Source organism: Caldisericum insulae (assembly GCF_047785965.1).
Taxonomy (GTDB): Bacteria; Caldisericota; Caldisericia; order Caldisericales; family Caldisericaceae; genus Caldisericum; species Caldisericum exile_A.
Genome location: NZ_JBLOBF010000009.1, coordinates 1 through 57,671 on the forward strand (window position 1 = coordinate 1; position 57,671 = coordinate 57,671).

Below are 57,671 nucleotides of genomic sequence, written 5' to 3' on the forward strand. Positions count from 1 at the left end.
CGTTCCACAGATGGCACCTTAGAAAATATGTATAAAGATGTTGGAAAACACCTTGATGAGCTTTCAAAGAAATGGGAAGAAATTTCTCGGCCAGTGTTTGAAAGAGATTATCCTGAAATTGCAAAGAAAACAAAAGAATACAAAAAGAGAAAAGAAGAAATTATTGCCAAAGCAAACGGAAATATTGAGCAATTCTATGTATCAGATGAGATAGAAAAGTAAGATGGAAGGAAGGGGCACAAGAAGTGTAGAAAAAACTTTAAGGAAGGTGCTCCTTCTTTCTATTTTAACATTCATAGTTCTCGTTTATCTTATATTTAAAAGTATCTCTCTTAAAGAGCTTTTAAAGAGTTTGAAGCCTATTTGGTTTTTAATCCTGTTTATAAATATGGATGTTGTTATCTTATTAAATGCGTTCAAGTTTAAAGAACTTGTGCGGTCACTTAATAGCAACATATCCTACGCTGATTCCTTAAAAATCGTGCTTTCATCAGTTTTTGCATCTAATATCACACCCTATTATTCTGGAGGTATAGCAACACAAATGTATCTATTAAAGAAAATAAAAAGTGATTTTAATTCCTCAACACTTGTTTCAATTTCATATACAATTCTTACGGTTATCGTGTCTCTCATTTTTGCAGTTATTTTTTTTATACTTCCGCATCACTTTATAAAAGGTATTAGGGGAAATTTCTTATTAAGCATTATTGCACTTGCATTTGCACTTTCAAGCCTTGCGCTATTTTTTATGGTAAACCCAGAGAAAACAAAAAACTTTATAAAATTAATGATAAAGAAACTGAATCTTAAAGTTAACGAGACACAAATTATTCTTGAGGTAGATGCATTTTCAGACGGTTTGAGATTCATATTAAAAAATCCGCTAAACTTAACGAAACTCATTTTGATAAGTTTCGTTAGTCAACTTCTCTATGAAATGATTGGACTTACAAGCCTCAAGGCAATAGGAGTGAATTTCAATTTTTATGAAGCTTTTTTAACTCAAATTGCCTCGAATTTCATTGCAACCATAGGGATAACGCCAGGCGGTATGGGCATTGTTGAAGGAAGTTATCTTCTACTCTTCCTTCCAATTGCAAAAAACTTTGCGCCACTTCAAACTTTTCTTTTTAGAATGTTTTCTTATTACATTCCATCTTTAATAGGTGCACTGGTTTTTTATAGAACCCTTGGGAGTTTTTATAGTGAATTCTTATACAAATAAAATTTGTTTAAAATATAATTTTATGGTATAATTAAACTTGGCCGGATAAACCGGAAAAAGGCATAAATGAGAAGGAGGTAAGGTATGTCTCAAATTGATGATGTAATTGCTAAGGTAAAAACCTTAGACAAGGACCAGCCAGAGTTTATACAGGCTGTTACAGAAGTATTAACGACTCTTAAACCAACAGAAGAAAAGCACCCTGAATTCGTAAAGGCAAAAATCTACGAAAGAATCGTCGAACCAGACAGGGTAATTATGTTTAGAGTTACTTGGGAAGATGATACAGGCGAAGTCCATGTAAATAGGGGCTTTAGAGTTCAATTCAACAATGCTATAGGACCCTACAAGGGTGGGCTAAGATTCCATCCATCTGTAAACCTTGGAATAATTAAATTCCTCGGCTTTGAACAGATCTTTAAGAATGCACTTACAACACTTCCAATGGGTGGTGGAAAAGGTGGATCAGACTTTGATCCAAAAGGGAAAAGTGATAGAGAAGTAATGAGATTTACCTATGCATTTATGAGTGAACTCTTTAGGCACATTGGACCTGATACAGATGTTCCAGCAGGCGATATTGGTGTAGGTGCTCGTGAAATCGGATTTATGTATGGATACTATAAAAAAATCGTAAATGAGCATACAGGAGTCCTTACTGGAAAAGGCTTGGAATATGGAGGATCTCTAATTAGACCCGAAGCCACTGGTTATGGACTTGTTTATTTCACTTCGGAAATGCTTGCAACCAGAAATACTGACTTTGCAAATAAGGTTGTTGCAATAAGTGGTTCTGGAAACGTTGCACAGTATGCTACAGAAAAGGCAATCCAACTTGGTGCGAAGGTAATCACACTATCTGATTCAAACGGAACAGTTGTTGATGAAGAGGGTATTGATGCAAAGAAACTTGCATTTGTTATGGACCTTAAGAATGTTAAGCGTGGAAGAATCAAAGAGTATGTGAACCAGTACCCACATGCAAAATACTTTGAAGGAAAATCCGTTTGGGATGTAATAAGAGATGAAGGCCTTAAAGTTGATATTGCACTTCCATGCGCAACGCAGAACGAAATTGACGCAAGCCATGCAAATGCCCTTGTGAAGAATGGAGTCATTGCAGTAGCAGAGGGTGCAAATATGCCTTCAAACCTCGAAGCAATAAATATCTTTAGAGAAAATAAAGTTCTATATGGCCCTGCAAAAGCGGCAAATGCAGGTGGGGTTGCTGTATCTGGCCTTGAAATGACTCAAAATAGCATAAGACTCCAGTGGTCAAGAGAAGAAGTTGATAACAAATTAAGGGAAATTATGAGGAATATCCACAAGACTTCTCTTGAAGCAGCAGCTCAATATGGCTATCCTGGAGATTACCTTGTTGGTGCAAATATTGCAGGATTCATTAAGGTAGCAAAGGCAATGCTTGCATACGGAATAATTTAAGTAGAAACACCTTATTCTAATGCCCTGCATTATGCAGGGCATTTTATTTTTTATCAAGGTTTTTAAGGAATTCTTGAAGTTTTAAAATCGTTTTTTGAGATACCGAGTGCTCAATAAGACATGCCTCTCTAAAAGCAGTATCATCATCAACTTTTAAGTAGTCTTTAAGAAACCTATAGAGAGTTTTATGTTTCTCCCAAACATTTTTCCCAATACTTTTACCAATTTCAGTTAGCTTAATCCCACCATACGGTGTGTGTTCAATAAGATTTTTTTCTTGCAGTTTTTTAATAATTTCTGAAACTGAAGGAAGCTTAACGCTGAGCAATTCTGCGATATCCTTAATTCGCGCATAACCTTTACTCTCCTGAATTACATATATTGCTTCAAGATAATCTTCCATACCTTTCGTATATTGTGTCATATGAACCTCAAAAGTAAATTCAAAATTCCACCTAAAATCATTGAAAGAACGAATTCAAAAAGGGTTATAAGTATTGCAACCCTTGTTCCAAACTCCCTTTTAAGCATCGCAATTGTTGCAACACAGGGGATGTAAATCATTGTAACAAATCCATATACAAAAATTTGCTTAGGAGTTAAGATTAAGGCAAAATTTGAAGTTTTATAGAATGTAGCAAGCATTATAAGGGTGAGCTCCTTTCTTAAGGCACCAAAAACAAGCGTAAGAGTTGCAAGAGGAGGAAGTCCCAGAATATATGCAAACGGCTTTACTGAAAGCTCAAGATAAGGAAGAAGCTTTAAAAGTATCAGTCCCTCCATAATCGCATTAGAAATAACAATAATAGGTGTTGCAAATGTGAAGAATTCCTTAAGCCTTATCCAAGTTTGTTTAAGAATAATTCTTAAAACAGGTTTTCGATAACGAGGCATTTCCATAATAAGCCCCGTAGGTGTTCCCTTTAGATAGCGATTAAGAAGAAGCCCAACAAAGAAAATGAATACAAAGTCAAGCGCATAGATAAGTATTGCATAAATTGGACCTAAGAATGCCGCAACAAGACCAAAGACAATAACAGAGCGTGCTGAACACGGAACAAGTGTTGCAAGAATTGAGGCAATAATTCTATCTCTTCTTCGTTCCAAAACTCTTGTGCCCATTATGGCAGGAACATTACATCCAAAGCTTTCAATAAGTGGAATAAATGCCTTTCCATGAATACCAATTTTATGCATAAAGGCATCGGTTAAAAATGCAATACGTGCAAGATAGCCCGAATCTTCAAGAAATGAAAGTAACAAATAAAATGGTGCAATATATGGTAAAACAATTCCAAAAGCTGCAACAAGCCCATCAATAAGGCCATCCCAGATGAAAGTTTTTAAAGATTCGTCCAACTTTAATGACATAAAGTGAGGCTTTAAACTATCGAAAAGCCCGCCAATGTAGTCTGAAAGAAAACTTCCAAATTTAAAAACAACAAAAAACATGAAAAGCAATATAAGGGTTAGGAAGAAAAATCCAAAAACTGGGTGAAGTAAGATATCGTCAATTCTATTTGAAAAATCGATTGATCTTTTGGTCTTCTTCCTTAAAACTTCTGCGGTAATTCGAGAAGCAAGTGCATATCGCTCTTGAATTATGATTGTCCTTATAGGCTCACCATGAATTTCTTCAAGCTCCTTTGCTAACTTATCTCTCAAGTGAAGAATATCCTTTGGCACAAGTTTTTCAAATTCTTCATCATGCTCTAAAAGTTTTATAGCAAGAAATCTCTTTGAAACATCAAAATCATATGGAGAAAGTGCTTCGACAAGCTTGTTTATCCGCTCTTCAATTTCTTTACCATATTTGAGGAATTTAGGGACATATGTTCTTGAAGCCATAAGGAGAGTTCTTTCAAAAAGCTCTTTAAGACCGATATTTTTTGTTGCAATTGTTTTTACAACAGGTACATTTAAAAGCGATTCAAGTTTTTGTAAATCAATTTCAAAACCATCTCTTTCAAGTAGATCATATTGATTTAACGCAACAACTGTTTTTGCCCCTATTTCAAGAATTTGCAAAAGAAAAAAGAGATTTCTATACAAGGCCGAGGCATCAACTACAACGATTACAACATCAGGTCGCTCCTTTATTATGAATTCTCTTGTAACAATCTCTTCTTCTGAGTATGTGGAAAGCGAATAAATACCCGGAAGATCAACAACTCGAATTTTTAAACCATTTTTCTCTATATAACCTTCCTGAATTTCAACAGTTTTGCCCGGCCAGTTTCCGATAATCTGGTTTCCACCTGTAAGTTGGTTAAATATAACTGATTTTCCTACATTTGCATTACCTGCAAGAGCAATTGTCAACTGTTTTCTATGAGAATTTGTGCTTCCATTGTTCATTTACTTCCTCCACAATGATTCTAGAGGCAATTCCTCTTCCAATTGCAAGCTTTGTTCCCTTAACATTTATTTCAATAGGTCCAATGCCAGTATTCCTACGAACCTCTATTATCTCCCCTTTAAGCACACCCATCTCTTGAAGACGAACAATGTATTGAGGAATATGAATGTGGTGTTTTGGGACCACAAAATCAACAACCTTTACAATCCTATTTGCCTTTACTCTGTCTAAGGTTTCATACATAAATGCATCTCCTTAAAATTAGGAATACCTAACTTTCATTTAAAATTATAGCATATTTACCAACTTAAAGCAACGTATAAAAACAATTGAAAATTTTTTTAAAAACTACTTGATTTTTTTTAAAATGATACTAAAATTCTCTAAGGAGGCGATAAAATGAAGAGAAGAGGATTTACATTAGTTGAATTAGCAATCGTTATTGCAATTCTTGGTATTCTTGCATTGTATGCAATACCAAAATACCAAGGCATGGTTGAGGAAGCAAGAACTGCACAGGCAAAGGCACAGCTTGGAACAGTAAGATCCGCACTTGCCATTTATTATGCAAAGAACAGTGGAAAATTCCCAGCATCACTTGATGCATCACTTTTTGCAGACGGAAATGTACCTACAGTTGAAGCAACCAAGGCTGATGGAACAGTTGTAAAGAGCTACGCAGTAGCCACTGGCAATGGCGATGGAGTTGTAAGTGATACTGAAATTACCGATGTAGGCGGTTGGGTTTACGATGTAAGTACCGATTATACTAAAGCTGATGTAAGGATAAATGCAAAAGGCACAAGTGTTGAAGGAATTCTCTGGTATAAATACTAATTTTTAAATTACAAGCAATTATATAATTGTGGGGCTTAAAGCCCCACTTTTTGTTTTGCTAATCTTACCAATTCTCCAAATTTTAATCATATTTTTCTTGCTTAAACCATAGGATTGATATAAATACTGCTTACAAAGAATACAGGTTTGAGAATATTAGAGAGGTCTATCAATTCCGTAATATTTTTCCCCAAAATATTATAGATAGGGTATTTATGCCTAACACAGTAAATTGCTTAAAAAATTGGAATTTTTAAATCACATTAACATCACAAAATACAAAGACAAAAATAATGAAAAAGCCTCGTAAATTTTTCTTGAAAGCATTAAAACTTTTTAAAGTGATAAAAAATAGCTCAATTTGGGTAAGAGAAAAAAGTTTTAAAAATTCCTCGAAATTTTTTATGGAACTTTTTTGTGAGTTTGACAGTCTAATATATGAGAAGAAAAAAATTATAAGAATTTTTGGAAAATTTTTAAAACCTCTTGACGGAAGAGTTTGATAAAATATAGTAAAAAGAGATATTGGAAGTTTGAAAAAAGGGGAGAACCCAAGGAAAAATAGTTTTAAAATATCTCCTTGAGTAATCGTAGGAGCAAAATACCTCAATAGAGGGAGTAAAAACCTCTCTTCGAACTTTCCCAAAAGGAGGAGATTTCTTATTAATCGAAGGGGTAAAAGTCCCCCTTCGAACTACCCCAAAAAGAGGAGATTTCTCAGTCGCTTTCGCTCCTTCGAAATGACAATAATTGGAAGAGGGCATATCCCCTTCCAACTTTCCCCTAAAAACAAAAAGAATGGCTTTTCTTTTTCATTTGTCATTCCGAAGCCAATTTTTCCTTGTCATTCCGAAAGCAATTTCTGTCATTCCGAAGCCGAAGGCTAGGAATCTCCTCAGTTTTGGGGGAGTATTGAGGGGGGTTGTTGCCACCTCAAAATATGGAGATTTCTCCTCACTACGTTCGTCGAAATGACTGGTTGTGTCATTCCGAAGCCGAAGGCGAGGAATCTCCTCAGTTTTGGGGGAGTATTGAGGGGGGTTGTTGCCCCCTCAAAATGGTTGTTATTCCGAAGTGGCAAAGCCACGAGGAATCTCCAATATTATAAAGGGGGCATCCCCCTTTCTAACTTACCCCCTAAGGCAAAATTATTATTTGGTGGTATTGAGGGGGTACCTTAAACCAAAAAACCGAGGGCAAGGCTCCGGGATTTGGGAGGTGGAAAAAATTAACAAAAAGAGACGAAAAGGAACATAATAAAAAAACAAAGTTTGGGAAGAGAAAAAATTAAAGTAAAATTTAATCAAGGAGGTTTATATATGAAAAAGAATTTATATACTGAAGTGTTTACTGTGGTATTGATTATATTTATGACTATTTCTCTTTGTATTGTTCCAAGTGCGTTTGCAGGAGATGACGTGGTAAGTTCAAAACTTATATCAACTATGAAGGTCGTACCGAGAGCAACCGTCCTTGGAGATAAAGATATTATTTATACTTTTGGAGGTATGGTACAAGACAAGAAAGCAGCCATAGAAGTATTAAATTCTTTTGTGAGATCGACCAATACTATTGTTACAAATGGTTATTCGTACAACTTCTCGGCTTTCAAATCAATACCATTTGGAAATGGCGAGTGTAATGCTTATTTTTCTTCTAATTTAGACTTTAATCTCCCACAAGGTTTTACCACAAGTGTTACAGTTGTACAGGCTTCATCTAATGTTACCTGGACAGGAACTTCCCCTCAGTATAATGCTAATACTTTGACACACTCTGATATTTTTAAATGGAACGGCATAGGAAGTGTTTCAATAAGCACTTCGGGAGGTGGTTGGAGTATCGTTAGTAATACTGCTTCATGGAGTTATATGAGTTACAATACCTGGTATTCCAACCATACTTTTGGAGGTTTAACAGGTTCTCAAGCACTTACAAGTATTGAAGAAACTACTACAGGTGATTTCAGATTTGAGAGTGTTCATACAAGCATAACTCCTACAGCCTATAAATCTATGTGGTTATAAAAGAGAATAAATAAAAACAAAGATGAGGTGTAGCATGTGGAAAGGAAGTAGAGAAATTGTATTCTTGCTTGTAATAGTCATATTATTTACAAACGGCTGCTATTCTACAAGTTTTAAACGCCAGGTTTTCTTTACCGAATATTTCCCTCAAAATATACCCAAGCAAATTCCTAATTGGTGGAGAGTAAACCTGAGTCAATATTTGCGTTTGTCTTATATCGAGAATGGGGATGAGTCTGCCTTTGAAGAATTGGGTAACGATGTGTTCTCTCCAAATCTTTACTCTACTTATGCCGCGGTTGGTATATTAGACAATCTTTCATCTCCCATTGAAGACTCGAAGAGTGTTATTAAATGGATCCAAAGTTTACAAGACAAGAAAGGGGTATTTTACGATAAGAGTACATTGGCTCAGCCTATAGAGCAGACTTACTGGGCAATATCTACATTACAAAAACTTAACTTCTCTCCTCCCAATTTTCAAAACCTGCTTCAATTTTTAAAGAACTATGAGCAAAATAATGGATTGTTCATTTTTAGCAATACAGCAGGAAAAGAAAGTGTCGAAACTGGAATTTCACAGACATATTTTGTAATATCAATATTGCGTTTATTGAACATAAAGCCTGAGATGGCAAGCGAAATATTTAATTTTAAAACCTTAGCGAAAACTTTACAAATATATATAAGAGACCATGCCTCTACTAATGTTGCATTGAATGACTTAAGGTCAGGTTATTTAATATCTGCTATATTTGAATTATCATACATAGATGTTGGCCTGATGCCCTCAGTTTCGTACGAATGGTTGTCAAGCAAAATTCTTGAGATTGATACTCTTCCCTATGGAGTGCAGTACATTTCATTAGTCAATAATCTTACCGAGGCGTTGGACTCACTTGAGATAAATTCGAAAGATGTGGCAATTAGAATTAGTACTTATTTAGAACAAAAAGTCTTGCCCAATCAAAATACAAGTGGAGGATTTGGCTTTGGTAAAAACGATTGGAATTTCATAGAGCCAATGGTTACTTATGAGGCGATAAAATTATTTAAAGCATCAAATATTTCTTACTATCCGAATATTGATAAATTAACAGAGAATTTAAAAGCCCACCGTGTTAAAAATGGGTGGATAAAATTTATTACATTCGAGCCGTCTGTACAGGCTACATACTATGCGGTGTTGCTTGCAAAAGAAAATGGCGATATTAAAAAGTACCCTATAAAAAAATTAGAAAAATACCTGGAAGGCACAATTGGAGATTTAGCAAAATCAATAACAACAAGTAAAAATTCAAACGGAATACGGACTGTGAAAATCTCAGACATTTCTGAAAAACTTAAAAAACTATATTATGCAGTAGCAACGTATAATTTACTGGAAAAACATATACCAACAAAGTTAAGGACACAAGTTATTAATTTAGAGAAGACGCTTATAAAGGAGTTACCTCCTTCATCTGAAAAAAGTGACATTCTCGTTAGTGCAGAGGCTTTTTCATATTTCATACATACTTTTGATATACTTCAAATTTGGCCTTCGGATAGCTTTGGACTATTGAATGAAATACGGGAAATTACAAGTCGGCTTGCCTATACTATAAAAGATGAGCAAGCATTTAATGTGCAAACGCTTTTTGAATTTTATATTTTAAACTCAGTTATAAGATTTTATGATCTTCATGAGGGAAATGAAAATTCATTTATTATTGAAAACGCTTTGTCCATATTAAATACTGGGAATGGTTTCAAGATGTCTCCTCAACTCAATATTCCAGATGTCCATTCTACGTATCTGGGTCTTTGGCTTATCGGTAATATATCTGGAAACCTAACAACATTGAATACTGACGAAGTAATTAAATTTGTTATGGCATCACAGGCAGAATATGGATTCTATTATGTACCGCAACGAAGTGACTCTGGCTCGGATTTACGTGTTACATACGAGGCACTATGGATAATAGATTTCATAACAGTTGGAAAAGATTATAACTTTTCTTTGCAAAGATAGAATAATGTCTGCTACCCTATTGGAACTTTTTTGTGAGTTTGACAGTCTAATATATGAGAAGAAAAAAATTATAAGAATTTTTGGAAAATTTTTCAAAAACCTCTTGACGGAAGAGTTTGATAAAATATAGTAAAAAGAGATATTGGAAGTTTGAAAAAAGGGGAGAACCCAAGGAAAAATAGTTTTAAAATATCTCATTGGGTAATCGTAGGAGCAAAATACCTCAATAGAGGGAGTAAAAACCTCTCTTCGAACTTTCCCAAAAGGAGGAGATTTCTTATTAATCGAAGGGGTAAAAGTCCCCTTCGAACTACCCCAAAAAGAGGAGATTTCTCAGTCGCTTTCGCTCCTTCGAAATGACAATAATTGGAAGGGGACACATCCCCCTTCCAACTTCCCCCTAAAAACAAAAAGAATGGCTTTTCTTTTTCATTTGTCATTCCGAAGGGAATTTTCATTTGTCATTCCGAAGCCGAAGGAGAGGAATCTCCTCAGTTTTGGGGGAGTATTGAGGGGGGTTGTTGCCCCCTCAAAATGGTTGTCATTCTGAAGTGGCAAAGCCACGAGGAATCTCCAATATTAGAAAGGGGGATACCCCCTTTCTAACTTACCCCCAAGGCAAAATTATTATTTTGGGAGTATTGAGGGGGTACCTTAAACCAAAAAACCGAGGGCAAGGCTCCGTATAATCTTAATTTTAACTTAACTCATAATTGGAGCTTCATTACTCTCCATCAAACATATATAAGAAGTTGTGTATTTCGGAATCTTTTGTAATTAACTCGCCTAACACATTTTCCGTATCGATAATATCGAGTATTCTGTTTCTTGTTAGATCCACGAATACGGTGATGATCTTTTCATCAGGAAGAGTAACTTTTACTTCCCCCACTCTATAGAGAAGATCCTTCTCAAAACTCGGCATATACACGGTGGGGTTTTCTGCCGTGATTGATTTTATGTTTAACCTCTTAATAAAAGGATCGTCCAATACAATCTCTTTTGCCTTGTTTTTTTCTTCGTCTGTAAGAGAAACTACCTGTGACTCATATTTTTTAACCTTCACATCGTAATCGTATAAAGGAATCCCAACTTTTGAGTCTATAACGATAATGGAGTTCTGAACATTTGTATATAAGTGTACTATGCGAAGTTCTTTGTCCTCGGATATTTTATTTATCCCTATTTTAAACGATGGTTGCATCATCATATCATTGTACATCTTTGTCTCCGTTGGGTTTTTCATTATAAGCTGGTAAAATATTTGTCTTTGCATGTACCTGTTTAGAGAGAAAAATTACAGGTTATGCAACACAGAAGGGTGCTTTTAGTCCACTACTGAACGCAATATCGAAATTCGATGTAAAAGTTGCATCAAATAGTTCTTTATATCTTGCCGATAAAAACGGAAATATTGGGCCAACCCTTGCAACATTATTACTATGAACCCATGAGTAATTGGCCTCATTTTTGCTGCAATACTCTTAATCTATGTCTTTGGCACAAAAACAACAAAAAGGCCCGAATCTCCATTAACGTGGCCATGGATTGGCATTCTCGTGATCCCAGTCGCAATGTTTGGATTCTGGTCCAGCACAATCTCGGGAAGACCATATGGACTTGGAATAACTGGTGGTTGGGTAAATATTTTCCAAAGTTTTACTACTAAAATACCTCTAAACTGGGAAGGTGCAGAAGTCCTTGGAATTGTTATCGGAGCATTTATTAATGCATTTGCCAATAAGGAATTCAAATTTAGAATACCAAAGAAAGGTATAACGTACTTGCAAGTTTTAATTGGCGGCATGCTTATGGGATTTGGAGCAGTATTTGCAGGTGGTTGTAATATAGGTCATTTCTTAACGGGCATTCCACAACTTGCATTAAGTTCTCTAGTTGCAGGATTATTTTTCATCCTTGGCAACTGGTTTATGTCTTGGATACTTTATCAAAGGGGGTAAAAATGAAAATAACAATACGGGTAATGTCTCCTCCATATACTTATGAAGACTTGGATACGGCAATAAAAATATTGCAGAAGCCGGCCTTTAAAAAGGACATGAAGTTAGAATATTTTCATTTTCGGATGCCGTGTTGGCAGTAAATACAAAAGTCAAACCAGTTAGATCCGACAGGATAATTCCAGAAAAACTCAAGGAGCTTATCAAACAAGGTCTAAGAGTAGATATATGCGGAATATGTATGGATTAGAGGCCTTACGGCAGATATGATTATAGAAGGGGCTAATCCAAGCGGACTTCCAGAACTTGCACAACTTATTTTTACTTCAGATATTTTTATTAACCTAACTGCTTAGGAGAGTGCAATATGAAAAAACTACTTTTTATTGTTTATCAAGCACCGTGCGGATCAATATGGGTAAACGAATTATTCAGAACAGCATTTGGTATGTATGGAGAAGACCTTGAGCCGAATGTACTGCTCATGGAAGAAGCTTCAATAACAATTGGAAAAGGAACCGAACCGCAGAAATTAGGTTTATTTCCAATTAAAATAGTTCAAGGATATATTAGCAAATATGAAACCAAAGTTTACGCTGTAAAAGAGGATTTAGAAAGCTTTAATATAAAAGATATTGATGAAAACTATAAAGCTGAGATTATACCTATGAAACAGGTAAAAGAGCTTGTTCATTCAAGTGACTTTGTAATATTTATGTGAGGTGCGAGATGGTAATACTTATAAAATTCGGTATAAACTCCAATGCAGCAAAAATTAAGTTCGGGCTGGCGGCTCCAGGTGACAAAATTGTCCTGATACAAAATGGTGTTTTCTGGGCAATCACAGACAAACTCCAGGAATTTAAGAAAACAAATATTGAAATATTTGCAATAAAAGATGATTTCGAATCAAGAGGCTATAAGAAAATAGATTTAAATGTCCCTTTGATTTCTTACGCAGAATTTATAGAGTTACTTGAAAAAGACAAAAAAAACAGTAGGTTAGGGGAGGAATCCCCTAACCTTTTCCTATTTGTGCCTGCCCTAGAATTTGCATAAGTTTACAAACTTGAAAACAGGGATATTAATCTTAGACATATTTTCTCCAAATTTAAATAATTGACTGCCTAATTTTTAAAGCCTATATAAAATATCTTATTGACAAAAAATATATATGTGTTATAACATAAATATGAAAAAATATAGCAAAATTGGCTTTAAAATCGAAAGTATCTTGAGCGCAGCGCTTTTACTTAGTTTAATGAAAAGCCCCTCCTATGGATATTCAATTCCAGATAACCTAAAAGATTTTGGGATAAATCCAAAGGATGTTCAACATCCAGTTGTTTATAGGTTGCTAAAAGATATGGAATTAAAGGGCCTTGTGAAATCCAAATGGGAGTTTGAAAAATCTGGCCCTTCAAAAAGAGTATATTTTATAACAAATAAGGACAAAATATATTTAAAAGAATGGAAGAGTTATGCAAAAATAAAATTCGAAGCAATTAGTAAAATCTTAAATCAAATAGTGGAGGAATCAAATGGCTAATTTGGGTAAGGATTGGCACGGTGTGCCAAGAGAGTTAATTCCTTGGTATCCAACTGTTGATGAAAAAAAGTGCATAGGCTGTGGGCTTTGTTTTGTTACCTGCGGAAGGAATGTTTATGAAATAATTGACAAAAAGGCAAAAGTTGTAAACCCATTCAACTGTCTTGTAGGATGCTCCACCTGCGCAACTGTGTGTCCCGTTGGTGCAATTTCTTTCCCTGATAAAGATATGATTCAAAAACTACAAAAAGAATACGCAATTTTAAAGGCAGTTAACACAGAAAAGGTAAAAAAGGAAGCGAAATTGGCGTTTGAAAAAGCTCGAGAAAATGCTGCCAAACTCATTTCGCAAGCAACTCATTTTGCAGATTACACAGTTGCTGGAGATGTAATGGAAAAAAATATTCCACAAAAAATTGAGGAATTATCACAAAAACTTAATTTTGACGTCGTGAATGTTACAATTGAAACCCCTCTTTTAAAATTTAACTTCAAAGAAAAAGTACCTTCCCTAATGAAATTCAGGATTGTATCAAGGGAATACGAGGACATTGCTAACGTAATTGATGAATTGGACAAACTTTTAAAAGAAAATGAAGTTGTTGTTATTGAGAAAAATAAAGGATGAGCATTCAAGAATACAATAGAGGAGGTATAGTATGCCTGACCAACAATATTTAAAGCCATGGCATGGATTGCCAAGAGATAAAATACACTGGACCCAACCGTAGATGAGACGTTTGTATTGGATGCGGAACATGTGTCACAGGATGTAGTCGCCTTGTGCAGGTTTGATTTTGAAAAAAATAAATCTGTTGTTTATGATCCATTAAACTGCCTTGTCGGTTGCACTACGTGTGCCAATATTTGCCCTGCTAATGCCATATCATTCCCTTCGCTTGAAACAGTAGAAAGCCTTCTTTCACAAGCAACTGTGCATCATGCAATAGAAGACGACCTTATCGGAAGAAAAGAAGAACTTGCAAAGCCGCTTGAAGAGCACTTAAATAAATACAAATTTATTGTTGACAAGAAAATACAAGCTGGACCTAAAAACTTGATAGTTTACTTAAAGCCAGCAACAGATAATGATAAATTAAATGATTTTATTCCAGGTCAATATGTTAATGTATGTAGCCCAGATAAAAATTGGTTATGCAGATCATACTCGGTATGTAATATTCCTGATAAAGATAATCATGAAGTTCAACTTTACATGAGATTGGTAGATGGTGGGCGTTTCACAGGATGGGCATTTAATGAAATGAAGGAAGGAGATGTATTAAATCTAAAAGGACCTTTTAGGGCTTTCCGATTCCAGTCTACAGAGGATAAATCCCTTTTATTTATTGCAAGGGGAGCTGGTTTTGCCCCAATTAAATCGATCATAGAGCAAGTGCTTGAGATTAATCCTTCAAAGAACATTATCCTTTATTGGGAAGTAACAGATACAGATGACTTTTGTTTACTTGAATCAATAAAAAGATGGTTGAATATTGATCCAAATTTGCATTGCATCCTTACTGCAAGAGTCGCTTCTTCTAATTTTACCCCACCTGTTGGAGTTGTCTTCCACCAGGGAACTGTTTATAATGCTCTCGCAAACTCTTATTTTGAAGACTTTGACTTAGTAAATATGGATGCGTACGTAGCTGGTCCAAGTAAAACAATAAAAGAAGTAATAAATGTTCTTTTAATTAGAGGTTTTTCCAAAGATAGGATATTTGTTGATTCATTTGGATTAAAATAATTGGAGGTGAAATATGAGAATTTGTTTTACTGCAGATGAGGCAAACGGCCTCGAAAGCGTTGTAAGTTATCATTTTGGGCATTGCCCTTATTATGTAATCGTCGACATTGATGGTAATGTTGTGAAAAATGTAGAGTCCATTCCAAACCCTATGGCAGAAGAACACAATGCTGGAGATCTTCCTTCGTATATGAAGGAGCAAGGTATTGATGTAATAGTCACAGGTGGAATGGGACCAAAAGCACAAGAATTTTTCCAAAACTACGGCATTGAAGTATTTACTGGCGCTTATGGTAAAGTAAAAGACGTGCTTGAAGAATATCTTCATAGTAAAGTTAAATACGAAGAAATGGAAAAAGAGTGCGGTGAACACCATCACGAAGAAGGCGAAAACAACGATCTAAGGATGCTCAAGGAAGAAGTTGCTGACCTAAGAAGGCAAATCGCCGATTTAAAATCTATGATAAAAGAGATTGGAGACGAAAAAAAATAATAAAAAGGGGGATTTATCGTCCCCCTTAATGATTTCTAAAGAATCAAACTTATGAACTTATTTTGAAGAATCTCCCAAAATTTTTTCAATTCTTTCAATAAGGTTCAAAATTGTATTTACCCTTTTCTTCGAAGTTTTAGCCCAATCCCTTAGGTATTCTTTACCTTCTTCAGTAATTTTATAAATCCTCCTTGAAGGCCCTGTTTCTTCAACCTGCCATTCGGATTTGACAAGGCCTTCCATTTCCATCAATCTCAATGTCCTGTAAAGAATCCCATATGGAACATCTTCAGTTTCTATTCCTATATCTTTTATCTCGTCGAGCAATGAATATCCATGACTTGGCTTATTTAACAAAGAAAACAATATAGAAACAAGAAGTACATTTGACGATTTAAAGCCGATACTTTTACACCCTTTAAAATTCTCTCTCATATTTTTACCTCTTCTTTATAATACCATATTTTTTGTATAAACAAAATGTCAATGTAGCATTTTACGCTTCAAGCCGTTCAGTCTGTTCGTATATTTTTTCGGAAATCAACACCATCAATATCACAAATACAATTGTTAATGAAAGCTTTACTACCATAAATTTTAAACCAAGGAGTTTCAACTCAACAAGCTCCTATGGAATTTTTATGCATGCCCATGCAAAAAGAAAGAATTCCATTCAATTAACAATGTGTTGCCCACATCTTAACCACTTCCTTTATCTATGATATTTAAAATTGTGCAGATATTCATCAGTCCACCTACTTGATAAAATATCAAAAATTATTCCTTAAAAAATGCCCCTACAAAAAACCCTGAAAGAATTGCAAAGACAAAAATCAGTGCATTAAAGAGAAGCGTAAACTTCCACCCGAGCACTGTTATTGCAAAGGGTATCCATGCGATTTTTATTGCCCATGCGCCAATTGTCGTAGCAATGATATTTGCTCCTGCCCCTTTGTCCCTCAATTCCTTAAAGAATGGGTAAAACATATACGCAGGGCCTATCATTAAGGTACCGAATAATGCACCAATCAAGATTCCTTTAACCCCACTTTGTTTCCCAATGATTTTCCCTATTGCTTGCTTTGGAATTGTAACAACAATAAAAGAAGAAAGCAAAGCAATGGCAACAATAACAACGAAAAGGTTCAGGTATGTTTTCGTAGCAGAAAGTAACGCTGAGCCAACTTTTGAAGGATTAAAGAATGCAAGCACAATCGCAATTGCAAGTATCGTTATTTCAATTGCCCAATCCTTTAGAATCGTTTTCATAATAGCGCCCCCATAAGCATTGCAAGAAGAATTGCAGCAATAAATGTGAATGAGTTCCTTAGTAGTGTAAACTTCTTCCCAAGGAATTTAAACTCAAGAGGAAGAGCAATAACCCCTATGCCAACCCAGGTAAAGAGAAATGCTGATACAAGCGAATAACTTGCATTATGAGCTAGTAAATACTGCCCTATGGGATAACTCGTTGCAGCAGGACTCATCATCACTGCACCAGTAAGAGCACCAATAATGATTCCTGTAAATCCATTGAATTTTAATAGAAAAGCTGAAACTGCCTTAGGAGACAAGAATTTTTCAAGAATTGCAATTATCACAAAGATTGCAAAAAGTCTTATGGAATTTTGAATAAACATTTTTGCGCTTTTCTTCAAAGCATCTTTTAATTTTTTCTTGTCCCCCCTGATAAAGTAAACTACATAGAGGACCAAAACAAGGACAAGAAGTATTATTCCTTCAATAATATTTGTATTCATTTTGCTCTCCCAACAGGAACTTTTATTGTATCTTCTTATTTATCTCTAACAAAAGAGATTTCAAATCAACAATTTCTTTCCAAAAAGCAATAATATCCTTCTTCATTATATCGATCTCCTTTTTTCCTATTTATGGCCGGCTTTCTTTATAGCCGGCCATATCCTTCACAACATCTTCTAGATTGCTACAGAAACAAAACCTACTATATTACCATCCTTGACAAGTTCTGCCTTGACTCCCATTCTTCCTATCCAGTAGCCACCAAGTGCAAGAGAATCTAATTCAACATCCTCAAAGAGAACTCCAGCAATAACACTATTAACAACAATTGGAATGTGGTAATTACCTCGGCCATCAACAAATTTTTCACCTAGCTTTGCGTTGGCTAAAACATTTTTCACAGTCTCTTCCACAGAAGCTCTCGAAATCTCTTTTTGAGGTACGTACTGCATTCCGTGGAAACCAAAAGGTCCGCTAAATTCTCTACAATTTCTCATATTCATCGCCTCCAAATATATTTTAACACATATATAATTTTTGTCAATAGGTTATAAAAGACAATAATAAAACTTTTAAACTCATTGCTCAATTATAAAAATTTTTTCGATATCAAAAGGGTTTAAAGGAAAAACATTAAAAACGTTTTCAATAAACTTGAAAGAAAAGTAATTAACTTTGAAAAAAGGAGAGAACTTAAGGAACAATAATTTTAAATTATCTCCTTGGGTAACAAGAGGAGCGAAATACCTCAATAGATGGGATAAAAGGCTTCCCTTCGACTTCCCTAAAAGGAGGATAATCCTCATCGCTTCGTTCCTCGGATTTGTAAGTTTTGGGTTTATTTTTGTGGAGTGTTGAAAGGGTGTTTTAAAATCCTCTAATATGCATACAGCAAACTTATAATGTGCCATACAAAATCATAAACGATAGATTTAATGGAGCATTTTTTCCAGATTCTCCAGAAACTACCCCGCTTTTCCAAAACAACGGACTCTAAATATTCAAAAATTTTCTTATCTTTTCGAACCACTATGGAATGAAAAAATGGCAAGGACGATAAGTCCTGAAAAAAAGCAGTTTAATTTATGTTCAAAAATTTAAAAGAGAAGGTAAAGAGTTATGAGAAAGCCATGGAATTTTAGTTTCTTCATATAAACTACTTTTTATCCGTCTTCTAATCAAGTTGTAGCTGATGATATAGGAGAAGTAATCGTAATATCTTTAATGAAAAATTGTTGGAGAACAAGGTATATAACTTTTTGCCACAAATTTAATTTAAGTGGAAATCCTATTTGGGATAAAGGAGCTATGTGGATCTTTTAGCAAGATTAAAAAATAATTGAATAACTTCTTATTGCATAGAAACAGATCTATCAATTCCGTAATATTTTTCCCCAAAATATTATAGATAGGGTATTTATGCCTAACACAGTAAAATTGCTTAAATTGAGAATTTTCAAACTACATCACAAAATACAAAGACAAAAATAATTAAAAAGCCTTGCAAATTTTTCTTGAAAGCATTAAATTTTCTTGAAAGCATTAAAACTTTTTAAAGTGATAAAAAATAGCCAAACTTTGGATTTGATAGAATTTGTGTATAATTCCTTAAGCTGAGAAATACTATGGAGGTAAAAAATGAAAACGATTAAAAAGAATATTATTCCTCTGTTTATAATCATTCCATTGCTATTCTCAATCGCAAATTCAATATTAATTAAGCCCAAAAATATAATTCTTGTCCCTGCTTATTATGGAGAAAGTGGAAGTGAATTCAATAAGTTAATAAATTTCAACAAGAGAGGTTATGATACATTTGCAATACTTAATGTTGATGATGGACCAGGAAACGGAAAATTGGATTTTTATACAACAATCATTAGAAGATTACTTTTAAAAGGTAAAAAACCTCTTGGATATGTATATACAAGCTATGGGGAAAGGAATCTAAATGAGGTAAAAAGCGATATTGACAATTGGTTTAGTTATTACAAGAAAATAAAAGGAATATTCCTTGACGAAACGCAAGATACAGATGAGTTTGTTAACTATTATAAAGAGCTTTATACCTATATAAAATCAAAATATAAAGGGACAGTAATAATTAATCCTGGAACAAATTTTGATCCTGCTCTTATTAACTATTGTGATTATGCAGTTGTTTTTGAAGGGAATCCCAACGAGTTTAGAACATTTGAAGTGTATGACTCTTTGAAAATATACTCTAATAAACTTGTTGCCCTTATATATGGAGTAGATTCGAGGGAAATTAACGATTTAGAAACGCTCTTGAAAAATAAAAACATTGTAAACTACTATCTTACATGCGATAACCTCCCAAATCCATGGGACACATTCTCAACCTGCTTGAATTACGGTGAATAGATGATTATAAAAAACACTACCATAATTAATTTTGATACATTAACTCTAAAAGAAAATGTTGACCTAAAGATTGCTAAAAATAAAATAGAAAAAATCGGCAAAATTGACGAATTCGATACTGAAACAATAGATGGCTCATCTTTTTATATAATACCGGGACTTGTAAATACTCATGCACACACCGCAATGGCGCTATTAAGAGGAAGCGCAGAAGATGTAACATCTTCAGACTGGTTTAACAAGTACATATGGATTTATGAACAAAATATTCAAAAAGGCGATGTTTACCTCGGAACACTTCTTGGTGCAGTTGAAATGATATCATCGGGTATCACAACGGTTTTTGATCACTACTTCAATATGCACGAGGCGTTCACCGCTTACAAAGAGTTGGGAATGCGAGGAGATCTCTCATATACAATGTTTGGAATAGGGGAAACTAAAGACAAAAATTTTAAAGATGCAATGGATTTTATTGAAAAATATAATGGGACAGACGATCTAATTACCATAAGTCTTGGACCACATTCCCCATATGTATGCCCAAAAGAATTCCTTGAGAATATTTCTAAAATTAAGCAAAACACGGGTTTAAAGGTGCACCTCCATATTTCAGAAGAGCCTTCTCAAATTGAAAAATCTTTGAAAGAATATGGAATGACTCCGATTGAGTTTATTGATTCCATTGGTTTATTGGATGAAAATACCATTTTAGCGCACGCATACTATGCAACAAACTCGGATCTTGATCTCATTAAAGGAAGAGACGGCAATATTTCTCATGCAGCAAAAACATACCTTAAATTTGCATGGGTGAACAACTTCATTAACAGAGCAGTTGAAAAAGGCATTAATGTATCCTTTGCAACAGATGGAGCAGCATCAAACTCAAACTACTCTATCTTAGAAGTTGCAAGATTGTCTGCCCTTCTTGGAAAAATTGCTGATTTGAATCCAACCACTTCAAAGATTGGTGATATTTTAAAACTCTTCTCTAACGGAGAAAAATTTTTGAAGAAACCAATTTCAAAAATAAAAGAAGGTTATTTAGCTGATCTTGTCTTTTTAGATAAATACTCTCCAAGACTAAATCCTCCAATAAACATATTTGCTAACTTTTTATACTCGGTAAGTGAATTAGACATAAAAATGGTTATGATAAATGGAAAAATCGTTTATAAGGATGGAGAGATCTTCGGCTACAAAAAAGAAAAACTCATTCAGGACATAAACAAAGTTTATAAAAGACTTTTGAGGAAAGATACTGATAAACCCATGCAAACATTTGGATAAATTATTACACCCTTTAAAGTAAGTTCTGAAGACAATAAAAACATAGCATTTAAATCGTTTTAGACGAACAAAATTTTGCTAAAAGGGTAAAAGGTTCATTAAATTTAAAAATACCCCCTAAAAACGCCTTAAAATGCACGGTTTCACATTAGCATTTATGCGGACTCTACGGTTTAATGCGGTTTCTTTTAGAGGTAAAGATCTAACACTAAAAAATTACAAATTAGATTTTCCTTAATCTTATATAAACCCCAAAAAGTTTTAACCCTACATCAAAAAGGAGTATAATAAAAAACAACTAAATATAGAGGAGGAAACAAATGAGACTATTTGTCTTTGAAAAAGATGGCTTCTTAAATGTAGGCATAGAGGAAAACGGAAACAAGATAGATATTGGAAAACTTGGTGAAGCAATGGAACACATTGGTGAAAGAGAAGCTCCATATGTTGATTCGGTGTCATCTGCAATTGAAAACTCTGAGGATATAAAGAAGATGATTACTTGGGGCAAAAAGACATTTAAGGATCAATTTTATGAACTTTTCAAGGTCAATGTGAAAAAATACTATCCACCAATTGATAAATCAGCAATGGTTGTTTGTCTTGGTAAAAATTATGTGGAACATGCAAAAGAAACAGGAGGAGATATTCCTCAAGAACCAATTCTTTTTGGAAAATTTGCAACACTATCCATTACTGATGGAGATATAATCATGTATCCAAAATGGGCAACCCGCATAGACCCAGAGCCAGAACTTGCCGTTGTCATAGGAAAAGAGTGTAAGGACATTAAACCTAAAGAAGCGTTTGATTGTGTTTTTGGTTATACAATCGTAAACGACATAACCGAAAGAGATATCGAATTTAAAGATATGAAAAAAGGCTTACCTTGGTTTAGATCAAAGAACTTTGAAACTTCCCTATCAATTGGACCTTATATTGTTACAAAAGACGAAATTAAAGATCCCCATAATCTTGAGATTGAACTCTACATAAACGGTGTTTTAAAGCAAAAAGGGAACACAAAAGATATGATCTTTAAAATTGATGAGACGATCGCCTATATTTCAAAATACTTTACATTGAATCCTGGTGATGTAATTTCAACAGGAACAGTCCCAGGAATTTTACCAATTCAAAAAGGCGATGAGGTAATTGTAAAAATTGAAAAAGTTGGCACGCTAAGAAATAAGGTTTCACGATAAAATTAAAAAATGGTGGAGCAGAGGGGACTTGAACCCCCGGCCTCATCCGTGCGAAGGATGCGTTCTACCACTGAACTACTGCCCCACTCATTATGAATTATACCAGATTTTTAAATTTTCATTTTTTCTACATATTGCATTTGAATAAAATTAATCTATAATGTATCTAAAGGGAGACCAAAATGAGCGCATTATTTGGAAAGAAGGATTTTAGAAGAGATTTACAAAATTTAATCCAAAAGGGGGACACAAAGGGAGCCTGCGATTATGCCATTAAAAACTCCTCAAACTACGAAGATTTAGGAAATTTTGATGATGCAATTCTCATTTTAAAAACCCTAATTGAACTTCTTCACGAAAATAAAATCGACAAAAAAGACTGTCTTGAACTTGCTTTGGAAAAAATCATAGCGCTATATATCGAAATAAACGAAGTAGATAAGGTAATTGAAAACTCCATAGAACTTGCAAGACTTAAAATTGACCTTTCTAAAACTTCAGAGGCAGTGCAACTTCTAAAAATGATCGACTTAAGATACAAACTCAACACAAACCAAATGAGAGAGATTATAAAAATTTATACTTCCATAGGACACTATCCAAACGCATTAAAACTAATAGATAGAGTACTTCAAAAAGAAAAAGACAAAGAACTCATTAAACTTGCAGGTGATATCCTTTACAATAGTTCTGATTTTGAAAAAGCTCTTGAATACTTTAAGGCTCTGTCAGTATTGGATCCTGACAATGAATATGCAAAGAAGAAAATTGATGAAATTGAGCGTATGCTAAGAGCTTTAAATAGAAATAACGAAAATGTTGAGCAAAAAATATTGAGAAAGGAAGAAAAGTTAGAAGAGCGTGCTTTTGAAGAAAAACCTACAATTGCAACTAATGAAACTTTCAATAAAGTTGCACAAACTCCTGTTAAAGAATCTATAAAAGAAAATATTAAAGAAGAATTAACAGAAGATAAAATCAAGGATTTGAATGAGAAATTAGTAATTGAAGAAAAGACGGAAGAAAGAAAAGAAGACCAAAAACCTGAAATCACAAAAAGTGAAGTAATTTCTGAAAAAACCACAATATCAAAGCCTCAGAGGATAAATCTTGAAAATATACCCGAGTATATTGAGGCACTTACTCACATTGAGCATGGAAATATTAAGGAAGGCGTAAAAATCCTTGAGACACTTGCGCTTGACTTCGAAGGTAAGGACATAGACACAGCAATTGAGATCTACGAAAAAATACTCCTCATTGACCCAACAAATGTTTCTGTTGCAAAGAAAATTTCAAAAATCCTCCTTGATAAAGGACGCACAAAAGAAGCAATATTCTATTTAAGGAGCGCTTCAAATAGTATTGATCCCAAAGCAAGACTTGAAGCCTTGCTTTCTTTAAAGGAACTTATTCCACAAGACGAAAACATCTTAAACCGTATTTTCAATACATACATCGAACTTGGAAATATAAATGATGCGTTTGAAATACTTAAACAATTTAGCGACGAAAAGCTTAGCAGAAATCTTGAGGATTTCTTTGATTATGTAAAAGATAACTTAAGTATCCTTTCCAAGGTATCAAAATTCATCAGCTCAAAAAAGATTGACGAATTTATAAAATTTAAATACCTCCACAGAACTTATGAACTTTATAGCCTATCAAACGACAAAATTGAAAGCATTAAGTGGCTTATAAAAGCACACTCCGTGCATAAGCTTTCCCTTGATGATTATCTTAAAGGCGCAAAAATTTTAAAGGATTTGAAACTTCCAGAAGAGGCGGAAATTATTGCTCAATCTATATATGAATACATTGAACTTGAAAACGACCCGTTGAAGGCCTTTGAATTATCTAATGTGATAATAGATCTTAATATAAATAAGCCCCTTTATTATGCAAAACATCTTGAACTTGCAAAACGCATTGGTAAGAATGATGTTGTGCTTTTAATGGTAGACAAAATCATTTCTCATAATGCAGTGCAATATGCGGAACTCGTTTACGATAGCTTAAAGGAAAGGTTTAAAGACTTTGACATAGACACACTTATAAAACTTGCAAATTATTTTGAAATTGCAGGTCTCTCTAATGCCTCATATGAAATTAACCTTGAAATCCTCAAAAAAGACCCATTGAATGCAAACGCCCTTGCTAAAACATTCATCTACGCTGTGGAAAAGGGAGATGAAAAAGAGATTCTATCTTTCCTTGAAAAATTCCCACCAAGTGCCTCTTATGCAAACATAATCGAACCCGTCGTTGAAAAATATAACAATTTAAAGAACAAAAATCCATTTGACCCAACATATCACTTCATAATAGGATTCCTTTATTTCTTTACTGAAAGATACGAAGAATCAATTGCCTACTTCCAGTTTGTAATTAGATCTAATAGGAATAAACCTCTAATGAGGCTTATGTTAAGTATTTGCTTTGAAAGGACAATGCTTCACAACTTTGCTTTAAAACAGCTCGAATTAGGTTTAAGCGAAGACGGAATACCTGAAGTTAAAAAAGAATTACTCTACCGATATGCAGTTATGAAGAAGAATTTAGGTGATGTAATCAGTGCAAGGAAGGCACTTACTGAACTTCTCAAAATGGGGGATTACAAAGATGCAAAACTACTCTTAGAGATTTTGCCCTCTGAAGGAAAAATTATAGATATAAGAGGTGAAGAGAGATGATCTCGCAAGGAGGAGAAAAAATAGGTGAAATACTCATAAAAAAAGGAATTATAAATCGTGAGACACTTGAAAAATATCTTTCTGTCCAAAATGTCACAAAAGAGCCCCTTCTTAAGATCTTAATGGATAACGGCGTTATCGATGAAGTGCAGCAAGCTCAACTTCTTGCTGAGCAGTGGGGATTTGATTTTGTTGATCTTACAAAATATCCAGTTGAGAAAGAAGTCCTTAAATATACAGACCCTGAAAAGGCAAAATCCTTTGGTTTTTTTGTATTCAAAAAAGAGGGACCAGTATACCATGTTGCAATATCAGATCCCACAAATATTGATACAGTTGATTATGTGAGAGCAGTTTATGGAACAAATGTTAAATTCTATGTAACACCAAAAAGTGCAATAATTCAAACAATAGAAAAGTACTATGAACTTGAAAACGTAGTCAAAAAGGCAGAAGAGGAATTTACAGATGTTGAAGTTGTTGAAACTGTTGAGGAAAACGACCTTTCACGATTAAGAATGCTCGGTGAAGACGCACCTGTTGTAAGGCTTGTTAATAGTATCATATCTCAGGCAATTGTTGAAGGTGCATCAGATATTCACGTAGAGCCAATGGAAGATTCTGTAAGGGTGCGTTATAGAATTGACGGCATTTTACACGAAAAGCAAAGACTCCCAAAGAAGATTCAAGCAGGAGTTATTGCAAGATTTAAGATCATCTCAAACATGGACATCGCAGAACGTAGAATCCCACAGGATGGACGTATTTCACTTAAGTTTGAAGGACGACCTGTTGATTTTCGTGTCTCATCACTTCCTTCAATCTTTGGGGAAAAGATTGTTTTGCGTATCCTTGATAAAACATCTGCAATTAAACCACTTGAACAGCTGGGATTTTCAGAGGAGAATCTTAAAAAATTTGAAAAAATTATTACCCAACCTTATGGCATGATTCTTATTTCGGGTCCTACAGGATCGGGAAAAACAACGACACTTTATTCAATCCTTAACCGATTAAATACACCCACAAAAAATATAATAACAGTTGAAGACCCAGTTGAATACCAATTAAAAGGAATAAACCAAGTTCAGGTAAACGAAAAGGCAGGTCTCACTTTTGCAAACGCTCTTCGTTCAATTTTACGTCAGGACCCAAACATCATTCTTATAGGAGAAATTCGTGATAAAGAAACAGCACAAATAGCAATTGAAGCCGCACTAACAGGACACTTAGTTCTATCAACGATACACACAAATGATTCAGCATCAATTCCAACGCGTCTTATTGATATGGGTATAGAACCATTTTTGGTTGCTTCATCTTTGATTGGTGCAACGGCGCAGCGTCTTGTAAGAAAGATATGTCCTAAGTGCAAAGAATCTTTTATTCCATCAAAAGATGTGCTTGAGCATCTTGGCTTTGAGGTTCACGAAGGAGTTAATTTCTATAAAGGAACAGGTTGCGATTTTTGCAACAATACTGGCTACAAAGGAAGAATTTCAATTTCTGAAATTTTACCAATAACACCTGAGATTCAAAGACTTATTCTTAAGAGAGCATCATCTAAGGAAATCCTTGCAGAAGCGAAAAGATTGGGTATGAAGACACTTCTTGATGATGCCTTAATGAAGGCAGCTGAAGGCATTACAACACTTGAAGAGGTTATGAGAGTTGTCTCAACTTTGGAGGTTGCAGAATGATAAGTATTAATGAGATTTTAACACTTGCAGCAGAACATAAAGCATCAGATGTGCATTTAACAGTTGGTTTACCTCCTGTCTTAAGGATAAACAAAGAGCTTGTGTATCTTGAAGCAGATCCGCTTACACCTGAAGATACTGCGGAAATGATGTATTCAATAATGACAGATAAGCAAAAAGAACTATTTAAAGAAAAACTTGAGTATGACTTTTCTTATGGACTTAAAGGTCTTGCACGATTTAGGGTTAATGTATTTATGCAAAGAGGAACAGTATCTGCTGCATTTAGAAGAATACCTTTTGATATACCGCCTCTTGATTCTCTTGGAGTCCCAAAGATTGCTCACCAAATAATTGAAGAAGAGAGAGGTTTTGTGCTTGTAACAGGACCAACAGGACACGGAAAGTCAACAACACTTGCAGCAATGATTGACGAGATAAACACGAAACACTCAAAACATATTGTTACAATCGAAGATCCAATAGAATATCTTTTCAGACACAAAAGATCAGTAGTCGTGCAGAGAGAATTAGGTACTGATACATTGTCGTTTCCGTCGGCACTGCGTGCAGCGCTTCGTGAAGATCCTGATGTTATCCTTGTGGGAGAAATGAGAGATCTTGATACTATTGCAACAGCTTTAACTGCAGCAGAAACAGGACATTTGGTTTTTGCAACCTTACACACAAATTCAGCATCGCAATCTGTTGATAGAATTGTTGACGTTTTTCCACCCCACCAACAGGAACAGGTAAAGATGCAGCTTTCATCAGTTCTTCTTGCAGTATTCTCGCAGCAACTCGTTCAGAGAAAAGACAAAAAAGGACTTGTCCTTGCAACAGAAGTTCTAATTGCAACACCTGCGGTAAGAAACCTGATAAGGGAAGGCAAAACACATATGATTCCATCAATTATCCAAACTTCATCAAATGTTGGCATGCAAACAATGGAACAATCGCTTAAGGAACTTGTGTTAAGAGGTGATATAACCTACGAAGATGGCTTAAGATACGCATTTAATAAAGAAAACTTTATTCACTTAATGGAAAGGTGATGATACAGTATGCCACAATTTGAGTACAAAGTAATTACAGCATCAGGTGGTGCATTAATTGGGCGCTTAGAGGGAAATAGTGTTCAAGATGTTGCAGAAACTTTGAGAAGCAAAGGATATCGTATTATATACATAAAAGAACTAAGAAGTTTATCTTTAGGTGGAAAAAGAACTGAAGGAGGCTTTCTTTCACCCTTTCAAGGAGTAAGCGTAAGAGATCTTTCCATTTTTACAAACCAGTTCGGTACTATGCTTAATGCAGGACTTTCAATCTCAAGAGCGCTTGCAGTCTTAGAAAAACAGACATCAAACCCAAAATTGGTACAAATTATAAAAGATTTAAGTGAAGAAGTTAAAAAAGGAAACCAACTTTCAATGGCGTTGAAAAAATTTCCACAAGTTTTCTCTCCGCTCTATATAAGCATGGTACAAGCAGGTGAAACCTCAGGTAATTTAGGACAAGCGCTTATTACAATGAGTACTTTCTTACAAAGGGACTACGAAACAAGAAACAAAATAAGGGGTGCAATGACCTATCCTGTCGCTGTACTGGGCTTTGCAATTCTTATAGTAGTAGGACTATTTATTTTTGTAATACCCACATTTGAAGGATTTCTTACGGAATTAGGTGCACCACTTCCTGCAATTACAAAGATGATTTTTGCTTTTGCTAATTTCCTTATCCATTATATTTGGGTAATTGTCGCTATCATAGTCATCGCAATAATTGCATTTAGAAGATGGGTAAAAACCCCTGAGGGGAGAAGGACAGTCGATGCGTTAAAACTTAAATTACCTTTAATTTCTGAATTAACTTTAAAGTCTTCAATGGCAAGATTTTCAGATACGCTTGCAACACTTTTCTCTGCTGGTATTCCTATTATTGACTGTTTGCAAACAGTAAGAGGCGTTATAGATAATGTGATCATTGCAGAAAAAATTGATGGAATCATTGATGCAATAAAAAAGGGAGAAGCATTATCTTCTGCACTTGAAAAAAGTGGAATGTTTACTCCAATGGTTTATGATATGACTGCAATTGGTGAAGAAAGTGGAAGCCTTGACAAAATGTTGAGAAAAGTTGCAGAATTCTATAACGAAGAAGTTAATTATCTTATTAATAATATCTCTGCACTTATTAACCCGATAATGATGGTTGGCGTTGGTGGCTTAATCGGAGGAACTCTCATAGGACTTTACTTACCAGTCTTCCAGATGGCATCGTACATTAAATAGGCTATTAAATAGTTTTCACTACAAAATTAACAAACGAATTCTTTTTAGACAAGCTTGTTTAATTTTTTATCCTTTTTAAAAAATTTTAATATTGCGTATTTTGTAAATTGTATTATAATATATGTAGATCCCCCCCCTATAGGGGTGGAAGAGGAGGCGATAGAAATGATGCATTGGTTTTGGTTTGGAAACCCTTATTGGGGTTACCCAGCATTCTTCGGTGGATTCGGCATAATTTTTATGATTCTTGTATGGGTTTTCTTTATTGCACTTATAATTCTTCTTGTAAGAGGAACCTTGTTTGGCTTAAGAAGACACAGGCACACCTGTTACTATCATGACGACGAAGCTCTGCAGATTTTGAAAAGACTCTATGCAGAAGGAAAAATTACCGAAGAGGAATTCGAAAAGAAGAAAAGAGAATTATTAGATTAATCACAAGGAGGGCAAGGATATGAAAAATAAGCACATTTGCGATACAAAAACTGAAGACAACATTATTTCTTTAACACCTAAGCATAAAGACACCTTAAAACTCATAAAAATTGCTAAGGGACACCTTTCAGGAATTGAAAAGATGATAGAAGAAGATAGATATTGTATTGATATATCAAAACAAATCCTTGCCCTCATTTCAATTTTAAAAAAGGCAAACTTAGAAATTTTAAAAAGGCATATGGAAACATGTGTTAAAAATGCAACAAAAGACGGAAATTTAGACGAAAAGATAAAGGAACTCGAAACTATAATTGAATATCTATCGAAGGGGAAGGATTAAAATGATAAAGACTAAAACTCTTGATGTTAAAGGCATGCATTGTGCCTCATGTGCCGTGAACGTCAAAAAAGCTATTGAAAAATCCGACGGAATTATTGATGTGAATGTAAATATTGCAACAAATAAAGCAACCATCATATACGACCCCACAAAAACAAAATTTGAAGAAGTTCTCAAAAATGTGGAAAGAATCGGCTATTCATTAAACGAGGAAATTGACCAACAAAATTCAGATTTTAATAGATCAAAGACAAGGATAATCGTAGCTACTATAACGATTATTCCCATAGTAGTTTTAATGATTTTAGATATGACGAACATCCTAAAGTTTTCATCATTCACATATATCAATTTGATTCTTTCGGGAATTATGATTTTTGGCATAGGATTTGAAGTACAAAAAAGAGCTCTCAAGGGTCTTATACACGGAGCTACAAATATGGATCTTTTAATTTTCCTCGGTACTGTAGCATCATTTCTTACTGGTATATTAAAAACTTTTGGCCTTAACATTGCTGATTTCTCATATGTAGGAGCAATGATAATGTTTTTCCATCTGCTTGGCAAATATTTGGAGGAACTGGCCAAAGGGAATGCTTCTAAGGCAATAAAAGGTCTCCTTGACATTAGTCCCCAAAAAGCACGCATTATCGTCGATGGCATGGAGGTTGAAACTAATATTAACGAATTAGATGTTGACGATGTAATGGTGATAAGACCATTTGAAAAGATACCTACTGATGGAATCATTATTGAAGGAAATACTTCAGTTGATGAATCAATGGTAACAGGAGAGTACTTACCTGTGGATAAAAAACCCGGTGACGAAGTAATAGGTGGAACAATTAACGAAAATGGATTTATTAAAGTAAAAGTAACTAAAGTTGGAAATGATACATTTTTGGCAAAGCTTATATCCCTAGCTCAAGGAAGCAAAATTCCAATACAAGCATTTGCTGATAAAATTGTTGCATTTTTTGTGCCAGCTGTTGTTGCAATAGCGATATTTACATTTGTAATCTGGTTTATAATTCCTCAAACCCTAAAGCAGATATCGATGAGTTTTTCGCATATATTTCCATGGATAAATCCTGGGCTCAATAAATTGAGTGCTGCAATTTTTGCCTCGGTTGCAACACTTGTGATTGCATGCCCTTGCGCTCTTGGACTTGCAACTCCTATTGCTCTTATGGTTGGTAGTGGTATTGGAGCAAAAAATGGAATCTTAATTAGAAATGGCGAAGCCATCCAAAAGATGAAGGATGTAAATACAATCATATTTGACAAAACAGGTACTTTAACATATGGAAAACCTAAAATCTCTCATATGTTTAAATTGGATGAAGAATGTGAGGACATAATTGCCGCAATTGAAAGATTCTCTAATCATCCAGTTGCAAAGGCATTCCAAGAAGTCAAAACTAAAAAACAATACCAAGTAGAAGACTTTAAGGAAATAAGTGGTTTGGGTGTTTCCGCAAAAATTAATGGCACAACATTTACTGCAAAAAAAGTTTCAAGTAGCGAAATTGCCGATAAAAATATATTAAGCGCTCTCAAAACCTTTGAACAAAAAGGAGAAACTGTAATAGGGTTATTTAAAGAAAATGAAATTGTAGGAATTTTTGGAATTGAAGATACCATCAAAGAAACTGCAAAATCAACATTAAATAAACTTAAAGAAATGGGATTCGAAATTATTATGATAACAGGGGATAATAAAATTGCAGCTTCAAAAGTTGCTAAGGAACCTGGAATAGAAAACTTCTATGCCGAAGTTCATCCCAAAGATAAACTTGAAATTGTCAAAAAAGCGGAAAATCTTGGTAAGATTGTTGTATTTGTAGGAGACGGAGTAAATGATGCACCTGCATTAAAACAAGCCAATGTTGGAATAGCAATGGGTACTGGAACAGATATTGCGATTGAGTCAGGAGATATAATACTTGTAAAAGGAAATATAGAAAACGTTGTCAAAGCAATAATACTATCAAAACAAATCTTTGCAAAGATAAAGCAGAATCTATTTTGGGCGTTATTTTATAACATCATAGCTATACCTATTGCTAGTTTAGGGTTGTTACACCCCGTTATTGCAGAAATTGCAATGGCCTTGAGTTCTATAAACGTAATAACAAACTCTTTAAGATTAAATAGTCTTAAATTTTAGGAGGGTGTTATGAAGCACTTAGATCCAGTTTGCGGAATGATTGTAAAAGAGGAAAAAGCCTTCGGAACCTTTGAATACAAAGGGAAAACTTACTATTTCTGCAGTGCTCATTGTTTAGAGAAATTTAAACAAGATCCAGAGAAGTATCTAAAAGAAGGCCCAGAAAAAGATGCCATGCAAAAAATGGATAAGTAAATTTATAAAAATAGGCTCTTCGCCTTTTTTAGAATTAAATGTTACGAAGAGCCTAACAAGTGCTAACTTTCTTTCTTGTAAGGAACACCGTCTGCTGCAGGTGCAACTGCCTTTCCAACAACACCAATTAAGGCACCTATTGTAAGAATGTATGGTAGCGCAAGGTAGAACCCAACCGGTATTTTTGCTGCAATTCCCTTTGCAACTGCCTGTAGTAAAAATTGTAAAACCTGTGCAGAAGCAAAAAGAAAAGTTGCCCACATTGCACCAATTGGAGTCCATTTACCAAAAATCATTGCTGCAAGTCCAATGAATCCCTTACCTGCTGCCATTCCTGTCTCAACAAATGATGACATTGTCCCAAGCGATAGGGCAACACCACCAAGTGCTGCAATTATACTCCCTAGAATAACTGCAAACCACTTTATTCTCATAACATTAACACCCAGTGTTTCTGCTGCAAGGGGATATTCACCTACAGAACGAATCCTCAAACCCAAAACTGTATGGTAAAGAAGGAAATGCAATGCAAAAACAAGGATAAGAGAAAGCCAAATAAATATGTGAAGATGGGCAAATGCACCAAAGATTGGAATATTTTCAAGAAACTTGAGGTTTATAAGGTATTTAGGGTCGCCAAAATATGGAACAGTTGGTGAATAACCAGTAGTCTTGAAAATCCATTCAAGGAAATATCTGATACCGCCTGCCGCAACAACGTTTATTGCAACACCAGACACAATTTGATCACCTGCCCATTTTACCGTAATGTATGCATGGAAAGCACCAAGTAATGCACCAATTCCAATTCCCCAAAGTAATCCAACCCATGGACTCCTTGAGACAAACGCACCCCAAACACCAAAGAATGCTGCAAATCGCATGATTCCTTCTAAAGCAATATTTACTACACCTGCATTTTCTGAAACAACTCCACCCAATGCTGCAAACAAAATTGGCGCAGCAAATTCAAGCATCTGTGCAAAAGATTGATTAATTAAAAAAATCCAATTCATGCTACACCTTCCTTTTTCCTTATAAGAAGCTTTGTTAATAGGAATCTTATGAGTTCTTCAAGTGCGATAAATGCAACAATTAAACCTTCAATGATTGTCGGGAATGTTTTAGGGATTCGAGCAAGTTGCACAGCTGTTGCACCAGTTCTGAGAGCACCTATGAGTATAGAAGAAAACAAAATACCAACAGGTTCATTTCCACCAATAAGAGCAACTGCAATTCCATCAAAGCCGTAACCCCCCCCAAAAACAGGAGGGAATTGACCCGAAGAGCCTAAAACATCAAAAGAACCACCTAATGCGGCAATTGCTCCCCCCATAAACATGATTTGCATAATCCTTCTTTCCGTGTTAATACCGCCAATCTTTGGTGCTTCCATATTCGTTATGGCCGTGTATCCCATAGCCCTTATTTCGTATCCAAACACTGTTCTATAGAGTAAAAACCATGAAAGATATATTACAAAAAGCATAATAAGGATGCTAATATTGAGCCTTGTGCCAGATAAAATTATGGGAAGTCTTGCGGAAGGAGAAACATATGGTGTCCCTGAAACATTTGTTGCAACATCAGCGGCCATAGGACCTGTAACAAGCCAACCCTCAATAAGATGAAAAGCAATCCAGTTTAGCATAATAGTTACAATGGTTTCGTTTATACCCTTCTTTGCCTTAATATAACCTGCAATAAGCCCCCAGATACCACCTGCAATCATTACCATAACAAGAATTATTGGAATGTGAATTATAGATGGTAAATTATAAAGGGGTTTCCAGTAGCCAAAAAATGCCGCTGTAATTGCTCCAACTATAAACTGTCCCTCTGCGCCAATTGAGAAAAGCCCTGCTCGAGCTGGAAGTGCAAAGGCAAGTCCTGTTGAAACAAAAAGTGCAGTGTAAAGTAACATTTCAGCAAAGGGGGTCTTAAAATATGGACCGGGAATAAGACCAGATGCACCAAACATCAATTTATATGCAAGAATTGGATCACGCCCAGTGGATGCAATAAAAATAGCACCAACAATGAGAGCAATAATAATGGAAGTAATTGGAACAAGTATATTCATCCACCAGTTTTCTTCACGTCTGTGAATAAAAACTCTTTGAAAAACCTCTTTCATTGGAGCACCTTCCTTTTAAGTCCAAGCATCATTTCACCAAGTTCTTCTTCAGTAGTCTCTTCTGGGGTTGTTTCACCGACAATTTCGCCTTTGAATAGAACAAGAATCCTATCAGCAAGACCCATAACCTCTGATAATTCCAAAGATATCAAAAGTATGCCAATTCCCCTTTTCTTTTCCTCGATGAGCCATCTATAAACGAACTCCATTGCACCAACATCAAGTCCGCGTGTTGGTTGAGATGCAAGTAAAAACTTATGCTTCATTGAAAGTTCTCTTGCCAAAATAATTTTTTGCTGGTTTCCTCCAGAAAAGTTTTGAGCCTTCATATAAGGTTCAGGAGGACGCACATCAAACTCTTGAAGTTTTCTTGTGGTATATTCATCAATTGCTGTATCGTTTAAGATACCTTTATTTGAGAAAGGATATAGAGTGTGACTACCTAAAATTATGTTTTCTCTTGCACGGTACTGCAAGATTAGACCTCTCCTTTTTCTATCTTCTGTTATGTATGCTAAACCTTTTTTCCTTACTTCATACGGAGTTACAAGCTTCATCTCTTCTCCATTAATGCTTATGGAACCCTTAAGGGGTTTATAAAATCCAAGAATTGTATTTACAAGTTCTGCTTGTCCGTTTCCCTCGACACCTGCGATTGCTACAATTTCACCTTCATTAACTTTGAAACTCACATCTTTCAAACCGATTACTCCTCTTGGATTTTTAACTGTAAGCTCTTTAACCTCAAACACAACATTTCCTGGCTTTGCAGGGACTCTTTCTATTTCAAGAACAACCTCACGTCCAACCATCATCCTTGCAAGTTCCTTTTCGTTTGTATTCTCTTTCTTTACAACACCCTGGACTCTCCCCCTTCGCATTACTGCAATTCTATCTGCAATTTCCATTACCTCATTTAATTTATGCGATATAAAAATGATAGTTTTTCCCGATTCCTTTAACTTTCTTAATGTCTTGAAAAGTTCTTCTGTCTCTTCTGGCGTTAAAACTGCAGTAGGCTCGTCAAAAATGAGAATTTCTGCACCACGTCTTAAAATTTTCAGAATTTCAACTCTCTGTTGAATTCCAACGGGAAGGTTTTCTACTTTCTCAGTTGGATCAACAACAAGCGCAAAACGTTCAGAAAGTTCCTTAACCTCTTTTACTGCTCCATTGTAATCAAACACAAAACCATATTTTCTCGGTTCATCCCCTAAAACAACGTTTTCTGTTACTGTAAATTTCGGGATAAGCATAAATTCCTGATGAACCATACCTATCCTTAGACTTATTGCATCTCTTGAGTCTTTAATATTTGCCTTTTTACCAAATACATAGATACTTCCTGAATCTGGAAGGTATAATCCGTAGACAATCTTCATTAAAGTTGATTTACCAGCGCCATTTTCACCAACAATTGCAAAAATCTCACCTTTTTCAATTGATAGGCTCACATTATCATTTGCAAGTACATTTGGAAAACGCTTAACAATATTCTCTACCCTTAGTGCCTCCACATTTAGCCTCCATATATAAAAAATGAGGGCAGGCAAATGACAAACCTGCCCATAATACTTACTTTAAGATACTAAAATCCTGTTGGAGGAGTCCAACTTTTCACAGCGTTAGGATCTTCTGGAACGGTAAACTTACCGTCAATTATCATCTTCCTTAGATTCTCAATCTTTGCAATTTGATCAGCAGAAAGAACGTCCTTAACATGGTCCGGTGCATAACCAACACCGCCGTCCTTAAGGGAAAGAACTACCACTCCACCCTTGAATGTGCCATCGACAATTGACTTAATTGCTTCGTATGTTGCATAATCAACATGTTTTAGTGCAGATGTAAGAGTTCTATCTGGGCAAAGGGTTTGGATCAAGCCCCATATCAACATCTACACCAATTCCCCAATAAGGAGCACCTTTTTCACAAATTGCCTGGAACATTCCGTTTCCGGTTGCACCTGCTGCATGGAAGAGAACATCAGCGCCAAGTGCCATCTGCGATTGTGCTGCACTCTTTCCAAGGGCTGCATCTGTAAATGAGTCTGTATATTGCCCTATAACCTCTGCATTTGGATTGGTAGTTTTTACACCTGCTCTAAACCCTGCTTCATACCTTAAAACAGGAGGAATTGACTTTCCACCAATGTAACCAACCTTATTTGCTTTTGTTGCATAACCTGCAATTGCTCCAACAAGGAATCCACACTCTTGTTCCTTAAAAAGATATCCAACGACATTTGGAGGATTTACTGGATTTCCATTCGCATCAACTGGGGTTGAGTCAATAAGCATAAACTTTGTATTAGGATACTTCTGCGCTGATTCACCAATTGCACCTGCAAGCATAAATCCAACGCCAATAACAAGATCAACATGCTTTTGTTCAACAAGTGTCTGAATGTTAGGGATGTAATCTTCCTTTGCCTTTGATTCAAGTACGATTGGTTCAACATCAAGAGGAACAATGTTTTTGTCCTTAAGATCATCTGGAATACTTGCCTTGTACTCTTCGTCAGTCAATGCTTCATAACCACCACCTTCAACATACTTCACCTTTGCTGCCCATGTTTCAAGTCCACGGAGAGCAGAATCGTTGAAGGACCTGTCGCCACGTCCACCAACATCTGTTACAAGACCAATCTTAAATTTCCTTCCTGAGAGATCAAGCTTCTTCGATGCCGGTTTGCACCCTGCAAAAAGGGATACAACAAGCACCATCGCCAACATTACTACCAATAACTTTTTCATACCTCAACCTCCTTCCCTTTTTGGGAATTAATTTACGTTTATATTATATAAAAAATCGGAAAATTTCAAATTAAGTAAGATCTCACGAAACATCATTTTCAAGTATAAGTTCAAGCAATTTCAAAAGTACATTTTTTACACTTTCCTTATTTGTTGCATCGCATCCAACAACAGGAATTGAGTCAGGAATATTCATTATTGATTTTAACTCGTCTTCACTTATATGCTCTTTTTCGTTAAAGTGATTTAGGGCAACAACAATAGGAGCATCCGTTTTGACTCTAAAAAAGTTAAGCATATCTTTAGCCTCTTCAATCATACTTCTATCACCAGAATCAACGAGAAGAATTACACCAAGTGCATCTTTCGAAAGAATACTCCACATGTAGTTAAATCTGAATTGACCAGGGGTCCCGAAGATGTGAAGAACATAATCATCATCAACAGTAATGCGCCCAAAATCCATTGCAACAGTTGTTGAGTCCTTAACTTGTGCTTCTTCATCACGAGTTGTTGGCGCTTCCGTTACAATTGGAGAAATCTCGGTTATTGTTTTTATAAATGTTGTTTTTCCTGCAGCAAATGGACCTGTTACAACTATTTTATAGTGCCTCATCAAAGCCCCCTTATTCGATCAATAAGCCTCAAAATAAAGTTTTTTGGAGGCGCTTTCTTTTTAACTTCTTGCGTTTCTGGATTCTTTTGCCCAACTTCCTTTATAATCTTCAGTGCTGAAAGCCCATAGGCAATCTTTGCAACATCAAAAACAGTCATATTTAGTTTTAAGGCTGCCTCTCTTACAGTTAGTCCTTTTTGAAGAAGCATCAAAACCTTCCAATCAGTTTGAGATAGATGAATTTCTTCAGGTATTTCGTCTGTTACCATCTTGAAGACAGAGTCAACCGAAGCGACTCTTGATTTAACTTTATTCCACTCGTCAAGTTTTGACGTCGCAAGAAGCACAAGGTCAGGAATAGATTTTGTAATGGAGCGTTTCACATGCAAAGTATCATTTGGTACAAACTTAAAAGAGCCTTCCTTAATGTTAAGAAGTTCAACAATTGCAACCTCACCTCGGGACTCTTCAGTTTCAGCATCCTTAACTTCTCCATTTTCAAAGTATATAATACCCTTTTTCTTTCCAAAAGGAGTAGACCCCTCAAGGTGGAGCTCTCCTGTCTTTCCACCAAGAGAAATCATTTGAAGCAAATCATCAAGCGAAAAATCCCTTAAAGATCCCTCAAGCATGGTTAGAAGAATATTCTTGCAAGTTCGTAATATTTCGTATCAGCAGTATGGATCTTGTCGTAAGCATCTTCATAGGCTGTTGTTATAATTTCACCGTTCTTTACTCCAAGCACAACATTTGAAGTTCCAAGCCCAACAAGATTCACAGCTTCAACTCCAAGCCTTGTTGCAAGAATCCTATCAGTATTTGTAGGGATTCCACCTCTCTGTAAATACCCTAAGACCATAACTCTCGATTTAAGATGCGTAAGCTCTTCAAGCTTTGATGCAAGCCTGTATCCAACCATTCTCTTTGCGTTAACTTTATGACCAAATTCGTCAAATTCAAATTTACTCTTATCTTCATCTGGTAATACCACACCCTCTGCTACAACTACGATTGAGAAATTCTTTCCTTCTTTTTTCCTCTTGTCAACATGTGCTGCAATATCCTCAATAGTAAATGGCACTTCAGGAATTACAATATAATCTGCACCACCTGCAAGGCCGCCGAATAGTGCAAGCCATCCAGTCTCTCTTCCCATAGTTTCAACAACCATAAGTCTATGGTGAGCAGATGCTGTTGCGTGAAGATTGTCAAGAGATTGGGCAATCATAGAAACTGCCGTATCAAATCCAACAGAATAGTCAGTTCCATAAACATCGTTATCAATAGTTTTTGGAATTACAATTGATGGAATACCATCATCTGCAAGCCTCTTTGCAATAGTAACAGTATCCCTATCGCCAATAAATACAAGCAAGGTTAAAGAATTCTTTTTGAAGTTCTCTCTTATTGCCTCAACATACTTTGGATCCCTATAAGGATTAAATCGTGAAATGCCAAGAATGCTTCCTCCCAGGGCAAGTATTCCTGAAACAGAAGATTTAGTAATAATTTTTACATCGTTTTCAATAAGGCCATGAAATCCGTCTATGAAGCCTAAAACTTCATATTCCTTCTCGAAACTTGCTCTTGCAATTGCGCGAATTGCGGTATTAATGCCTGGTGCATCGCCACCATCACATACGATACCAATTCTTTTCATCTTTTACCTCCTATTCCTAAAATTCAGTTGCACTTGTAAAATTGAAGTCCTTTATTCTCATATAAGGAGCAGTTGTAACTGCACCATCTTCATATATTATCTTTGAAACGTTCGAAATTTCCAAGCAATTTTTAAACGCATTAAGAACACTTTCTGTAAATCGCATATGTTTTACTGGTTTTGTAATCTTACCATTTTCAATGAGGAAAAGTCCATCTCGAGTCATACCAGTTATGAGAAGAGTTACAGGCTCCATAGGATTTGTATACCAAAATCTCTGCACATATAAACCACGCTCCACATTAGCAATCATCTCATCTAAAGAAGAAGTGCCACTCCCAACAAAGAAATTCATTGGATATGCGTGAAGTGAGTTAGGTTGAGGAAGTGAGTGCCCTGTAGGTTCTTTCCCTTCCTTATAGGCGTAAAATGAATCATAAATAACATCAGTTATTACTCCCTCTTTTACAAAATAGACCTTCTTTTTTGGAACACCTTCGAAATCAAAACCCATTTTCAATGTTTCATCTGATTTGCCGTCATCAAAAAGAGTTATTAAATCCGGAAACATCTTCTCTCCAAAATGACCCTTCATAAAGCTTGTCCCTTCCTCAACATTCTTTGCGCTCAGAGAAAGGTATTTCATAGATGACAAAAATTCATGAACCGCATATGGAGAAAGTATTACATCATATTTTCCGGGCTCTATTGCAATAGGATTTTGCGCCATTCTTGCAACTTCAAGACTTTCTTCAAGAACGTTATCTATAGCTATTTCTCTAAAATCTTTTTTGCTAACCTCAGAAAATCCTGAAGAAGTGTCTGTCATCACAATATTTTTCAAAGTTGAAGCGGTTCTTTCCATATACCTTTCAACACCCAACGAATTCTTAACGGCAAGTTGGAATCTTTCAGTTTCAAATTTACCAGAAGAAGTAAAACCATACTTTTTGGATGCATCAACAAGTTTTTTAACAATGCTTGCACGGGTTTCGGCATCTGGAATCTCGGAAACAAAAATAAATTCATTATCACCAGGGTAATTTTTAGGTAAACTTACAAAATCAGGATTTTCCTTTTGAAGTTTCGCAATATTTATTGCATTTAGAATTGCGCCGTTTATCGCTTCATCGCTTAAGTTTGATGTAGAAGATGCACCAATCTTTTTTCCAAGTACAACCCTTACATTAAGTTCATAACTTTCTTCTCCAACATTTCTATGGATATAGTTATTCGCAAAACCAGTTAGATATGTTTCTCCACCCATTAAAACTGCTTCCACTTCATCAGCTTGTGTATTTTTAACAACATAATTCAAAATTTCTAAGATTCTCTCCTTATTCATGTCTTACCCCCACTTTAACATTTCTAAACCTTGCATAACTTGAGCCATGGCTTACTTCCATAACTTGCATTGGCTCCCCTTTGCCACAATTCGGCAAACCTAAAACGTGGTAATAACTCTCGTTTCCAACACCATCAAGGTTTCTCCAGAATTCATATGTTATGCCTGAATAGCTTGGGTTCTTCACCATATCCTGAATCTTTCCATTCTTTATTTCATAACCAATTTCAGTACCAAACTGGAAGTTTAATCTCTTTTGGTCAATACTCCAAGATTTATTTACATCAATAAGAAGACCATTATCAACACCTCCAATAAGCTCTTCCAAAGTGAAATTACCTGGCTCAAGATTAATACTTGTCATCCTTATTATTGGCTGTCTATTCCATCCATCTGCTCTCATTGCACCCATTGGTTCAAGACCTAACCTAAATGCAGTTTCACGAGAATTCAAGTATCCTACAAATAGCCCTTCTTTTACAAGATAGATTTTCTTTGCTTTAACCCCTTCATCGTCGTAGGCAAACCCTCCTAAGGCATAATCCAAAGTTGCATCAGCAACAATATTAACGTATTTTGAACCAAATTGGAAATTTCCCAGTTTTTCAGGTGTTAGAAATGATGTACCTGCAAATGAGGCTTCTTCTCCAAGAACTCTATCGAGTTCCGTTGGATGCCCCACAGATTCGTGCAGTTGCAGTGCCATTTGGTAAGGCCCAATAACAAGATCCATAACTCCACTTGGGGCAGGTTTTGCTTTAAGAAGAGCAAGTGCTTCTTTTGCAATACGTTCTGCATTTTCCTCCAACTTCATTTCCTCAATAAACTCGTATCCCTTCCGAGCATAATCACCACCAAAAGATGCTGGATAACTCCTTGTTTGTATTTCTCTTCCATCGGTTGCAATTGCCTGCAATCCACCACCACTTACAATACGCTCCTGCTCAATAAATGCACCTTCTAAAGATGCAAAAGTCTTTAATTCTTTCGAAAAATGCATCAAAGATGACCTTACAACAATTCCAGGCATTTCCATTAATTTATCAAGCGAAAGCATAAAATCTATTTTCTTGTTAAGTGGAATTGAAAATGGATCAATTTTTATAGGCTCATGAACCTTATCCTGATAAATTTCAATTGGGGCAAGACGTGCATCTTCAATTTTAGTCATCGCTGATGCCTTTGCAATTTCGACAGCAACTGTTGCAACACGTTCCCCTTCCTCGGGTGTTACATTATAAGAAGAAAAAAATCCCCACGCACCATTCACAATAACCCGCACACCAAATCCTTTTGTGAGCCGCTTCTTAACTCCCTCAACTTTACCATTTGAGACAGTTATATCTTCTTCTTCCCTTTCAATGAGCCTCACATCTGCATAGGTTGCACCTAACTTCTTTGCTTGGAAAAGGGCTCTTTCAATTACCTCTTGCATCTTTAACCTCCTTTAGGTATAAAAGCACCATACAATATTATTACATTAAAAGCTCTTTTTTCAAATACTACTTGCCAATGCAAAATCTTTCAAATATTGCATTTAAAACATTCTCGCCTATATTTTCTCCACTTACATCACTTAATGTTTCGATTGCTTCCCTTAACTCCTCTGAAACAAGATCAAGTGTTCCTGTCTCAAGATTCTTAATTGCATTATTCACATGTGTTAGCGCCTTAGAAAGTAAATCATGCTCAACCTTATTTGAAACAAGTATTGAATCAACATCAATATTCAATAGTTTATTCTTTATTTCACCTTCAACTTCATCAATTCCCTCCCTTAATAGTGCAGATATCTCTATGATAGGCTCATTTGGGAAAAGTTTCGAAAGCTCCTCCTTTGTGAGAGCCTTTGGAAGATCACTTTTATTGAGGACAATTATACGCATTTTTCCTTCTGTAAACCTTACAAGTTCAAGGTCATCTTCTTGAAGTGGAGTTGATGCGTCAAACACAAAGAGAATTAAATCGCTTGTTTCTATGGCATGTTTACTTCTTTCAACGCCCATTTTTTCTATGATATCCTCTGATTCCCTTATCCCTGCGGTATCAATAATTTTAACAGGAAAGCCATAGAAGTTTATCATCTCTTCAATTGTATCTCTTGTTGTTCCAGGGATTTCAGAAACAATTGCACGCTCAAATTTAAGAAGCGCATTAAGAAGTGTCGATTTCCCAACATTGGGCTTCCCAACAATCGCAATGCGGACACCGTCAATAACAACTCTTGAATCTTTATATGTAGAAAGAAGTTTTTCAATACTTTCCCTTATTTCATGAAGCGATTGCCTTAAAGTTTCTTCTGGTATTTCTTCAACATCCATAGGAAAATCAATGGTTGCTTCTATATGAGAATTAACCTCAAGGATCTTGTTTCTTATGCTCATAACAGCCTTACTTAATTTACCAAAAAGTCTTGAAGAAGCAAGAAGCACGCCTTTTTCGGTTTTTGCCTCAATAAGTTCAATAACTGCATTTGCTTCAAATATATCCATTTTGCCGTTTTCAACTGCTCTTCGGGTAAATTCCCCCTTTTCAGCAAGACGCGCACCAAGGGAAATAAGGTAGTTTAAAACCATCTCAAGATTCTTTATCCCACCATGCATTGAAATTTCAACAACATCTTCACCAGTGTACGAATGAGGTTTTTTGTAATAAATCACAATCCCCGTATCAATTGGTGTTCCTTCAATAGAAATAGCCCCGTAGTATGCATAACGGGGCATCTCAATCCTTTTATTAAAAATCTTCTCTGCTAATTCAAGCGCCTTATCGCCTGAAAGCCTAATAACACCAATTCCTCCAAAACCACGAGGAGTAGAAATTGCAACAATTGTATCGCTCACTTTTTAATGTCTACAATAACGCGTCTTCTTGGCTCTTTCCCAACACTGTGAGTCCAAATATCAGGATAATTTTTAAGAGTAAGGTGTATTATACGCCTTGCCTGTGCTGACATAGGACGCAATTCCACAGGTTCTCGAAGTCTTTTTGCCTTCAACGCTGCTTCAATTGCAATAGTCTTTAACCTTTCGTATTGCTTACCCTTATAGCCATCGATATCGAGAATGACTGTTGGAAAGTTTTTATCAACCTTATGAGCATAAACATTTACTATAAATTGGATTGCCCTCAAAACCGTGCCATCATAGCCAATGTAATGACCTTTATCTGATAGATTCCTCACATTCACATAATAGCCACCAAATTTTTTTCCTGCTTCAATTTGGGGAGATTCTCCCAGTTTCTCAAAAATATTTTTAACAAATTCAACAACAAAATCACTCATACTACTTCTCCTTTTTTTCTTTCTTAATAACCTCTTTCGGTTCCTCTGAAGCCATCTTTTTAAAGTTTTCAAGAGACCTTATGATGAGATACTGTTCAAATGTTGCAACAAGCGAGAAGGTTATCCAGTAAAGCAATACTGACGGAGGCCAACTTACAGCCCACACTGCAAATATAATGGGCAAGAAGTACATAAACATCTTCGTATTTGGATCCATTTCAGTGCCAGGTAATTGAGAAGTTTTTGATTGTAAGAACATTGAAAGAAATACAAGTGCAGGAAGAATATAGTATTTATCGGGCACATTCAAGTTAGAAAGCCAAAGGAATCTTACGTTATTGAAGGGCGCATAGTTCATAAGCGCTCCATACAGGATAATGAGGAGTGGCCACTGTATAAGAACTGGCAAACACCCTCCATACATATTTACGCCTTTTTCTTTGTATAGTTTTACTATCTCCTGTTGCTGCTTTTGGGGATTATCTTTGTATTTTTCCTGAATCTTTTTTAGCTCTGGCTGTATTTCCTGGAGCTTTGCCGTAGATTTGAACTGATATCGCGTCAAAGGATGAGTAATGAGTTTTATAAGAATTGTAAGGACAATAATTGCAAACCCATAATTCTTTGTTACCTTATTAATTGCCTCAATTATAAAGCGCATTGCCTTGTATAATCCACCTACAGGAACAACGTTTATCACTGCTTCCTTATCGATCGTTGTGATTTTTCCATTTGCATCTTTATAAGTTACCGCAAATTTTATGGGGTAAGGTTTAGGCTCAATTTCCGTATAACTTGTGATGTAGAAAGTAAATGTAGCATCTTTTCCTGCATCAATTACACTTGTCTTAGAAACATCCTTTATAGAAAGTTCTCTTGTAGATTTCCATAGTTCAAAAGGCTTAAGATCCTCATTTCCATTAATTGAAACAAGTTTAACTGTAACATCAAGAATTGGATCAGGTGTGTTATTTACGACTCTCAAGCCCACAGGAATATTTTCCAGAGGTCTTCCCGTTGCTACTACCTGGACAATTACTCCAGGCTCAGTTGTTTTAGGAAAAGGGCTTGTTGCACAACCTGTTAAAAATACTGAAAGCAAAAGCACAAAACCAAATACAAACAAAATCTTCTTCATCATATCCTCCTCAAGGAACAGGGTCATTCCCTCCAGGGAAGAAGGGATTACACCTTAAAACTCTCTTTATCGCTAAAAATCCGCCTTTTTTTGCACCATACTTTTCTATTGCCTCTATTGCGTATTCAGAACAAGTAGGGGTAAATCTACAGGTTGGTGGTTTAAGAGGCGATATGTATTTCCTATAAAACTTCAAAACCGAAAGTAGGAGATTCTTCATTTAATGCGCCTCCTTTGAAGCATCTATACCTTTCTTAAAACGAAAAATGATGCCCTCAAGGTCGTTGAGGACATCGGGCATTTTAAGTCCCTTAATTGTATTCTTTGCAATAAGCACAAAACTGTAATCTTCTGGTAAAATTGGTTCTAATTTCAAAAAGGCCTCTCTCATCAATCTTTTTGCACGATTTCTTTCATGCGATTTACCAATCTTTTTAGAGGCAACAAATCCAACTTTCTTTTTAACCGCATCTGAGGCAACAACCACAACGAATCTTCCATGAAATTTTTTACCGCTCTTATAGACGTTCTCAAACTCTTTTTCGTTAAGCCTTTCCCACAGCTTCACTATACCGTTATAAGTCTCTTCCTTCCGTGTGCTCTCCTTCTTGAAAGCACATTTCTTCCACTTCTTGTCTTCATTCTCGCCCTAAAGCCCTGGCTCCTTTTAATATGCTTATTGTGTGGGTTAAATGTGGTACGCATATCTCAACCTCCTAATTTAAATTTTTCTCTAAAAAATTAAGCCTAACTAATTAAATATAGCAAAAGTTTAAATAAAGTCAATAAGAAAATTTTAACCCAAGGAAGTAAGTTAAATAGCAATAACCTTAAAAATTGCTTTGATAAATCCAGAAAAACACGTTTATTTTTGCATATTTTGGATTTTTTGGAAAATTTGATATAATTGCTTCGATATGAAAAAGATAGTTAAGGTTATAACTAAAAACGAAAGCAAAGAATGGATAAGGTGTAATGGTTGTAAAAAGCTTTTATACTATGAAGAACTTATTGAAAACAAAAAGGTATGCCCTTATTGTGGTTATCACTTTAGACTTACAGCAAAAGAACGTATAGAATATCTTTTAGATAATGGAAGTTTTAAGGAACTATTCAGAAATATCAAATCAGATGATCCGCTTAATTTTGTAGATAAAGAACCATACAGAGCAAAGATTGATGAAATAGAAAAAAATGGTGGATATAGCTCTTCCATTATAACAGGGGAGGGTACGATAAACGGAATAAACGTTGCACTTGGCGTGCTTGCATTTGAATATATTGGAGGAAGCTTAGGAGCTGCAATGGGTGAAAAACTAACACACCTTGTTTATTATGCAATAGAAAATAATCTTCCCCTCATTGTAGTTTCTGCTTCAGGTGGTGCAAGGATGCAAGAAGGAATTATCTCTTTGATGCAAATGGCAAAGTTGAGTGCTGCAATAAATGATTATAAAAAAAATGGTAAACTTTACATCTCTATACTTACAAATCCAACCTACGGCGGAACGACCGCAAGCTTTGCAATGCTTGGAGATATTATTATTGCAGAGTCAAAAGCGATGATTGGGTTTGCAGGACCAAGAGTAATTGAACAAACAACCAAAAAGAAACTCAAAGAAGATTTCCAAACAGCCGAGTTTCTCTTATCACATGGTTTTGTTGATATGGTTGTTGAAAGACAAAACCTTAAACAAGAAATTACAAAATTGTTGGAGTTTCTGCCATGAACACAAAATTTCTTTCATTTGAGAAGGATCTTGAAAAGATATATCTTGCAATGGAGAGAAACCCAAAAGATTTATCTCTTAAAGAGAGTTTTAATAAAACATTAAAAGAAATATATTCTAAATTAGAGCCATTTGATATTGTAGAGATTGCAAGACATCCTGAAAGACCTCACTCAGAAGACTATATTCAATCACTTTTCACCGATTTTGTAGAAATTCACGGTGATAGGTGCTTCGGCGACGATCCTTCCATTATCACTGGTATCGGAAAATTTAACGGAAAAGTAGTAGGCGTTTTAGGTCATAGAAAAGGACAGAATCTCAAAGAACAGTTAAGCGTAAATTTTGGTATGGCAAATCCAGAAGGATATAGAAAGGCGCTAAGGGTTGCAAAACTTATAAGCGAAAAATTCAAGGCACCAATCATCTCTTTTCTTGATACACCTGGGGCAAATCCAACAGAAGGAGCAGAAGAGAGAGGTATTGCTTCAGCGATTGCAACAAATCTAATGGAATTCTTTAATATAAGGACACCTATCATTGTTGTTGTTATAGGAGAAGGAGGAAGCGGAGGAGCCTTAGGCATAGGAATAGGAGATAGAATACTTATGCTTAAATACTCCATATACTCGGTTATTTCTCCTGAAGGGTGTGCCTCAATACTCTTTGGTAATGCAAGCAAATCAAAAGAAGCAGCAAAATCTTTAAAATTGACGGCGCAGGACTTAAAAGCACTCAATGTTATAGATGAAATTATTGAAGAGCCATACGGAGGAGCGCACCGCTTCAAAGAAGAGACCATTAAAAATGTAGGAGATGCCCTTGAAAAAAATCTTATAGAATTGGTCAAAATACCCACTGAAACACTCCTTCATATGAGAAAGGAGAAATTTTTAAAAATGGGGGTTTATCGTGAAGAATAAAGAAATTACACCAAAGGAAATTAAAGAAATTATTCAGATTGCAAAAGAAAATAAAATTAAGGAGTTCAATCTTGAATTAGGGGGACTGAAAATTTATTTCAAATTTGAGGAAGATTCTTTAAACTCTATGAATCCGCCTTCTAATACAGAAAAAACAAACAAAAAAGAGGAAGAGCCCACAACATCAAGCAATCCCAATACCTTTATAGTTAAATCGCCTCTTGTTGGTGTATTTTACAGGAAACCAAACCCCAATGCAAAGCCATATGTAGAAGTAGGCGATGTAGTAGAGAAAGGTCAAACGCTATGCATTATAGAAACGATGAAAATAATGAACGAAATACAAGCAGAAAAGAAGGGAAAAGTTTTAAGAATTTTCCCTGAAGATTCCTCTATGGTAGAAGTCGAAACTCCACTTTTTGAGTTAGAGGAGATCTATGAAGATTAGAAAAGTCCTTATTGCAAACAGAGGGGAAATTGCCCTCAGAATCATACGGGCCCTCCGTGAATTGGACATCGAACCAGTACTTGTATATGCTTACGAGGATAGAGATGCACTTCCAACTCAACTTGCCAAAACAAAAATTTGCATAGGAAAGGGAGGGGTAAAAGATTCTTATCTTAACATTCCAAATATAATCAGTGCAGCAACTCTCCTTAAGGTAGATGCCATACATCCTGGATACGGTTTTTTATCAGAAAATCCTATGTTTGCAAGAATTGTAGAAGATCACGGAATAAAATTTATCGGACCCACACCTGAAGCAATGCAACAACTTAAAAACAAGGCAAATGTAAGGAAAATAGCAAGTTCAATTGGAATACCAATACTTCCTGGGACAACAGAACCAATTGAAAACCTTGATATCGCAAAGAAGGTTGCAAAAGAAATTGGATACCCAATTATGCTTAAAGCAGCAACAGGCGGTGGAGGAAAAGGAATAAGAGTTGTAAATAATGAAGAAGAACTTGTAAGATTATTCCCAATTGCAAAAAGTGAAGCCAAAGCCTCCTTTGGAAAGGATGCTATATACATCGAAAAATATCTTGAAAACCCAAGACATATTGAAGTTCAAATTGCAGGCGATGAATATGGGAATGTTTACGCTGTTGGCACAAGAGAGTGTTCCATTCAAAGAAACCATCAAAAGGTAATAGAAGAAGCACCAGCACAATTAAAAGAATCAGAAACTTTAAAGATTATGGAAGATGCAATAAAATTTGCAAAAGCGATAAAATACACAAACCTTGGAACAGTTGAATTTCTCTATTTAAATGGTCAACATTACCTTATGGAGATGAACGCAAGAATACAGGTAGAACACCCTGTAACAGAAGAGACAACAGGACTTGACCTTGTAAAAATGCAAATACAAATTGCGCAAGGAGAAAAGATCCTTTTGAAAGACATAAAAACCACAACACATGCAATTGAATTTAGAATAAATGCCGAAGATCCTTTTGATAATTTCAAACCCTCCTTTGGAAAGATCAGTAATCTTCACTTACCTTTGGGAAGAAATGTTAGAATAGACAGCCACATATTTGAGGGATACACTGTGCCACCTTTCTTTGATTCACTTCTTGCAAAATTCATTATAAAGGGAAATACAAGAGAAGAGGCACTAAAAACAGCAAAAAGAGTATTCGAGGAAGTAAGAATAGAGGGAATTAAAACAAATATACCGCTCCATAGAAAACTCCTTGAAACTGAAGAATTTACAAAAAATAAAGTCCACACTAAATTTTTAGAAGAATTTCTTAAAGAGATCAAGTTAGTTTAACTACTTTAGATTTCTACATAAGAGATATTTTCTCTATACTTTCTTAGCATATAAGGAATACCTTTTTCTTTGCGTAGATTTTTTATTACATTAAAAAGTAAAGATGAAAATGCAATAGGGTGTGTTCTCTTATTATCCTTTATTGGGATAGAGATAAGATTCCCTTTTTGAATTGCATAAATTAACTTTTCTAAAACATCAGGGGTTAAAGTTGGACGATTTGCGAATATTAAAACTGCACCTATTGAATAAGGAGAAACAGCCCTAATACCACATTTAACTGAAGAAAAAACAGGGTTTTCCAAAGCATCAGAGATATTAACTTTATAAAAAGACTTAGGGAAGACCCTTTGAAGTTCATCTAAATCCTTCTCATTAGAAACAACGATGACAATATCCAATATGTATTTTTGTTTAAGAGATTCAATAACTGAGATAATATCTTTAATTTTCTTCGAAGAAAAATCTTTTGCGGCAAGTATAATAAAGGAAATATAAGGCCGTTTGGATTGAAATTCAAACTCAAAAAACGGGACTCCTTTGAGTTTAAAGACCTTCTTTCTACCGAATAACTCTATAACAAACTCATCATTTATCTTTATTTTCATCAAGGTATTTTTTCAAAAGTTCCTTATCTTGCAAAATCTCATAAGCCTCTTTAAGGGCTTCAAAGGTTTCATAATCAATCAAAACTGAGACAATTTTGCTCTTTCTTATAACGGCATAAACTTCTCCTTTTTCAACATCATCAAGTACTTTTAAAAGGTTTTCCTTCAATTTTGATGCAGAAATTGAAATAATCAAAAACACCTCCTAATAAACTGCATTATACAGAGCATTCTTCACGCGCTCAATAATTTCTTTTCTATTATCATATATATCGTTTGTTATCTTTATCTTTGGAAAGTGCCAGTTTGCATAGAATTCTTTGTATCTTTTATCAAGACTTTCAAGGTATTCTCGAGGAATTTTTTCAAAATCACGACCTCTTTTTGCGATGTTTCTCAAAAGCTCATCAACAGTTTTTTCAAGGTAGATAAGAAGATTTGGTGTTGGTAAATGAGTCACCATAAGATTGTAAAGTTTATCGTAAACAGTCCATTCCTCTTTTGTCATTAAGCCCTCTTCATATAGCGATTTTGCAAAAACCTCTCTATCTTCGTATATGGACCTATCCAAAACTGCTGGGATTTTTGATAATAACATGTGATGGACGATTTGCTCATAACGAAGCGCAAGGAAGTTAATTTGAGTTGCAAAGGCCCATCTCTTCATATCTTGGTAGTAATCTTTTAAAAAGAGATTGGAATGGAAATCTTCAAAATAAACCGAGAACCCAAGATCCTCTGAAATAATCTGCGCTAATGAAGTTTTACCTGCACCAATGTTTCCTGAAATTACAATATACATAGTTTCACCCCTTTAAAATGTTATTTGCAATTATTAGTTTTTGAATTTCATTTGTGCCTTCAACGATCTCATACATTTTTGCCTCTCTATAGAGTCTCTCCACAGTATAACCTTTCACATAGCCGTAGCCACCAAAGATCTGTGTTGCAAGACGTGTCACATCCACTGCAGATTTTGTTGCATAGTATTTTGCAATTGAAGAATAAAGCCCTAAGTCGGGTGAGTTTGAATCCTTCTTCCTTGCGGCAGTTAAAACAATCTCACGCGAAGTTTCTAAAAGAGTTTTCATCTCGGCCAAATATGATTGTATAATTTGATAGTTTGAAATTGGTTGTCCTCCTTGTGTTCGCTCTTTTGCGTATTTTATCGATTCGTGAAGTGCTCTTTCCATAAGCCCCACTGCCCCTGCGGAAGTTAGAATTCGCCCAAGCTCAAGTGTCTTCATTGCAACAATAAAACCGAGATTTGCTCTCCCTATTAGGTTTTCCTTTGGAACTTTTACATCTTTTAAGACAAGTGCTGCATTTGGTAAGTATGGAAGCGCCATTTTTTCTTCCTTATGCCCCACAGCAAGCCCTTCTGAATCTCCTTCAACTACAAATGCAGAGATTCCTCTTGCCCCACTTTCTGGATTTGTCTTTGCAAAAATCACATAGAGATTTGCAAGTCCTGCATTTGTTACAAATGCCTTTGTGCCATTCAAAATATAATAATCGCCATTAAGAAATGCGGTAGTCTTTATTGAAGATGGGTCAGAGCCTGCATGAGGTTCTGTAAGAGAAAATGCTCCAATTAATCTTCCTTTGTTAAGTTGTGAAAGATATTTTTGCTTAAGGGTATCAGACCCGAAAAGAAAAATTGACAAACTTGCAAGTTGATGTGCCCCAATAATCATTGAAATCGTGCTTGTATAAGAGGATAGAATAATTGATGATTTTAAAGCTTCCTCAAAGGTTAGCCCAACGCCTCCATACTCTCTTGGAAAACTTACACCAAAAAAACCAAGCTCTCCCAGTTTTGAAAGTGTTTCAGGAATATAAAGTCCGTTTTCCTCTATATCCTTCTCTTTTGGTCTTATAAGTTCCTCACAAACTTCCCTTGTAAGTTCTTCAATCTTTTCCATAACCACTCCCATTTTTCCAAATTATACAATAATTAGAAAAATATAGAAAACCCAATTTAAGAAGAAATTGAAGCGCTCAATACCAAAAAATACACCCAAAAATTGTCAATCCGAGGAACGAAGTGACGAGGATTATCCTCCTTTTAGGGGGAGTTAGAGGGGACACATCCCCCTTCCATCGATTGTCATTTCGAAGGAGCGTAAGCGACTGAGAAATCTCCATATTTTGAGGGGGCAAAACACCGCCCCCTCAACACTCCCCTGAAACAGAGGAGATTCCTCGCCTTCGGCTTCGGAATGACGCAACCAGTCATTTCGAACGAAGTGAGAAATCTCCTCTTTTGGGGGTAGTTCGAAGGGGGACTTTTACCCCTTCGAGTAATAGAAATCTCTTTCTTTTTAGGGGGAGTTAGAGGGAGAATTTCAAATCCCCCTCTAAATAAGGTATTCCTAGTGGTTTTGCCAATTCGGAATATAACTCGTGCACTATCAGCAAATATGATTTTATTAGGAATAGGAGTTGGAAATTTCTTTACTATTGGAAATTCAATATAAACATAGTCTTTATTCTGGATTAAAGCTACATTCGGAGTAAACCGTATTATACAGTTTGCTTGCACCCCTACAAGAAGTGGATTTACATTAACAAATAGATACTGCACTGACTATATTAATATTTCCATATCCAGCTGGTTCACCTTGAGTGTTTGTGCTTACATAGATTGTTTATGTTTCACCTGTTGTAGGATTTGTAATTTTAGCTTCCGAAGAGATTGATATATAAGCGGGACCTCACAAAACCGCCCCTGTTTTGATGATACTATAGTTAAGACATTTTGATGCAGAAACTGACGATGGGTTTGCAAACTCTACCTGCACATAAGCATTATTCCATACACCTTGTGTAGGAGTGTATACTTGAGGAAACACAATACCTACTTTCAATTTAAACTAATAGTCTTTCTTATATTCCTTCACATATTAGATACCAAAACTCACAAAAAAGTTCCGTAGATTTTTTAGATTTTTGAAAATTCTTTTGATAGTGCTAAATATTTTTTGACTTCGTCATCGCTTAATTGGGAAAATTCATCATAATATTGTGATACTGCAAAGAAATACTTATCTATATGTAATGCAATTACCTTTGAAATCTCGCTTAATTTAAGATAACCCTCATAAGATGAAACAGGTACAGCAACATAAATTTCCTTGGGCTTGTGCTTAAGAATACTTTTAACCCCAACAAACAGTGTTTCCCCAGTTGCAATGCCATCATCCACTATAAGCACAATTTTATCCTTTATACTGCTAAAATCAAAACTTACGCCGTAACCGTCTTTCCTTTTTTTAAGAAGATCAACGGTCTTTCTTATAATCTCTTCTAAATATTCACCTGGTTCAGACTTACCATACTCATTTATTATGTATTCTCCATCAATAGAAACTGCCCCAATTGCAAACTCCTCATTTATGGAAGATGGAATTTTGTGCGAAAATAAAGGGATTATTTCTTTCTTAAACTGTTTTGCAATAGGAAACGCAACTTCAACTCCACCTCTTGGGCATGCAAAAAGAAAATCAAATACTACCCCATTTTCAGAAATTAAATTTGCTAATCTTTCTCCTGCATCAAGCCTGTTTTTAAACATATCTTATCAAAAAAGCCCCAAACGGGGCTCATCTTAAACTATTTTTTCTCCTCATTCTTTGGAGGCTCTGTTATAATTGGTTGTGCTTTTTTTGTTGCGACCTTTCCTTCAACAGAGGCACCTTCTTCTATAGAAACTTTCTCTGCTGTTATATCTCCAATGACGACTGCATGCTCCAAAACTTCAACGCTTTCTTTTCCAATAATATTTCCTTCAACATGTCCTATCACAATTACCTTTCTTCCCTGAATATCACCTTTTACTTTGCCACTTTCTGCAATCGTAATTTCTCCGTTTCCTGATATATTTCCTTCAATTAACCCTTCTACACGCATTACTCCTTCACACTTAACATCACCTTTTATTGCAAGGTCTTTTGCAATTACCGTTTGTGTTGTTGAAACTGCTTCCTTTTGCTCTTCTCTTCTTCCGAATGCCATTATAAAACCTCCTTACTCAAGATATTTAAGTGGATTAATGGCTTCGCCCCAGACCCTTATTTCAAAATGTAAGTGTGGTCCAGTGCATAAGCCTGTGCAACCTTCATATCCTATAACCTCACCTTTTTTAACCCTATCTCCAACTTTCACCGCTATGTCTGAAAGATGCCCATAAACTGTTTCAATGCCATCTCTATGATAAATAATAATCATTTTCCCATATCCACCAGAATTCCAGCCTGCAAATTCAACCTCACCATCTGCTGCGGCACGAATTGGTGCTCCATAATAACTTGATATATCAATTCCTTTATGGAATTCCCAGCCACCACCAAATGGGTTTACGCGCCAGCCAAATCCTGAAGTTATCATTCCCTGTAGTGGCCAGTAATCAGGAGTCTGTGCTTTCATAAGGTTTAACTTATAAGCTGTTTCTTGAAGCATGGTAAGTGTTTGCTCTGTTTGGACTGCCTGCTTTGAAGTATCTGCAAGCTCAGTTCTAACCTCTGCATAGGTCTTAGGAAGTTCTGTATAAGATTGTATTTGAGGTTTTGATGAAGGACGTGCAAGGATTGACTCCAAGCTTACAGTCTCTCCACCAAGTTTTAGGGCAGATCGTACATCCTTCTCAAGCTTGCCTAAGGAAAGGACATACTGCTTCAAAGCTTCCACATCTGCCTTCGTTTTCGCAAGTTCATCCTGCAAAGACTGTAAGTTCTTAACATCTTCAGCATTCAAAGAACTTGCATAAACGTGAGGTGCTTTTGCATTTGCAAGAAGCTCCCGATAGGAAGCCGCGAAGGAAACTGAAAAAGTAATAATGAGAGCAATTGAAAAAAGAATCGTGTAAATTCTCAATGGTGTTAGGACAATTCTTACAGTTTTACCTTGATAGTGAGGTACAATTATCAGGGTAAAACCGCCTTGCTTCTTTATTTTTTTCTTATTAATTTCATGCCTATGCTTCCACAGGTCCACATTCTCACCTTCTTTCAAAAAATTCAAAAACCAACCCCTCACACTCAATACCTATAATATACAAAAACAAAAAATTTCAAAATGCAAGAGGAAGGGCTTTGAAAAGCCCTTCCCATTTAAATCTCAAGTTTCTATGGCTTTGGATAAACAATACTTACTGCTTTTAGTGTTCCATCCCATTTAACATCTGCGCCAAAATTTTCAGATATGAATCGTAGTGGCACAAAGGTAACACCCTTTACAAGAACAGGTGCCGCTGGAAGCATCTTTAAATTCCCATTTACATCAGCCCTTAAATTTCCAATTTGAAGTCTCATCCTATTGTTGCCGAGAGTAAGTGTTATAATTTGGAAAATGCCATCCCATTCAAGGTTCGCCTTAAATGAAGTTAAAATAAACCTCAAAGGCACCATTACATTTCCACTTTGAATAAATGGTGGTGCATCAATTTTTACTTGTTCGCCATTGATGTAAGCATTATCATTTCCAACTTGTAAGAATACAGTTACACGCGCAATATAATTTACTGAAAACTGCTTGGTTGAGGTCCTTCCAGATGGACTCTTTGCTTGAATTGAAATTGTATTTATTCCTTCACCTGACAAGGTAATAAGCGTCTCAAATGTTCCATCGCTATTGAGATTAACAAGTTTTCCATTAACAAGAAGTGTTGTATTTGCAACATCTATAGATTTAACAGCACCTTTTAGGGTAAATGTTGGTTGAACAACCACTGAATTTTCCTTTGGCTCAGCAATCGTTATCACTGGATCAGTTAAATCCACAAGAATTGTTTTTGTATTTTCTGGCTCTTTATTCCCAAAATTGTCTTGTGAGTAGAAACTTATTACATTTTTCCCTTCAGGAATACTTATTTTAGGAGCGTTTGTTAAATCATATGTTTGATATGACCCATTATTTATCTTATAGTAAAGCGTTGGAGTAATACCTGCAATTTGTGATACAGAAAATGAAATCGCAGGTTGAGTTATGTAATACCCATTAAGGCCGTCAGGATTTTGAGGATTTATTATAATATTTGATTTAGGATAAGCAAACACATCAATGCTTACATCAATAGGTGTAGTTTCTTTTGAAGTATAAACGGTAAATTTATATGTTCCACCTGTTTGAGGAGTCATAATATTTGCATCTTTACTTATAGAAATGCTCACCAAACTCTGTGAAGGTATATTTGTATTCTGTGGCAAAGTTAAAACAAGCGTATTCCCCGATTTTGAAACTGCCGAAGGATTAAAAATTGAATTTCCAGCTGTTATTGTTATGAGGTTTGAAGGGACTTGATTTGGAACTGAAAATTGGAGTGGAAACGTAATTGATATTGTATCAGAAGCACCAAGCGCACCACCAAGTCCAAGGTTAAAGGTAAAAGAAATTGATGCATTTTTATTTACAACCTGCGGATCAACTGTTACTTTTAAATTCTGCAATGTTGAAGGAGTAAACATCAATTGAGATGATTCAACTTGCAATTGATCCTGTGATGTATAAACCTTAATTTTATATCCCGAAGTACTAACCGGTGGATTCACAAAATTAGAGGAAGCAAGGATTTTAATAGTAACACTACTTCCTGCGCCAATTGATGTAGGGCATTTAATAGTAAGAACATTTGAGGAAACGCTTGCTTGAGCGCTTACATTATTTACAAGAATACCTCCTGAAGGAATCGTTGTTGGAAGTGTAAAGCCTCCTGGGAAAATAATTGTTATGGTATCATTTGTTGAAAGTGCGCCAGATGAAGAAGTCTTAAAAGAGATTGTATGTTCTCCTACAGCCCCCGCTGTCTTAGGATTTACATCCCACATGAGATTTGTGATTGATGTTCCAAGTGTTACCGTGTATGTTGCAGGAGTAGGCTGCTTGGAAGTCCACATTTTGAAAGTATATTGACCTGCAGTAGTAGGATTCTTTATTGCGGTATAAGCACCAAAGACCAATGTAGTTTGATAATTTGCATTGAAAGTAAATTGAGTTGGCGGAATTGTCAAAGTTACAACATTATTTTGAACGCTCACATTATTTGAGAAATCTGAAATAGTAGCATATCCTTGTTTTAAAGCAAAATTTCTTCCATCTATTGTAGGAGGGACAGTAAATCCCGCAGGAAATTCAACTGATATAAAATCACCACTTACAAGATTAGTAGATGGCACAAAGTTAAAGCTATATGTGCTTGTATCACCCAATTTAGGATTATCAACAATAATACTAACTATATTAATTGGAGATCCTTGCCCACCTGTTCCCACCGTAAATGTTCCATCAACTACATAATTTCCACTTACTATAACTCTTATTGTATGACTTCCAGTTGTTTTTGGAATAAAATTCGCTGTTGAATCTATAACAATTGAAAATGTAGTATTAGGATTTACATTAGGAAATGAAGTTGAAGTTCTAATAACAAGACTTTTTGAAAGGTCTACAGGGCTTGTTGATATCGAAGCAGAGAAAACATTATATGAAGTGGTTGAAATTTGTGTATAAATGGATGAGGTAGAAACACTTGTTGGAATGCTAAATTTTGAAGCTTG

At 35.5% G+C, this 57,671-nt stretch carries 60 protein-coding genes, 1 tRNA gene and 1 pseudogene (1 of these 62 running past the window's edge); 29 read left to right on the plus strand and 33 right to left on the minus strand.

What is annotated here, in order from left to right; genetic code table 11:
- The 3 genes and pseudogenes from ACMV0E_RS06060 to gdhA form a co-directional block, all read left to right on the plus strand.
- Window positions 1-222, plus strand: a pseudogene (locus ACMV0E_RS06060) (radical SAM protein); the annotation flags it as partial.
- Window position 223: 1 nt separating this feature from the next.
- On the plus strand, window positions 224-1,228 hold the full coding sequence (locus ACMV0E_RS06065; protein WP_416085489.1) for a lysylphosphatidylglycerol synthase transmembrane domain-containing protein: 1,005 nt from the start codon (window positions 224-226) through the stop codon (window positions 1,226-1,228).
- An 84-nt stretch (window positions 1,229-1,312) separates the two neighbouring features.
- Window positions 1,313-2,671, plus strand: a complete 1,359-nt coding sequence (gdhA, locus tag ACMV0E_RS06070; RefSeq protein WP_416085490.1) for an NADP-specific glutamate dehydrogenase — start codon at window positions 1,313-1,315, stop codon at window positions 2,669-2,671.
- Window positions 2,672-2,714: 43 nt separating this feature from the next.
- Here gdhA and ACMV0E_RS06075 read toward each other — a convergent pair whose 3' ends face one another.
- Genes ACMV0E_RS06075 through ACMV0E_RS06085 form a run of 3 tightly spaced genes read right to left on the minus strand, consistent with a single transcriptional unit; the run spans window position 2,715 to window position 5,273 of the window.
- The gene (locus ACMV0E_RS06075) at window positions 2,715-3,095 is read right to left on the minus strand and encodes a metal-dependent transcriptional regulator (RefSeq protein WP_416085491.1); all 381 of its coding nucleotides are present in this window, start codon (window positions 3,093-3,095) and stop codon (window positions 2,715-2,717) included.
- The gene (gene feoB / locus ACMV0E_RS06080) at window positions 3,092-5,029 is read right to left on the minus strand and encodes a ferrous iron transport protein B (RefSeq protein WP_416085492.1); all 1,938 of its coding nucleotides are present in this window, start codon (window positions 5,027-5,029) and stop codon (window positions 3,092-3,094) included. Before feoB ends, ACMV0E_RS06075 begins: the two co-directional genes overlap by 4 nt.
- The gene (locus tag ACMV0E_RS06085) at window positions 5,001-5,273 is read right to left on the minus strand and encodes a FeoA family protein (RefSeq protein WP_416085493.1); all 273 of its coding nucleotides are present in this window, start codon (window positions 5,271-5,273) and stop codon (window positions 5,001-5,003) included. Before ACMV0E_RS06085 ends, feoB begins: the two co-directional genes overlap by 29 nt.
- A gap of 156 nt (window positions 5,274-5,429) precedes the next feature.
- On the opposite strand from ACMV0E_RS06085, the gene ACMV0E_RS06090 reads away from it, so the two are divergent.
- From ACMV0E_RS06090 to ACMV0E_RS06100, 3 genes are all read left to right on the plus strand, one after another.
- Window positions 5,430-5,867 (plus strand): type II secretion system protein, encoded by a 438-nt coding sequence (locus ACMV0E_RS06090; RefSeq protein WP_416085494.1) that lies wholly within the window; start codon window positions 5,430-5,432, stop codon window positions 5,865-5,867.
- Between the two features lie 1,319 nt (window positions 5,868-7,186).
- Window positions 7,187-7,894, plus strand: a complete 708-nt coding sequence (locus ACMV0E_RS06095; protein WP_416085495.1) for a hypothetical protein — start codon at window positions 7,187-7,189, stop codon at window positions 7,892-7,894.
- 34 nt (window positions 7,895-7,928) lie between these two features.
- Window positions 7,929-9,911: a prenyltransferase/squalene oxidase repeat-containing protein gene (locus tag ACMV0E_RS06100; protein ID WP_416085496.1), complete on the plus strand. Its 1,983-nt coding sequence runs from the start codon at window positions 7,929-7,931 to the stop codon at window positions 9,909-9,911.
- A gap of 724 nt (window positions 9,912-10,635) precedes the next feature.
- On the opposite strand, the gene ACMV0E_RS06105 is transcribed toward ACMV0E_RS06100, so the two are convergent.
- A complete protein-coding gene (locus ACMV0E_RS06105) occupies window positions 10,636-11,187 on the minus strand; it encodes a hypothetical protein (protein ID WP_416085497.1) in 552 nt (183 codons plus the stop codon).
- Window positions 11,188-11,398: 211 nt separating this feature from the next.
- Between ACMV0E_RS06105 and ACMV0E_RS06110 the strand changes: the two genes are divergently transcribed.
- The 8 genes from ACMV0E_RS06110 (at window position 11,399) to ACMV0E_RS06145 (ending at window position 15,664) form a co-directional block, all read left to right on the plus strand.
- Window positions 11,399-11,872, plus strand: a complete 474-nt coding sequence (locus ACMV0E_RS06110) for a YeeE/YedE family protein (RefSeq protein WP_416085549.1) — start codon at window positions 11,399-11,401, stop codon at window positions 11,870-11,872.
- Between the two features lie 130 nt (window positions 11,873-12,002).
- A complete protein-coding gene (locus tag ACMV0E_RS06115; protein WP_416085498.1) occupies window positions 12,003-12,122 on the plus strand; it encodes a hypothetical protein in 120 nt (39 codons plus the stop codon).
- A 117-nt stretch (window positions 12,123-12,239) separates the two neighbouring features.
- Complete coding sequence (locus ACMV0E_RS06120) at window positions 12,240-12,593, plus strand: intracellular sulfur oxidation protein (protein WP_416085499.1); 354 nt, start codon at window positions 12,240-12,242, stop codon at window positions 12,591-12,593.
- 8 nt (window positions 12,594-12,601) lie between these two features.
- Window positions 12,602-12,931, plus strand: coding sequence for a sulfurtransferase complex subunit TusB (gene tusB, locus ACMV0E_RS06125; protein WP_416085500.1), 330 nt, complete (start codon window positions 12,602-12,604; stop codon window positions 12,929-12,931).
- A 133-nt stretch (window positions 12,932-13,064) separates the two neighbouring features.
- Window positions 13,065-13,421 (plus strand): PadR family transcriptional regulator, encoded by a 357-nt coding sequence (locus tag ACMV0E_RS06130; RefSeq protein WP_416085501.1) that lies wholly within the window; start codon window positions 13,065-13,067, stop codon window positions 13,419-13,421.
- Window positions 13,414-14,049 (plus strand): 4Fe-4S dicluster-binding protein, encoded by a 636-nt coding sequence (locus ACMV0E_RS06135; RefSeq protein WP_416085502.1) that lies wholly within the window; start codon window positions 13,414-13,416, stop codon window positions 14,047-14,049. Before ACMV0E_RS06130 ends, ACMV0E_RS06135 begins: the two co-directional genes overlap by 8 nt.
- A gap of 132 nt (window positions 14,050-14,181) precedes the next feature.
- Complete coding sequence (locus ACMV0E_RS06140) at window positions 14,182-15,171, plus strand: FAD-binding oxidoreductase (protein WP_416085503.1); 990 nt, start codon at window positions 14,182-14,184, stop codon at window positions 15,169-15,171.
- Between the two features lie 13 nt (window positions 15,172-15,184).
- Window positions 15,185-15,664 (plus strand): NifB/NifX family molybdenum-iron cluster-binding protein, encoded by a 480-nt coding sequence (locus ACMV0E_RS06145; protein WP_416085504.1) that lies wholly within the window; start codon window positions 15,185-15,187, stop codon window positions 15,662-15,664.
- Between the two features lie 57 nt (window positions 15,665-15,721).
- Here the strand turns inward: ACMV0E_RS06145 and ACMV0E_RS06150 are convergent, their stop codons facing one another.
- From ACMV0E_RS06150 to ACMV0E_RS06165, 4 genes are all read right to left on the minus strand, one after another.
- Entirely contained in the window at window positions 15,722-16,099 is a 378-nt protein-coding gene (locus ACMV0E_RS06150; protein WP_416085505.1) for a PadR family transcriptional regulator, read from the minus strand.
- Between the two features lie 342 nt (window positions 16,100-16,441).
- Window positions 16,442-16,933, minus strand: coding sequence for a hypothetical protein (locus ACMV0E_RS06155; protein ID WP_416085506.1), 492 nt, complete (start codon window positions 16,931-16,933; stop codon window positions 16,442-16,444).
- Complete coding sequence (locus ACMV0E_RS06160; protein ID WP_416085507.1) at window positions 16,930-17,424, minus strand: hypothetical protein; 495 nt, start codon at window positions 17,422-17,424, stop codon at window positions 16,930-16,932. Before ACMV0E_RS06160 ends, ACMV0E_RS06155 begins: the two co-directional genes overlap by 4 nt.
- Before the next feature lie 177 nt (window positions 17,425-17,601).
- Window positions 17,602-17,922 (minus strand): hypothetical protein, encoded by a 321-nt coding sequence (locus ACMV0E_RS06165; protein ID WP_416085508.1) that lies wholly within the window; start codon window positions 17,920-17,922, stop codon window positions 17,602-17,604.
- Window positions 17,923-19,063: 1,141 nt separating this feature from the next.
- On the opposite strand from ACMV0E_RS06165, the gene ACMV0E_RS06170 reads away from it, so the two are divergent.
- The 3 genes from ACMV0E_RS06170 to ACMV0E_RS06180 all read left to right on the plus strand — a co-directional run bounded on the left by ACMV0E_RS06170 (window position 19,064) and on the right by ACMV0E_RS06180 (window position 22,308).
- The gene (locus ACMV0E_RS06170) at window positions 19,064-19,810 is read left to right on the plus strand and encodes a spherulation-specific family 4 protein (protein ID WP_416085509.1); all 747 of its coding nucleotides are present in this window, start codon (window positions 19,064-19,066) and stop codon (window positions 19,808-19,810) included.
- Window positions 19,811-21,103: an amidohydrolase gene (locus tag ACMV0E_RS06175; RefSeq protein WP_416085510.1), complete on the plus strand. Its 1,293-nt coding sequence runs from the start codon at window positions 19,811-19,813 to the stop codon at window positions 21,101-21,103. It begins immediately after the preceding gene.
- 320 nt (window positions 21,104-21,423) lie between these two features.
- Window positions 21,424-22,308, plus strand: a complete 885-nt coding sequence (locus ACMV0E_RS06180) for a fumarylacetoacetate hydrolase family protein (RefSeq protein ID WP_416085511.1) — start codon at window positions 21,424-21,426, stop codon at window positions 22,306-22,308.
- 10 nt (window positions 22,309-22,318) lie between these two features.
- Here the strand turns inward: ACMV0E_RS06180 and ACMV0E_RS06185 are convergent.
- Window positions 22,319-22,393 (minus strand) — tRNA-Ala (locus tag ACMV0E_RS06185).
- Between the two features lie 97 nt (window positions 22,394-22,490).
- On the opposite strand from ACMV0E_RS06185, the gene ACMV0E_RS06190 reads away from it, so the two are divergent.
- The 8 genes from ACMV0E_RS06190 to ACMV0E_RS06225 all read left to right on the plus strand — a co-directional run bounded on the left by ACMV0E_RS06190 (window position 22,491) and on the right by ACMV0E_RS06225 (window position 32,135).
- Window positions 22,491-25,001: a tetratricopeptide repeat protein gene (locus ACMV0E_RS06190; RefSeq protein ID WP_416085512.1), complete on the plus strand. Its 2,511-nt coding sequence runs from the start codon at window positions 22,491-22,493 to the stop codon at window positions 24,999-25,001.
- Entirely contained in the window at window positions 24,998-26,701 is a 1,704-nt protein-coding gene (locus tag ACMV0E_RS06195; protein ID WP_416085513.1) for a GspE/PulE family protein, read from the plus strand. Before ACMV0E_RS06190 ends, ACMV0E_RS06195 begins: the two co-directional genes overlap by 4 nt.
- Entirely contained in the window at window positions 26,698-27,756 is a 1,059-nt protein-coding gene (locus ACMV0E_RS06200) for a type IV pilus twitching motility protein PilT (RefSeq protein ID WP_416085514.1), read from the plus strand. Before ACMV0E_RS06195 ends, ACMV0E_RS06200 begins: the two co-directional genes overlap by 4 nt.
- A 9-nt stretch (window positions 27,757-27,765) precedes the next feature.
- Complete coding sequence (locus ACMV0E_RS06205) at window positions 27,766-28,992, plus strand: type II secretion system F family protein (RefSeq protein ID WP_416085515.1); 1,227 nt, start codon at window positions 27,766-27,768, stop codon at window positions 28,990-28,992.
- A gap of 165 nt (window positions 28,993-29,157) precedes the next feature.
- Window positions 29,158-29,427 carry an SHOCT domain-containing protein gene (locus ACMV0E_RS06210; protein WP_416085516.1) on the plus strand — a complete coding sequence of 90 codons (270 nt, stop codon included), beginning with the start codon at window positions 29,158-29,160 and terminating at the stop codon, window positions 29,425-29,427.
- A gap of 19 nt (window positions 29,428-29,446) precedes the next feature.
- Window positions 29,447-29,770, plus strand: a complete 324-nt coding sequence (locus tag ACMV0E_RS06215; RefSeq protein ID WP_416085517.1) for a metal-sensing transcriptional repressor — start codon at window positions 29,447-29,449, stop codon at window positions 29,768-29,770.
- Window position 29,771: 1 nt separating this feature from the next.
- Window positions 29,772-31,940, plus strand: a complete 2,169-nt coding sequence (locus tag ACMV0E_RS06220; protein ID WP_416085518.1) for a heavy metal translocating P-type ATPase — start codon at window positions 29,772-29,774, stop codon at window positions 31,938-31,940.
- Between the two features lie 9 nt (window positions 31,941-31,949).
- Window positions 31,950-32,135: a YHS domain-containing protein gene (locus tag ACMV0E_RS06225; RefSeq protein ID WP_416085519.1), complete on the plus strand. Its 186-nt coding sequence runs from the start codon at window positions 31,950-31,952 to the stop codon at window positions 32,133-32,135.
- 62 nt (window positions 32,136-32,197) lie between these two features.
- Here the strand turns inward: ACMV0E_RS06225 and ACMV0E_RS06230 are convergent, their stop codons facing one another.
- The 16 genes from ACMV0E_RS06230 to rpmH form a co-directional block, all read right to left on the minus strand.
- Window positions 32,198-33,151 (minus strand): ABC transporter permease, encoded by a 954-nt coding sequence (locus ACMV0E_RS06230; protein ID WP_416085520.1) that lies wholly within the window; start codon window positions 33,149-33,151, stop codon window positions 32,198-32,200.
- Window positions 33,148-34,272: an ABC transporter permease gene (locus ACMV0E_RS06235; RefSeq protein WP_416085521.1), complete on the minus strand. Its 1,125-nt coding sequence runs from the start codon at window positions 34,270-34,272 to the stop codon at window positions 33,148-33,150. The genes ACMV0E_RS06230 and ACMV0E_RS06235 overlap by 4 nt, the downstream gene beginning before the upstream one ends.
- Window positions 34,269-35,789 (minus strand): ABC transporter ATP-binding protein, encoded by a 1,521-nt coding sequence (locus ACMV0E_RS06240; protein ID WP_416085522.1) that lies wholly within the window; start codon window positions 35,787-35,789, stop codon window positions 34,269-34,271. The genes ACMV0E_RS06235 and ACMV0E_RS06240 overlap by 4 nt, the downstream gene beginning before the upstream one ends.
- A 71-nt stretch (window positions 35,790-35,860) precedes the next feature.
- Entirely contained in the window at window positions 35,861-36,154 is a 294-nt protein-coding gene (locus ACMV0E_RS06245; protein ID WP_416085523.1) for a BMP family lipoprotein, read from the minus strand.
- Window positions 36,129-37,028, minus strand: a complete 900-nt coding sequence (locus ACMV0E_RS06250; RefSeq protein WP_416085524.1) for a BMP family lipoprotein — start codon at window positions 37,026-37,028, stop codon at window positions 36,129-36,131. Before ACMV0E_RS06250 ends, ACMV0E_RS06245 begins: the two co-directional genes overlap by 26 nt.
- Window positions 37,029-37,110: 82 nt before the next feature.
- Window positions 37,111-37,644 (minus strand): GTP-binding protein, encoded by a 534-nt coding sequence (locus tag ACMV0E_RS06255; protein ID WP_416085525.1) that lies wholly within the window; start codon window positions 37,642-37,644, stop codon window positions 37,111-37,113.
- Window positions 37,644-38,276, minus strand: a complete 633-nt coding sequence (locus tag ACMV0E_RS06260; protein WP_416085526.1) for a DUF4388 domain-containing protein — start codon at window positions 38,274-38,276, stop codon at window positions 37,644-37,646. Before ACMV0E_RS06260 ends, ACMV0E_RS06255 begins: the two co-directional genes overlap by 1 nt.
- 2 nt (window positions 38,277-38,278) lie before the next feature.
- Window positions 38,279-39,304 (minus strand): 6-phosphofructokinase, encoded by a 1,026-nt coding sequence (locus ACMV0E_RS06265; RefSeq protein ID WP_416085527.1) that lies wholly within the window; start codon window positions 39,302-39,304, stop codon window positions 38,279-38,281.
- Window positions 39,305-39,320: 16 nt separating this feature from the next.
- Window positions 39,321-40,649, minus strand: a complete 1,329-nt coding sequence (locus ACMV0E_RS06270) for a TldD/PmbA family protein (protein WP_416085528.1) — start codon at window positions 40,647-40,649, stop codon at window positions 39,321-39,323.
- A complete protein-coding gene (locus tag ACMV0E_RS06275; protein ID WP_416085529.1) occupies window positions 40,642-42,084 on the minus strand; it encodes a TldD/PmbA family protein in 1,443 nt (480 codons plus the stop codon). The genes ACMV0E_RS06270 and ACMV0E_RS06275 overlap by 8 nt, the downstream gene beginning before the upstream one ends.
- Before the next feature lie 67 nt (window positions 42,085-42,151).
- Entirely contained in the window at window positions 42,152-43,492 is a 1,341-nt protein-coding gene (gene mnmE, locus ACMV0E_RS06280) for a tRNA uridine-5-carboxymethylaminomethyl(34) synthesis GTPase MnmE (protein WP_416085530.1), read from the minus strand.
- Window positions 43,489-43,935 carry a Jag family protein gene (locus ACMV0E_RS06285; RefSeq protein WP_416085531.1) on the minus strand — a complete coding sequence of 149 codons (447 nt, stop codon included), beginning with the start codon at window positions 43,933-43,935 and terminating at the stop codon, window positions 43,489-43,491. The genes mnmE and ACMV0E_RS06285 overlap by 4 nt, the downstream gene beginning before the upstream one ends.
- A gap of 1 nt (window position 43,936) precedes the next feature.
- Entirely contained in the window at window positions 43,937-45,073 is a 1,137-nt protein-coding gene (yidC, locus tag ACMV0E_RS06290) for a membrane protein insertase YidC (RefSeq protein ID WP_416085532.1), read from the minus strand.
- Window positions 45,074-45,083: 10 nt separating this feature from the next.
- Entirely contained in the window at window positions 45,084-45,293 is a 210-nt protein-coding gene (gene yidD, locus ACMV0E_RS06295) for a membrane protein insertion efficiency factor YidD (protein ID WP_416085533.1), read from the minus strand.
- The gene (gene rnpA, locus ACMV0E_RS06300) at window positions 45,294-45,641 is read right to left on the minus strand and encodes a ribonuclease P protein component (protein WP_416085534.1); all 348 of its coding nucleotides are present in this window, start codon (window positions 45,639-45,641) and stop codon (window positions 45,294-45,296) included.
- On the minus strand, window positions 45,641-45,778 hold the full coding sequence (gene rpmH / locus ACMV0E_RS06305) for a 50S ribosomal protein L34 (protein ID WP_416085535.1): 138 nt from the start codon (window positions 45,776-45,778) through the stop codon (window positions 45,641-45,643). The genes rnpA and rpmH overlap by 1 nt, the downstream gene beginning before the upstream one ends.
- A 212-nt stretch (window positions 45,779-45,990) precedes the next feature.
- Here rpmH and accD point away from each other — a divergent pair, with 212 nt between their 5' ends.
- Genes accD through ACMV0E_RS06325 form a run of 4 tightly spaced genes read left to right on the plus strand, consistent with a single transcriptional unit; the run spans window position 45,991 to window position 49,510 of the window.
- The gene (accD, locus tag ACMV0E_RS06310) at window positions 45,991-46,803 is read left to right on the plus strand and encodes an acetyl-CoA carboxylase, carboxyltransferase subunit beta (protein ID WP_416085536.1); all 813 of its coding nucleotides are present in this window, start codon (window positions 45,991-45,993) and stop codon (window positions 46,801-46,803) included.
- Window positions 46,800-47,726 carry an acetyl-CoA carboxylase carboxyltransferase subunit alpha gene (locus ACMV0E_RS06315; protein WP_416085537.1) on the plus strand — a complete coding sequence of 309 codons (927 nt, stop codon included), beginning with the start codon at window positions 46,800-46,802 and terminating at the stop codon, window positions 47,724-47,726. Before accD ends, ACMV0E_RS06315 begins: the two co-directional genes overlap by 4 nt.
- On the plus strand, window positions 47,716-48,174 hold the full coding sequence (locus tag ACMV0E_RS06320) for an acetyl-CoA carboxylase biotin carboxyl carrier protein (protein WP_416085538.1): 459 nt from the start codon (window positions 47,716-47,718) through the stop codon (window positions 48,172-48,174). Before ACMV0E_RS06315 ends, ACMV0E_RS06320 begins: the two co-directional genes overlap by 11 nt.
- Window positions 48,164-49,510 carry an acetyl-CoA carboxylase biotin carboxylase subunit gene (locus tag ACMV0E_RS06325; protein ID WP_416085539.1) on the plus strand — a complete coding sequence of 449 codons (1,347 nt, stop codon included), beginning with the start codon at window positions 48,164-48,166 and terminating at the stop codon, window positions 49,508-49,510. Before ACMV0E_RS06320 ends, ACMV0E_RS06325 begins: the two co-directional genes overlap by 11 nt.
- Window positions 49,511-49,515: 5 nt before the next feature.
- On the opposite strand, the gene ACMV0E_RS06330 is transcribed toward ACMV0E_RS06325, so the two are convergent.
- The 8 genes from ACMV0E_RS06330 to ACMV0E_RS06365 form a co-directional block, all read right to left on the minus strand.
- A complete protein-coding gene (locus tag ACMV0E_RS06330) occupies window positions 49,516-50,118 on the minus strand; it encodes an NTP transferase domain-containing protein (protein WP_416085540.1) in 603 nt (200 codons plus the stop codon).
- The gene (locus ACMV0E_RS06335) at window positions 50,099-50,314 is read right to left on the minus strand and encodes a type II toxin-antitoxin system prevent-host-death family antitoxin (protein WP_416085541.1); all 216 of its coding nucleotides are present in this window, start codon (window positions 50,312-50,314) and stop codon (window positions 50,099-50,101) included. The genes ACMV0E_RS06330 and ACMV0E_RS06335 overlap by 20 nt, the downstream gene beginning before the upstream one ends.
- A gap of 9 nt (window positions 50,315-50,323) precedes the next feature.
- Window positions 50,324-50,920, minus strand: a complete 597-nt coding sequence (locus ACMV0E_RS06340; RefSeq protein WP_416085542.1) for a deoxynucleoside kinase — start codon at window positions 50,918-50,920, stop codon at window positions 50,324-50,326.
- A gap of 4 nt (window positions 50,921-50,924) precedes the next feature.
- Window positions 50,925-52,043 carry an acyl-CoA dehydrogenase family protein gene (locus ACMV0E_RS06345; RefSeq protein ID WP_416085543.1) on the minus strand — a complete coding sequence of 373 codons (1,119 nt, stop codon included), beginning with the start codon at window positions 52,041-52,043 and terminating at the stop codon, window positions 50,925-50,927.
- Window positions 52,044-53,062: 1,019 nt separating this feature from the next.
- Entirely contained in the window at window positions 53,063-53,695 is a 633-nt protein-coding gene (locus ACMV0E_RS06350; RefSeq protein WP_416085544.1) for a phosphoribosyltransferase, read from the minus strand.
- Between the two features lie 38 nt (window positions 53,696-53,733).
- On the minus strand, window positions 53,734-54,135 hold the full coding sequence (locus tag ACMV0E_RS06355) for a bactofilin family protein (protein ID WP_416085545.1): 402 nt from the start codon (window positions 54,133-54,135) through the stop codon (window positions 53,734-53,736).
- Between the two features lie 12 nt (window positions 54,136-54,147).
- Window positions 54,148-55,140 carry a M23 family metallopeptidase gene (locus ACMV0E_RS06360; protein ID WP_416085546.1) on the minus strand — a complete coding sequence of 331 codons (993 nt, stop codon included), beginning with the start codon at window positions 55,138-55,140 and terminating at the stop codon, window positions 54,148-54,150.
- A gap of 104 nt (window positions 55,141-55,244) precedes the next feature.
- A protein-coding gene (locus ACMV0E_RS06365) for a stalk domain-containing protein (protein WP_416085547.1) crosses the window boundary here: on the minus strand, window positions 55,245-57,671 show its 3' portion. It continues 213 nt past the right edge of the window; 2,427 of the gene's 2,640 nt are visible here — the last part of the coding sequence; the start codon falls outside the window, past its right edge; the stop codon is at window positions 55,245-55,247.

Excerpts from the sequence above, each read along its gene's own strand:
- ACMV0E_RS06065 (WP_416085489.1), top strand. The coding sequence starts at position 224 with ATGGAAGGAAGGGGCACAAGAAGTGTAGAAAAAACTTTAAGGAAGGTG.
- gdhA (WP_416085490.1), top strand. The coding sequence starts at position 1,313 with ATGTCTCAAATTGATGATGTAATTGCTAAGGTAAAAACCTTAGACAAG.
- ACMV0E_RS06075 (WP_416085491.1), bottom strand. The coding sequence starts at position 3,095 with ATGACACAATATACGAAAGGTATGGAAGATTATCTTGAAGCAATATAT.
- feoB (WP_416085492.1), bottom strand. The coding sequence starts at position 5,029 with ATGAACAATGGAAGCACAAATTCTCATAGAAAACAGTTGACAATTGCT.
- ACMV0E_RS06085 (WP_416085493.1), bottom strand. The coding sequence starts at position 5,273 with ATGTATGAAACCTTAGACAGAGTAAAGGCAAATAGGATTGTAAAGGTT.
- ACMV0E_RS06090 (WP_416085494.1), top strand. The coding sequence starts at position 5,430 with ATGAAGAGAAGAGGATTTACATTAGTTGAATTAGCAATCGTTATTGCA.
- ACMV0E_RS06095 (WP_416085495.1), top strand. The coding sequence starts at position 7,187 with ATGAAAAAGAATTTATATACTGAAGTGTTTACTGTGGTATTGATTATA.
- ACMV0E_RS06100 (WP_416085496.1), top strand. The coding sequence starts at position 7,929 with ATGTGGAAAGGAAGTAGAGAAATTGTATTCTTGCTTGTAATAGTCATA.
- ACMV0E_RS06105 (WP_416085497.1), bottom strand. The coding sequence starts at position 11,187 with ATGCAAAGACAAATATTTTACCAGCTTATAATGAAAAACCCAACGGAG.
- ACMV0E_RS06120 (WP_416085499.1), top strand. The coding sequence starts at position 12,240 with ATGAAAAAACTACTTTTTATTGTTTATCAAGCACCGTGCGGATCAATA.
- tusB (WP_416085500.1), top strand. The coding sequence starts at position 12,602 with ATGGTAATACTTATAAAATTCGGTATAAACTCCAATGCAGCAAAAATT.
- ACMV0E_RS06130 (WP_416085501.1), top strand. The coding sequence starts at position 13,065 with ATGAAAAAATATAGCAAAATTGGCTTTAAAATCGAAAGTATCTTGAGC.
- ACMV0E_RS06135 (WP_416085502.1), top strand. The coding sequence starts at position 13,414 with ATGGCTAATTTGGGTAAGGATTGGCACGGTGTGCCAAGAGAGTTAATT.
- ACMV0E_RS06145 (WP_416085504.1), top strand. The coding sequence starts at position 15,185 with ATGAGAATTTGTTTTACTGCAGATGAGGCAAACGGCCTCGAAAGCGTT.
- ACMV0E_RS06150 (WP_416085505.1), bottom strand. The coding sequence starts at position 16,099 with ATGAGAGAGAATTTTAAAGGGTGTAAAAGTATCGGCTTTAAATCGTCA.
- ACMV0E_RS06155 (WP_416085506.1), bottom strand. The coding sequence starts at position 16,933 with ATGAAAACGATTCTAAAGGATTGGGCAATTGAAATAACGATACTTGCA.
- ACMV0E_RS06160 (WP_416085507.1), bottom strand. The coding sequence starts at position 17,424 with ATGAATACAAATATTATTGAAGGAATAATACTTCTTGTCCTTGTTTTG.
- ACMV0E_RS06165 (WP_416085508.1), bottom strand. The coding sequence starts at position 17,922 with ATGAGAAATTGTAGAGAATTTAGCGGACCTTTTGGTTTCCACGGAATG.
- ACMV0E_RS06170 (WP_416085509.1), top strand. The coding sequence starts at position 19,064 with ATGAAAACGATTAAAAAGAATATTATTCCTCTGTTTATAATCATTCCA.
- ACMV0E_RS06175 (WP_416085510.1), top strand. The coding sequence starts at position 19,811 with ATGATTATAAAAAACACTACCATAATTAATTTTGATACATTAACTCTA.
- ACMV0E_RS06180 (WP_416085511.1), top strand. The coding sequence starts at position 21,424 with ATGAGACTATTTGTCTTTGAAAAAGATGGCTTCTTAAATGTAGGCATA.
- ACMV0E_RS06190 (WP_416085512.1), top strand. The coding sequence starts at position 22,491 with ATGAGCGCATTATTTGGAAAGAAGGATTTTAGAAGAGATTTACAAAAT.
- ACMV0E_RS06195 (WP_416085513.1), top strand. The coding sequence starts at position 24,998 with ATGATCTCGCAAGGAGGAGAAAAAATAGGTGAAATACTCATAAAAAAA.
- ACMV0E_RS06200 (WP_416085514.1), top strand. The coding sequence starts at position 26,698 with ATGATAAGTATTAATGAGATTTTAACACTTGCAGCAGAACATAAAGCA.
- ACMV0E_RS06205 (WP_416085515.1), top strand. The coding sequence starts at position 27,766 with ATGCCACAATTTGAGTACAAAGTAATTACAGCATCAGGTGGTGCATTA.
- ACMV0E_RS06210 (WP_416085516.1), top strand. The coding sequence starts at position 29,158 with ATGATGCATTGGTTTTGGTTTGGAAACCCTTATTGGGGTTACCCAGCA.
- ACMV0E_RS06215 (WP_416085517.1), top strand. The coding sequence starts at position 29,447 with ATGAAAAATAAGCACATTTGCGATACAAAAACTGAAGACAACATTATT.
- ACMV0E_RS06220 (WP_416085518.1), top strand. The coding sequence starts at position 29,772 with ATGATAAAGACTAAAACTCTTGATGTTAAAGGCATGCATTGTGCCTCA.
- ACMV0E_RS06225 (WP_416085519.1), top strand. The coding sequence starts at position 31,950 with ATGAAGCACTTAGATCCAGTTTGCGGAATGATTGTAAAAGAGGAAAAA.
- ACMV0E_RS06230 (WP_416085520.1), bottom strand. The coding sequence starts at position 33,151 with ATGAATTGGATTTTTTTAATTAATCAATCTTTTGCACAGATGCTTGAA.
- ACMV0E_RS06235 (WP_416085521.1), bottom strand. The coding sequence starts at position 34,272 with ATGAAAGAGGTTTTTCAAAGAGTTTTTATTCACAGACGTGAAGAAAAC.
- ACMV0E_RS06250 (WP_416085524.1), bottom strand. The coding sequence starts at position 37,028 with ATGAAAAAGTTATTGGTAGTAATGTTGGCGATGGTGCTTGTTGTATCC.
- ACMV0E_RS06255 (WP_416085525.1), bottom strand. The coding sequence starts at position 37,644 with ATGAGGCACTATAAAATAGTTGTAACAGGTCCATTTGCTGCAGGAAAA.
- ACMV0E_RS06260 (WP_416085526.1), bottom strand. The coding sequence starts at position 38,276 with ATGCTTGAGGGATCTTTAAGGGATTTTTCGCTTGATGATTTGCTTCAA.
- ACMV0E_RS06265 (WP_416085527.1), bottom strand. The coding sequence starts at position 39,304 with ATGAAAAGAATTGGTATCGTATGTGATGGTGGCGATGCACCAGGCATT.
- ACMV0E_RS06270 (WP_416085528.1), bottom strand. The coding sequence starts at position 40,649 with ATGAATAAGGAGAGAATCTTAGAAATTTTGAATTATGTTGTTAAAAAT.
- ACMV0E_RS06275 (WP_416085529.1), bottom strand. The coding sequence starts at position 42,084 with ATGCAAGAGGTAATTGAAAGAGCCCTTTTCCAAGCAAAGAAGTTAGGT.
- ACMV0E_RS06285 (WP_416085531.1), bottom strand. The coding sequence starts at position 43,935 with ATGAGTGATTTTGTTGTTGAATTTGTTAAAAATATTTTTGAGAAACTG.
- yidC (WP_416085532.1), bottom strand. The coding sequence starts at position 45,073 with ATGAAGAAGATTTTGTTTGTATTTGGTTTTGTGCTTTTGCTTTCAGTA.
- yidD (WP_416085533.1), bottom strand. The coding sequence starts at position 45,293 with ATGAAGAATCTCCTACTTTCGGTTTTGAAGTTTTATAGGAAATACATA.
- rpmH (WP_416085535.1), bottom strand. The coding sequence starts at position 45,778 with ATGCGTACCACATTTAACCCACACAATAAGCATATTAAAAGGAGCCAG.
- accD (WP_416085536.1), top strand. The coding sequence starts at position 45,991 with ATGAAAAAGATAGTTAAGGTTATAACTAAAAACGAAAGCAAAGAATGG.
- ACMV0E_RS06315 (WP_416085537.1), top strand. The coding sequence starts at position 46,800 with ATGAACACAAAATTTCTTTCATTTGAGAAGGATCTTGAAAAGATATAT.
- ACMV0E_RS06325 (WP_416085539.1), top strand. The coding sequence starts at position 48,164 with ATGAAGATTAGAAAAGTCCTTATTGCAAACAGAGGGGAAATTGCCCTC.
- ACMV0E_RS06330 (WP_416085540.1), bottom strand. The coding sequence starts at position 50,118 with ATGAAAATAAAGATAAATGATGAGTTTGTTATAGAGTTATTCGGTAGA.
- ACMV0E_RS06340 (WP_416085542.1), bottom strand. The coding sequence starts at position 50,920 with ATGTATATTGTAATTTCAGGAAACATTGGTGCAGGTAAAACTTCATTA.
- ACMV0E_RS06345 (WP_416085543.1), bottom strand. The coding sequence starts at position 52,043 with ATGGAAAAGATTGAAGAACTTACAAGGGAAGTTTGTGAGGAACTTATA.
- ACMV0E_RS06350 (WP_416085544.1), bottom strand. The coding sequence starts at position 53,695 with ATGTTTAAAAACAGGCTTGATGCAGGAGAAAGATTAGCAAATTTAATT.
- ACMV0E_RS06355 (WP_416085545.1), bottom strand. The coding sequence starts at position 54,135 with ATGGCATTCGGAAGAAGAGAAGAGCAAAAGGAAGCAGTTTCAACAACA.